55 protein-coding genes and 2 pseudogenes (1 of these 57 only partly in view) are annotated in these 56988 nt (G+C 62.8%); 30 read left to right on the top strand and 27 right to left on the bottom strand.

What is annotated here, in order from left to right:
- From cimA to rarD, 3 genes are all read left to right on the top strand, one after another.
- On the top strand, positions 1–1173 hold the 3' portion of the coding sequence (gene cimA, locus NKI01_RS22975) for a citramalate synthase (RefSeq protein WP_352964691.1). The gene continues 450 nt to the left of window position 1, outside the view; only the last 1173 of its 1623 coding nucleotides appear in the window; its start codon lies off the left edge, out of view; its stop codon occupies positions 1171–1173.
- 4 nt (positions 1174–1177) lie between these two features.
- Entirely contained in the window at positions 1178–1717 is a 540-nt protein-coding gene (locus tag NKI01_RS22970) for a hypothetical protein (protein WP_051409686.1), read from the top strand.
- Positions 1718–1844: 127 nt separating this feature from the next.
- Entirely contained in the window at positions 1845–2777 is a 933-nt protein-coding gene (gene rarD / locus NKI01_RS22965) for an EamA family transporter RarD (RefSeq protein ID WP_352481840.1), read from the top strand.
- 54 nt (positions 2778–2831) lie between these two features.
- On the opposite strand, the gene NKI01_RS22960 is transcribed toward rarD, so the two are convergent.
- Positions 2832–3122 carry a muconolactone Delta-isomerase family protein gene (locus NKI01_RS22960; RefSeq protein ID WP_023719855.1) on the bottom strand — a complete coding sequence of 97 codons (291 nt, stop codon included), beginning with the start codon at positions 3120–3122 and terminating at the stop codon, positions 2832–2834.
- Between the two features lie 118 nt (positions 3123–3240).
- On the opposite strand from NKI01_RS22960, the gene NKI01_RS22955 reads away from it, so the two are divergent.
- Complete coding sequence (locus NKI01_RS22955; RefSeq protein WP_352481839.1) at positions 3241–4158, top strand: LysR family transcriptional regulator; 918 nt, start codon at positions 3241–3243, stop codon at positions 4156–4158.
- 77 nt (positions 4159–4235) lie between these two features.
- Here NKI01_RS22955 and NKI01_RS22950 read toward each other — a convergent pair whose 3' ends face one another.
- Positions 4236–4847, bottom strand: coding sequence for an LOG family protein (locus NKI01_RS22950; RefSeq protein WP_023719853.1), 612 nt, complete (start codon positions 4845–4847; stop codon positions 4236–4238).
- Between the two features lie 114 nt (positions 4848–4961).
- On the opposite strand from NKI01_RS22950, the gene NKI01_RS22945 reads away from it, so the two are divergent.
- From NKI01_RS22945 to NKI01_RS22930, 4 genes are all read left to right on the top strand, one after another.
- A complete protein-coding gene (locus NKI01_RS22945; RefSeq protein WP_352494861.1) occupies positions 4962–6461 on the top strand; it encodes a LysM peptidoglycan-binding domain-containing protein in 1500 nt (499 codons plus the stop codon).
- A gap of 60 nt (positions 6462–6521) precedes the next feature.
- A complete protein-coding gene (locus NKI01_RS22940) occupies positions 6522–6896 on the top strand; it encodes an ArsR/SmtB family transcription factor (RefSeq protein ID WP_352494862.1) in 375 nt (124 codons plus the stop codon).
- Between the two features lie 21 nt (positions 6897–6917).
- The gene (locus tag NKI01_RS22935; RefSeq protein WP_023719850.1) at positions 6918–8804 is read left to right on the top strand and encodes an ABCB family ABC transporter ATP-binding protein/permease; all 1887 of its coding nucleotides are present in this window, start codon (positions 6918–6920) and stop codon (positions 8802–8804) included.
- An 88-nt stretch (positions 8805–8892) separates the two neighbouring features.
- On the top strand, positions 8893–9240 hold the full coding sequence (locus tag NKI01_RS22930) for an antibiotic biosynthesis monooxygenase (protein WP_352964688.1): 348 nt from the start codon (positions 8893–8895) through the stop codon (positions 9238–9240).
- 5 nt (positions 9241–9245) lie between these two features.
- On the opposite strand, the pseudogene NKI01_RS22925 reads toward NKI01_RS22930, so the two are convergent.
- Positions 9246–10111 (bottom strand): annotated as a pseudogene (locus tag NKI01_RS22925) (SMP-30/gluconolactonase/LRE family protein).
- A 265-nt stretch (positions 10112–10376) separates the two neighbouring features.
- Here NKI01_RS22925 and NKI01_RS22920 point away from each other — a divergent pair.
- The 3 genes from NKI01_RS22920 to NKI01_RS22910 all read left to right on the top strand — a co-directional run bounded on the left by NKI01_RS22920 (position 10377) and on the right by NKI01_RS22910 (position 12333).
- Positions 10377–11075, top strand: a complete 699-nt coding sequence (locus NKI01_RS22920; protein ID WP_023719847.1) for a phosphatidylserine decarboxylase — start codon at positions 10377–10379, stop codon at positions 11073–11075.
- A 3-nt stretch (positions 11076–11078) separates the two neighbouring features.
- Positions 11079–11894 carry a CDP-alcohol phosphatidyltransferase family protein gene (locus NKI01_RS22915; protein WP_023719846.1) on the top strand — a complete coding sequence of 272 codons (816 nt, stop codon included), beginning with the start codon at positions 11079–11081 and terminating at the stop codon, positions 11892–11894.
- 175 nt (positions 11895–12069) lie between these two features.
- Entirely contained in the window at positions 12070–12333 is a 264-nt protein-coding gene (locus NKI01_RS22910) for a hypothetical protein (RefSeq protein ID WP_023719845.1), read from the top strand.
- Positions 12334–12357: 24 nt separating this feature from the next.
- On the opposite strand, the gene NKI01_RS22905 is transcribed toward NKI01_RS22910, so the two are convergent.
- A complete protein-coding gene (locus NKI01_RS22905; RefSeq protein ID WP_023719844.1) occupies positions 12358–14580 on the bottom strand; it encodes an AMP-binding protein in 2223 nt (740 codons plus the stop codon).
- Positions 14581–14729: 149 nt separating this feature from the next.
- On the bottom strand, positions 14730–15137 hold the full coding sequence (locus NKI01_RS22900) for a tautomerase family protein (protein WP_023719843.1): 408 nt from the start codon (positions 15135–15137) through the stop codon (positions 14730–14732).
- Between the two features lie 114 nt (positions 15138–15251).
- On the opposite strand from NKI01_RS22900, the gene NKI01_RS22895 reads away from it, so the two are divergent.
- Positions 15252–16106, top strand: a complete 855-nt coding sequence (locus NKI01_RS22895; RefSeq protein WP_352548981.1) for a LysR substrate-binding domain-containing protein — start codon at positions 15252–15254, stop codon at positions 16104–16106.
- 198 nt (positions 16107–16304) lie between these two features.
- Here NKI01_RS22895 and NKI01_RS22890 read toward each other — a convergent pair whose 3' ends face one another.
- Entirely contained in the window at positions 16305–17213 is a 909-nt protein-coding gene (locus NKI01_RS22890) for a DMT family transporter (protein ID WP_023719842.1), read from the bottom strand.
- 324 nt (positions 17214–17537) lie between these two features.
- Between NKI01_RS22890 and NKI01_RS22885 the strand changes: the two genes are divergently transcribed.
- Positions 17538–18044: an OsmC family protein gene (locus tag NKI01_RS22885; protein WP_352848708.1), complete on the top strand. Its 507-nt coding sequence runs from the start codon at positions 17538–17540 to the stop codon at positions 18042–18044.
- 158 nt (positions 18045–18202) lie between these two features.
- On the opposite strand, the gene NKI01_RS22880 is transcribed toward NKI01_RS22885, so the two are convergent.
- From NKI01_RS22880 to rpsF, 13 genes are all read right to left on the bottom strand, one after another.
- Positions 18203–18424 (bottom strand): hypothetical protein, encoded by a 222-nt coding sequence (locus tag NKI01_RS22880; RefSeq protein ID WP_023719840.1) that lies wholly within the window; start codon positions 18422–18424, stop codon positions 18203–18205.
- 125 nt (positions 18425–18549) lie between these two features.
- Complete coding sequence (locus NKI01_RS22875) at positions 18550–19290, bottom strand: SDR family NAD(P)-dependent oxidoreductase (protein ID WP_023719839.1); 741 nt, start codon at positions 19288–19290, stop codon at positions 18550–18552.
- Between the two features lie 220 nt (positions 19291–19510).
- Entirely contained in the window at positions 19511–20992 is a 1482-nt protein-coding gene (gene purF / locus NKI01_RS22870) for an amidophosphoribosyltransferase (protein WP_036244955.1), read from the bottom strand.
- A gap of 114 nt (positions 20993–21106) precedes the next feature.
- Positions 21107–21778, bottom strand: coding sequence for a CvpA family protein (locus NKI01_RS22865; RefSeq protein WP_023719837.1), 672 nt, complete (start codon positions 21776–21778; stop codon positions 21107–21109).
- A gap of 47 nt (positions 21779–21825) precedes the next feature.
- Complete coding sequence (gene radA, locus NKI01_RS22860; RefSeq protein ID WP_023719836.1) at positions 21826–23244, bottom strand: DNA repair protein RadA; 1419 nt, start codon at positions 23242–23244, stop codon at positions 21826–21828.
- Positions 23244–23849 (bottom strand): hypothetical protein, encoded by a 606-nt coding sequence (locus NKI01_RS22855; protein ID WP_352481820.1) that lies wholly within the window; start codon positions 23847–23849, stop codon positions 23244–23246. Before NKI01_RS22855 ends, radA begins: the two co-directional genes overlap by 1 nt.
- A 21-nt stretch (positions 23850–23870) precedes the next feature.
- Positions 23871–25361: a replicative DNA helicase gene (locus NKI01_RS22850; RefSeq protein WP_023677714.1), complete on the bottom strand. Its 1491-nt coding sequence runs from the start codon at positions 25359–25361 to the stop codon at positions 23871–23873.
- Between the two features lie 206 nt (positions 25362–25567).
- Positions 25568–26536 (bottom strand): small ribosomal subunit Rsm22 family protein, encoded by a 969-nt coding sequence (locus tag NKI01_RS22845; protein WP_023719834.1) that lies wholly within the window; start codon positions 26534–26536, stop codon positions 25568–25570.
- A gap of 3 nt (positions 26537–26539) precedes the next feature.
- On the bottom strand, positions 26540–26863 hold the full coding sequence (locus tag NKI01_RS22840) for a YnfA family protein (protein WP_023719833.1): 324 nt from the start codon (positions 26861–26863) through the stop codon (positions 26540–26542).
- Between the two features lie 82 nt (positions 26864–26945).
- Positions 26946–28235 carry a cyclopropane fatty acid synthase gene (locus tag NKI01_RS22835; RefSeq protein ID WP_352964684.1) on the bottom strand — a complete coding sequence of 430 codons (1290 nt, stop codon included), beginning with the start codon at positions 28233–28235 and terminating at the stop codon, positions 26946–26948.
- 152 nt (positions 28236–28387) lie between these two features.
- Positions 28388–28972: a 50S ribosomal protein L9 gene (rplI, locus tag NKI01_RS22830; RefSeq protein WP_023719831.1), complete on the bottom strand. Its 585-nt coding sequence runs from the start codon at positions 28970–28972 to the stop codon at positions 28388–28390.
- Positions 28973–29247: 275 nt separating this feature from the next.
- Positions 29248–29496 (bottom strand): 30S ribosomal protein S18, encoded by a 249-nt coding sequence (gene rpsR, locus NKI01_RS22825; protein WP_006203718.1) that lies wholly within the window; start codon positions 29494–29496, stop codon positions 29248–29250.
- The gene (gene rpsF, locus NKI01_RS22820; RefSeq protein WP_023719830.1) at positions 29496–29996 is read right to left on the bottom strand and encodes a 30S ribosomal protein S6; all 501 of its coding nucleotides are present in this window, start codon (positions 29994–29996) and stop codon (positions 29496–29498) included. Before rpsF ends, rpsR begins: the two co-directional genes overlap by 1 nt.
- 354 nt (positions 29997–30350) lie before the next feature.
- Here rpsF and NKI01_RS22815 point away from each other — a divergent pair, with 354 nt between their 5' ends.
- Positions 30351–32003, top strand: a complete 1653-nt coding sequence (locus NKI01_RS22815; RefSeq protein ID WP_352964681.1) for a pilus assembly protein TadG-related protein — start codon at positions 30351–30353, stop codon at positions 32001–32003.
- Between the two features lie 39 nt (positions 32004–32042).
- On the opposite strand, the gene NKI01_RS22810 is transcribed toward NKI01_RS22815, so the two are convergent.
- Positions 32043–33968: an LTA synthase family protein gene (locus NKI01_RS22810; RefSeq protein WP_352964678.1), complete on the bottom strand. Its 1926-nt coding sequence runs from the start codon at positions 33966–33968 to the stop codon at positions 32043–32045.
- Positions 33969–34214: 246 nt separating this feature from the next.
- Here NKI01_RS22810 and fabD point away from each other — a divergent pair, with 246 nt between their 5' ends.
- The 8 genes and pseudogenes from fabD (at position 34215) to NKI01_RS22770 (ending at position 41525) form a co-directional block, all read left to right on the top strand.
- The gene (gene fabD, locus NKI01_RS22805) at positions 34215–35180 is read left to right on the top strand and encodes an ACP S-malonyltransferase (RefSeq protein WP_352494870.1); all 966 of its coding nucleotides are present in this window, start codon (positions 34215–34217) and stop codon (positions 35178–35180) included.
- Between the two features lie 60 nt (positions 35181–35240).
- Positions 35241–35978, top strand: coding sequence for a 3-oxoacyl-[acyl-carrier-protein] reductase (gene fabG / locus NKI01_RS22800; protein WP_023719826.1), 738 nt, complete (start codon positions 35241–35243; stop codon positions 35976–35978).
- 187 nt (positions 35979–36165) lie between these two features.
- The gene (locus NKI01_RS22795; protein WP_006203723.1) at positions 36166–36402 is read left to right on the top strand and encodes an acyl carrier protein; all 237 of its coding nucleotides are present in this window, start codon (positions 36166–36168) and stop codon (positions 36400–36402) included.
- Positions 36403–36436: 34 nt separating this feature from the next.
- Positions 36437–37699: a beta-ketoacyl-ACP synthase II gene (fabF, locus tag NKI01_RS22790; RefSeq protein ID WP_023719825.1), complete on the top strand. Its 1263-nt coding sequence runs from the start codon at positions 36437–36439 to the stop codon at positions 37697–37699.
- 93 nt (positions 37700–37792) lie between these two features.
- Positions 37793–39013: an endolytic transglycosylase MltG gene (gene mltG, locus NKI01_RS22785; protein ID WP_023719824.1), complete on the top strand. Its 1221-nt coding sequence runs from the start codon at positions 37793–37795 to the stop codon at positions 39011–39013.
- A 137-nt stretch (positions 39014–39150) separates the two neighbouring features.
- Complete coding sequence (locus NKI01_RS22780; protein WP_352964676.1) at positions 39151–40041, top strand: YicC/YloC family endoribonuclease; 891 nt, start codon at positions 39151–39153, stop codon at positions 40039–40041.
- A gap of 33 nt (positions 40042–40074) precedes the next feature.
- Complete coding sequence (gene gmk, locus NKI01_RS22775; RefSeq protein ID WP_023719822.1) at positions 40075–40731, top strand: guanylate kinase; 657 nt, start codon at positions 40075–40077, stop codon at positions 40729–40731.
- A gap of 168 nt (positions 40732–40899) precedes the next feature.
- A pseudogene (locus tag NKI01_RS22770) lies at positions 40900–41525 on the top strand (glutathione S-transferase family protein).
- On the opposite strand, the gene NKI01_RS22765 reads toward NKI01_RS22770, so the two are convergent.
- From NKI01_RS22765 to lptF, 7 genes are all read right to left on the bottom strand, one after another.
- Complete coding sequence (locus tag NKI01_RS22765; protein ID WP_348633227.1) at positions 41495–41992, bottom strand: GFA family protein; 498 nt, start codon at positions 41990–41992, stop codon at positions 41495–41497. The pseudogene NKI01_RS22770 and the gene NKI01_RS22765 sit on opposite strands and share 31 nt — an antisense overlap.
- Before the next feature lie 396 nt (positions 41993–42388).
- Positions 42389–43228 carry a 16S rRNA (adenine(1518)-N(6)/adenine(1519)-N(6))-dimethyltransferase RsmA gene (gene rsmA / locus NKI01_RS22760; RefSeq protein ID WP_023719819.1) on the bottom strand — a complete coding sequence of 280 codons (840 nt, stop codon included), beginning with the start codon at positions 43226–43228 and terminating at the stop codon, positions 42389–42391.
- Positions 43229–43280: 52 nt separating this feature from the next.
- Positions 43281–44309, bottom strand: coding sequence for a 4-hydroxythreonine-4-phosphate dehydrogenase PdxA (gene pdxA, locus NKI01_RS22755; RefSeq protein ID WP_023719818.1), 1029 nt, complete (start codon positions 44307–44309; stop codon positions 43281–43283).
- A 13-nt stretch (positions 44310–44322) separates the two neighbouring features.
- A complete protein-coding gene (locus tag NKI01_RS22750) occupies positions 44323–45249 on the bottom strand; it encodes a SurA N-terminal domain-containing protein (protein WP_352964673.1) in 927 nt (308 codons plus the stop codon).
- Positions 45250–45368: 119 nt separating this feature from the next.
- Entirely contained in the window at positions 45369–47786 is a 2418-nt protein-coding gene (locus tag NKI01_RS22745; RefSeq protein ID WP_352964670.1) for an LPS-assembly protein LptD, read from the bottom strand.
- Positions 47786–48871, bottom strand: coding sequence for an LPS export ABC transporter permease LptG (lptG, locus tag NKI01_RS22740; protein ID WP_352964706.1), 1086 nt, complete (start codon positions 48869–48871; stop codon positions 47786–47788). The genes NKI01_RS22745 and lptG overlap by 1 nt, the downstream gene beginning before the upstream one ends.
- The gene (gene lptF, locus NKI01_RS22735; RefSeq protein WP_352494877.1) at positions 48868–50070 is read right to left on the bottom strand and encodes an LPS export ABC transporter permease LptF; all 1203 of its coding nucleotides are present in this window, start codon (positions 50068–50070) and stop codon (positions 48868–48870) included. Before lptF ends, lptG begins: the two co-directional genes overlap by 4 nt.
- A gap of 354 nt (positions 50071–50424) precedes the next feature.
- On the opposite strand from lptF, the gene NKI01_RS22730 reads away from it, so the two are divergent.
- The 8 genes from NKI01_RS22730 to rlmJ form a co-directional block, all read left to right on the top strand.
- Entirely contained in the window at positions 50425–51591 is a 1167-nt protein-coding gene (locus NKI01_RS22730; protein WP_502899456.1) for a flavin-containing monooxygenase, read from the top strand.
- A 73-nt stretch (positions 51592–51664) separates the two neighbouring features.
- Entirely contained in the window at positions 51665–52048 is a 384-nt protein-coding gene (locus NKI01_RS22725; protein ID WP_031194238.1) for a VOC family protein, read from the top strand.
- Between the two features lie 86 nt (positions 52049–52134).
- Positions 52135–53631 (top strand): leucyl aminopeptidase, encoded by a 1497-nt coding sequence (locus NKI01_RS22720; protein WP_023719811.1) that lies wholly within the window; start codon positions 52135–52137, stop codon positions 53629–53631.
- Positions 53632–53661: 30 nt separating this feature from the next.
- A complete protein-coding gene (locus NKI01_RS22715) occupies positions 53662–54111 on the top strand; it encodes a DNA polymerase III subunit chi (RefSeq protein ID WP_023719810.1) in 450 nt (149 codons plus the stop codon).
- 18 nt (positions 54112–54129) lie between these two features.
- Positions 54130–55032, top strand: a complete 903-nt coding sequence (locus tag NKI01_RS22710; RefSeq protein ID WP_352515674.1) for an aminoglycoside phosphotransferase family protein — start codon at positions 54130–54132, stop codon at positions 55030–55032.
- A 397-nt stretch (positions 55033–55429) separates the two neighbouring features.
- Positions 55430–56089: a TetR/AcrR family transcriptional regulator gene (locus tag NKI01_RS22705; RefSeq protein WP_352548988.1), complete on the top strand. Its 660-nt coding sequence runs from the start codon at positions 55430–55432 to the stop codon at positions 56087–56089.
- Positions 56090–56113: 24 nt separating this feature from the next.
- The gene (locus NKI01_RS22700) at positions 56114–56725 is read left to right on the top strand and encodes a hypothetical protein (protein ID WP_352964664.1); all 612 of its coding nucleotides are present in this window, start codon (positions 56114–56116) and stop codon (positions 56723–56725) included.
- A partial coding sequence (gene rlmJ / locus NKI01_RS22695; RefSeq protein ID WP_352964661.1) for a 23S rRNA (adenine(2030)-N(6))-methyltransferase RlmJ occupies positions 56722–56988 on the top strand: 267 nt, incomplete at its 3' end. The genes NKI01_RS22700 and rlmJ, both read left to right, overlap by 4 nt.

Raw genomic sequence — 56988 nt, 5'->3', positions numbered from 1 at the left:
GGCTTCAAGGCCAACCCCGATTATGCGCTGGCCTGCGCCAGGACGGCCTACGATGCCGGCGCGCGCTGGGTGGTTCTATGCGACACCAATGGCGGCACGCAGCCCTCCGAGGTGCGCGCCATCGTCGAAAAGGTGATCGCGGCCGGCATACCGGGCGACCATCTCGGCATCCACGCCCATGACGACACCGGCCAGGCGGTGGCGAATTCGCTTGCCGCCGTGGAGGCCGGCGTGCGCCATATCCAGGGCACGCTGAATGGCATAGGCGAGCGCTGCGGCAACGCCAATCTGATCTCGATCGTGCCGACATTGTCGTTGAAGCCTGCCTTTGCCGGCCGCTTTGCAACAGGCATTTCAGCGGAGGCGTTGACCGGTATATCGCGCTTGTCCCGCGCCTTCGACGAGTTGCTGAACCGTGCGCCGGAAGCGCAGGCCCCCTATGTCGGCGCCTCCGCATTCGCTACCAAGGCCGGCATCCATGCCTCGGCGCTGGCCAAGGAGCCGGCGACCTACGAGCATGTGCCGCCAGAGACTGTCGGCAACCGCCGCCGCGTCATGGTTTCGGACCAAGGCGGCAAGGCGAATTTCATGGCCGAGCTGAAACGGCGCGGCATCGACATGCCCCGGGACGACCATCGCCTCGACGCGCTGATCGCCGTGGTCAAGGAGCGTGAGGCGGAGGGCTACGCTTACGAAGGCGCCGACGCCAGCTTCGAGCTTCTGGCGCGCAAGATGCTGCATGGCGTGCCGGAATTCTTCCGCGTCACTTCATTCCGCTGCATGGTCGAGCGCCGCTTCGACGCCAACGGCCAGCTGAAGACGGTCTCGGAGGCGATTGTGAAAGTGCTGGTCGAGGGCGAGGAGAAGATGTCGGTCGCCGAAGGCCATGGCCCGGTCAACGCGCTCGACATTGCGCTGCGCAAGGATCTCGGCAAATTCCAGAGCGAGATCGCCGATCTCGAGCTGGCCGACTTCAAGGTGCGTATCCTCAATGGTGGCACCGAGGCGATTACCCGCGTGCTGATCGAATCGCATGACGGCACCGGTGCGCGCTGGTGGACGGTCGGCGTCTCCGAAAACATCATCGATGCTTCGTTCCAGGCGCTGATGGATTCGATCGTCTACAAGCTGATGAAGAACCGCGACATGGCCGGGCTGATCGCGGCGGAGTGAGGAAATGGGCTTCACGATAAGCTGGGTCGCATTCAATGGTCTGCCACTCGCGAAGGCAGCGCTGGCTTTCGGTCTGGCTCAGAGCGGACAATCGGACGAGGTTTTTGATTTTGACTACAATGGCGTGACGGTTGGTCAAAATTGGTCTGTCGTCATTTTTAACGACGTGAACATGGACCTGGTGGACGAGAAGCGCCTGGCTAACCTTTCGACGGGCAGGGACATTGTCGTCGTTCACAATATCGATACGGTCATGCTGCAATGGGCCGAACAGTGGCGCGACGGGCACGAAGTCTGGAGCATACGACACACCAGCGCAGACGGTGCGCGCAACCTGGAAGCGACAGGAAACCTTCCATCCTGTTTCGAGGAGATCCGCCGCGAGCGCTTCGCAGATCAGGATCGCGAGGACGCAGGTGCTGCCGCCATAGACTTTATCGCCGATATTCCGATCGAGGTGGCAGAATGCGTGACGGGCTTTCGTCACGACACCGTTGGAGCGGAATTCATGGAATTGGTGCCTGCGCCCGGCGAGACCAAATGACTGCGGGCTTCGCGCATTTCAATGAACTGGTGAAAACTCCGGGTTCTTGAACCATCAGCGAGACTCCATTGATCCATCAGAACTTTGCGATGGTCTTGCCGGGGCCGCTGGCGCATAGCCTTGGGCCATGGCTACCCAAGTACTTCAAATCGAGGCCGATACCAAAGCTCGTCGCGGCTTCTTGCTGGCGCTCGGCGCCTACCTGCTTTGGGGGCTGCTGCCCTTCTACATGAAGGCTGTCGCGCATCTGCCGCTGGCCGAAGTCATCGCCCACCGCATCGTCTGGTCGGTGCCGATCGCGGCCGCCGTCCTGGTCTGGGCGGGCCGCACTGCCGATTTCAAAGCGGCCGTTCGTTCGCCGCGCATCATTTCGATGGCGCTGCTGACGGCGGCGCTGATCTCGGTCAACTGGGGCATCTATGTCTGGGCGATCGCGGTCGACCGCACGATCGAGACCGCGCTTGGCTATTACATCAACCCGCTGGTCAGCGTCGTTGTCGGCGCGCTGCTGCTCGGCGAACGGCTCGACCGCCTGCAGATCGCGGCGGTGGTGCTCGCGGCAATCGCCGTCGCGGTGCTAACCATCGACGCTGGCAAGCTGCCCTGGGTGTCGCTGGTGCTGGCCTTTTCCTTTGCCGCCTATGGCTTCTTCCGCAAGACGCTGCCAATTGGTCCAAGCCAGGGCTTCCTGCTCGAAGTGCTGCTACTGTCGGTGCCGGCGCTCGGCTACATCGTCTTCCTGATCGCCACAGGACAGGATCATTTCGTCTCCAGCTCCTTGAACGACACCGCCTTGCTGGTCGGCTGCGGACCGGTCACCGCCGTGCCGCTGCTGTTGTTTGCGTTCGGCGCCAGGCTGCTGCGCCTCTCCACCATCGGCATCATGCAATATATCGCGCCGACAATCGTCTTTTTGATCGCGGTGCTGATTTTCGGCGAACCCTTCGGCAGCGTTCAGGCCATCGCCTTCGGCCTGATCTGGGCGGCGCTGGCGATGTACTCCTGGTCGATGTTTTCTTCGGCGCGCAAGACCGTCGCCGCATCCGCTCGATCCGCGTAACGAAGAAAGGCGGCTGGCGGGCCTAATGCCGGCAGCCGCCTCTTTCACGATCGCTCAGCGCTTCGGCCCGAAGCCTGGATAGGGCTGCAGCGGCACGACGGCGGCAATGTCCATCATGCCGGCCTTGACCAGCGGCAAGGTTGCGAGATGGCTGCGCACGTCGGCATCGCTGCCGGCCTCGAACATCATGCCGCTGCCGGGAATGTCGCCTCGATTCCACACCTGACGCACGGCGCCTTCGGCATAGAGCGTGCGGCGCTGCTCGGCCTCGCCGGGCAGCAGAGGCGCGAAATCGGCGTCGGTGAACTTTTCGGTGTTGCGCACAAGAAGGGCAAAGAACTGCATCGGAATCTCCTGATGTTGGCCGTTGGAATGGCGAAAATATTCGCTTCGGCTGGCCAGACAGTCCAAGACTGATTAGGCTAAAGTTGAGACCTCACGGGACTTGAGCATCGGAGCAACAATGTTCGACCTGCGCCAGCTCCGCTATTTCATCACGGTGGCCGAAACCGGCAATGTCGGGCGTGCCGCCGAATTGCTCCACATCTCGCAGTCGCCGCTCAGCCGCCAGATCATGCAGCTGGAGCAGCAACTGGGCATCACATTATTCGAGAGGGCGAGGCAGCGTGTTCATCTCAATCCCGAAGGCCGCGCCTTTCTTACCGAGGCGCGTGCGCTGCTGGCCCATGCAAGACGGCTGGAGGAGCTCGGCCGCAATCTCGCCAGCGGTACGGTCGGCCGTCTCGCCATCGGCTATGTCGAAGGTGCGGTCCATGCCGGGCTTGTCGCTCGGATGCTGCGCCAGTTTCGCCGCGACCGGCCCGAATTTCATCTTCAACTGAAGGGCCAGCGTTCCGCCGCGCAGATCGAAGCGCTGCGCGAACGATCGCTCGATCTGGGCCTCGTCTACACGCCTCCTTCTGCCGACGATCCCGACATCGCCGCCTTGCTCATCATGCGCGAGCCTCTGGTTCTGGCGATGCCGGAAAGCGATCCATTGGCCGAAATCGCGGAGATACTGCCGCAGCAACTGGACGGACGCACCTGGATCACGGTGGTGCGCCAGCCTGACGACACCAACCGCAGCCAATTTCTCGCCGCCTGTGCGAAGGCCGGTTTCCTGCCCGACATAGCCTATGAGACGACCGATCCGTTGACGTCGTTGGGCTTGGTCAGCGCCGGGCTTGGGCTGGCGACGGTGCAGGCCAGCCTGCGGAGTGCCGCGCCGCCTCAGATCGTGTTTCGCGATCTGCCGTGGTTCGAACGCACCGTCTCGATCCATCTCGCCTGGCGACGTCAGGACAAGCGGGCGGTCATCGCGGACTTAAGGAAGGCAGTAGGGAAGGAGTTAATGAAGGAGTTAATAGTGAATAGTGAATAGTAAAGTACAACACCTTCCGAACCGGCGCGCGTGTCTATCCCTACTCCCTACTCCCTACTCCCTACTCCCTACTCACTCTACATTTTATCAATCACCGACTGCACGCCCTCCGTCGGTGCATCGACGGAGGATCCCGCCACCATGATGGCGGCTACGATCGCTTCCGGGTCCTCGACCACCAGCGGCTTGACCCGCTGCGCGGTGTGGATGAAGCCTTCCGTTGCCATGTGGTCGAGCAGCGCCAGCATCGGATCCCAGAACCCTCCGACGTTGCCGAAGACGATCGGCTTACGATGATGTCCGAGCTGCGCCCAAGTCATGATCTCGACGATCTCCTCGACGGTGCCGATGCCGCCGGGCAACGCCACAAAGGCGTCGGATTTCTCGAACATCCTGTGTTTGCGCTCGTGCATGTTGTCGGTGATGACGAGCTCGTCGAGCCGGTCAAGCGCGGTTTCGGTCGCCTCCCGGTTGATCAGAAAACGTGGAATTATGCCCGTTACCTTGCCGCCGGCCTTTAATGCCCCTTCAGCGACGGCACCCATGATACCTTTAGTGCCGCCGCCATAAATCAGACGCAGGCCGGACTTGGCGATCGAGCGGCCAAGCAGGTGTCCGGCCTTGATATAGGTTTCATCTCGGCCCGGGGACGAGCCGCAATAGACGCAGACAGATCGAATCGTGTTCATGTTATGATTGGTGATAGGGACTATTGGCATGGTCAAGCCCCGGAGCGGGCTTTTTCTTGTCGGCTTTGGCAAAACAGGCTAGACCGAAATTAGGTGGCTAAGGGGCAGGGAAACATGGCAATTAATCCGTTGAAGGCGTTTTTGTTCGCGGCTGGCGGCTCCGTCGCTGCGGCGGGAACCGCGTATGTATCGGGCGCACTCGACCCGTATCTCAATTCTACCCCGCCTGCGGAAGTCGCGGCGCTGACGCCGCCGGTTTCGAAACCGGTCGCTCCGGCAACCGAGGGGCGGCTGCCGTCTGCGCCCGCCGCGTCCACCGATGCGGCGACGCCCGCCGCGCCGGCCGCTGCAGGTGCGATCGTGCCGACCTTCGACATCGTGCGCGTCGAAAGCAACGGCTCGATCGTCGTCGCCGGCAATGCAGCGCCCAACGCCAAGGTCGAGATTCTCAACGGTTCGACTGTGCTCGGCTCGACGGTCGCCGGTCCCGACGGCGCCTTTGCCATTATTCTCGACGATCCGCTGAAGCCCGGCGACTATACGATCACGCTTCGCTCTACGGCCGACAATGTCGTGACCGCCTCGGCGCAGACCGCCGTCGTTTCGATTCCCCAGAATTCCACCGGTCAAGTGCTGGCAATGGTCGAGGAGCCGGGAAAGCCGTCCGAACTGCTCACTGTTCCTGCCCCTGAGGCAAAATCTGACGCCTCGCCGCCAACCGGCGAACAGGCGGCCGTTCAGCCACCCGCCACCGGCACCGAATTGCCGGCTGCCGCAGCGCCGGCCGCCGCGGCGGCTGATGTTCCAGCAGCGCCTGCTTCTGCCGCGCCGGCCGCTGTTGAAGCCGCACCGGCTCCGGCAGCGCCCGCCACACCGGCAGCGCCTGCTACTTCCACGGCGGAGCCCAAGGTCGTCGTCGAAGCCGTCGAAATCGACGGCAACAAGATTTTCGTTGCCGGGGTCGCCGATCCCGGCCGCAAGGTGCGCGCCTATGCCAATGATATCCTGCTCGGCGACGCGAAGACCTCGCCCGACCGCCACTTCCTGGTCGAAGCGACACGCGACGTCCCGGTCGGCACCTACACCATCCATGTCGACGCGCTCGACGCCGACGGGGTGACGGTGGTGGCTCGTGCCGCCGTGCCGTTCGAACGCGAGCCGGGCGAGGCGGTTGCCGCCGTCGCACCCGCCGAGCCAAAGCCTGCCGAGGTAAAACCAGCCGAGCCGAACGCTCCGGCCACCGAAGCCGCACCGGCGACAGCCGCCGAAACGCCCGCAACTGCCCCCATTCCTGCCACCGAGGCCCCGGCCGAAATGGCCGTCGCGACGCCTCCGGGCGAAGCTCCCGAGACCGTGGGCCCCAAGCTCGAACATGCCAATGGCGCAGTCATCATCCGCCGCCACGACACGCTGTGGCGGATTTCGCGGCGGGTCTATGGCCAGGGCATGCGCTACTCGACCATCTATCTCGCCAACCAGGACCAGATCAGCAATCCGAACCGCATCTGGCCGGGGCAGGTGTTCAAGGTGCCGGAGAAATCGAAAGAAGGCGAGCCCGCCGATCTCAAGGCAATGGGCGACCAGATGACGACGGCGCCAGTCAAGACTGAGTAGCCGTTCTGCCCATCAGGATAGCTTGCGGCAGGGCCAGTCATCGTTTATCGCCGATGGACGATGACCGAATCCTCTCTCGTAACGGACCGACGCCGCGCGGCAGATGAACACGCGCCGGCCAACTGCACGCCGGCCAACTGTACGCCGGATAGCCGCTCCGTCGCTGTCCGGCTCGCGGCCCTTTCGCATCCGGCGCGGATCGAAATTCTCAAACACCTTTCCGCAAGCCGTTCCTGCTGCTGTCGCGAGGTCGTCGAGCATCTCGACCTGGCGCAGTCCACCGTTTCCCAGCATTTGAAGATTCTGGTCGAAGCCGGGCTTATCCGCTTCGAGCCTGACCGCCAGCGCTCGCGCTATGAGCTCGACCGTGCTGCGCTCGCCGATGTTTCCGCGTCGCTGGCCGCGCTGGTCGATTCCTGCTGCTCCGGCCGCTAAGATATAAAAAGGTAGACAAGAATGGCCGAGAAAACCGTTTCCGCCGATTCCGGCTCGACCTTCAGAACGTTGCGCAATCTCTGGCCCTATATGTGGCCGGCCGACCGCGCCGACCTGAGGGCGCGGGTGGTGTGGGCAACCGTGCTGCTGGTTGCCGCCAAGCTGACCCTGGTGGCCGGACCCTATTTCTTCAAATGGGCGACCGACGCACTGGCCGGCGACGCCAAATCTCCGCCGCCGCTGCCGGCCTTCCTGCTAGCGCCGGTCATGCTGGTCGTCGCCTACAATGCCGTGCGGCTGGTGCAGCTCGGCTTCAACCAGTTGCGCGACGCCCTGTTTGCACGGGTCGGCCAGCATGCCGTGCGCCGGCTCGCCTTCCGCACCTTCGTACACATGCATGAATTGTCACTGCGCTTCCACCTCGAACGGCGCACCGGCGGCCTGTCGCGTGTCATCGAGCGCGGCACCAAGGGCATCGAGACGATCGTCCGCTTCACCATGCTGGCGACGGCGCCGACGATTGTCGAATTCGCGCTCACCGCCGGCATCTTCGCCGTCACCTATGGCTGGCTTTACGTGCTGGTGATCGCGGTCACGGTCTGGCTCTATGTCTGGTTCACCGTCAGGGCGAGCGATTGGCGTATTTCGATCCGCCGAGAGATGAACGACAGCGATAATGAAGCCAGCACGAAGGCGATCGATTCGCTGCTTAACTACGAAACAGTCAAATATTTCAACAACGAAGCCATGGAGGCCGAGCGCTTCGACCGTTCCACGGCGCGCTATGAGGTGGCGGCGACCAGGACCTGGACCTCGCTTGGCTGGCTGAACTTCGGCCAAGGCGTGATCTTCGGCATCGGCATGACCGTCGTCATGGTGCTGTCGGCGCTCGAGGTGAAGGCAGGCACGCAGAGCGTCGGCGATTTCGTCTTCGTCAACGCCATGCTCATGCAGCTTTCGGTGCCGCTGAATTTCATCGGCATGATCTACCGCGAAATTCGCCAGGGCCTGACCGACATCGAAAACATGTTCGATCTGCTCGACGTCAAGCGCGAGATCGTCGATCGGGCGGGCGCCAAGCCACTGGTCGTCGATGCCGGTAAGGTCGAGTTTCGTGACGTGCATTTTTCCTACGACCCCAACCGCAAGATACTGAAGGGCATCAGCTTCGAGGTGCCGGCCGGCAAGACGGTGGCCATCGTCGGCCCCTCCGGAGCCGGAAAGTCGACCATTTCGCGGCTTTTGTTTCGTTTCTACGACATTCAGCGTGGCACGATTCTGATCGACGGCCAGGACATTCGCGACGTCAAGCAGGAGAGCTTGCGCGCCGCCATCGGCATGGTGCCGCAGGACACGGTGCTGTTTAACGACACCATCGCCTACAACATCCGCTACGGCCGCATCGGCGCCAGCGAGGAGGATGTGCGCAAGGCGGCAGAACTGGCCCAGATCGGACCGTTCATCGAGCGGCTGCCCGACGGCTATCGCTCAATGGTGGGCGAGCGCGGGCTGAAACTGTCCGGCGGCGAGAAGCAGCGGGTGGCGATTGCCCGCACCATCTTGAAGGCACCGCCGATCCTGATGCTCGACGAGGCGACCTCGGCGCTGGACAGCCACACCGAGCAGGAGATCCAGGCGGCACTGGACCTGGTCAGCCAGGGCCGCACCACCCTCGTCATCGCCCATCGACTGTCTACAGTGATTTCGGCCGACGAGATCATCGTCCTGCAGGACGGCCAGATCGCCGAGCGCGGCACCCATGCCGCCTTGATGGCCAAGCGCGGCCTATATGCATCGATGTGGGACCGGCAGCGCGAGGCAAGCGAGGCCGAGGAGCGGCTGCGCATTGCCCGCGAAAGCGACGAGTTCGGCGTCGTCGTCCGCCGCCGCACCTCGGAGGTGAGCTGAAATTCGTGCTTGACCTCAACTTAAGTTGAGATCGTAGGCCGTTTTGGATCGTAGCAAGATGCGTCGTTCAAAAACGGAGACAATCGATATGAATGGGATAAATCAGGCAGTTAGTGGCGGCAGCGTATTCCGGGTGGACAAGTTTGTCGTTCCGGCCAACGCTCGCGAGGAGATTCTTGCCAAGGTCCGGATAACGCATGAATTGCTGCGCCAGCAGCAAGGGTTCGTCCAGGATTTCCTGCTCGAGCAATTCTCGGGGCCGGGGGAGTTCAACCTCGTGACCATTGTCGAATGGGAAGGGCAGGCCGCTGTCGATAAGGTCGTGCCGATCATCAAGGCCGCGCATGAGCGCATCGGCTTCAATCCTCAGGAGACCATTGCGCGACTTGGCGTCAGGGCCGATATCGCCAATTACCAGCGGATTCCCGCGGTGTAAGCTCTCTATGGCCAGCCTGCTCCCGGCGCGGTAGCCTCGATGCTGAGCACCTGGCCGGTACGGGCATCGCTGATCATATGTTCGAAGCCGCGCCATTCGGCGGCCACGATGAACAGCGTTTTTCCCCGCTGCCGCCGAGCATGCAGGCAAAACAGCCGCGATCGACGTCGACGCTTTCGAGCATTGTGCCGCCCTCGCGCACCCGCACGCAATGCCTGTTCGGAACGTCTGCGTACCAGGCGGCACCTTCGGCATCGAGGCAGATGCCGTCGGGAAAACCGTTGCCAAGATTGGCCCAGACTCTCCGATTGGAAAGGTGGCCATCGGCAGCGATGTCGAAGGCGGTCAGCCGGTTGGCGTGGGATTCGGCAACGACAAGCGTCTTGTTGTCGGGCGTCACTGCCATGCCATTGGCGAAGGCGAGATTCTCAGCCACCTGCCGAGCCGAGCCGTCAGGTGCAACCAGCACGACGGTGCCGGGGCCGAAATGCTGGCCGGAAGCCGGAGCCGGCCCACCACCATTGACGTAGATGTTGCCGCGCCCGTCGACGACGATCTCGTTCCATGGGCTCTTCGACAGATGTCTCAGATCGGCATGGGTGACCAATGTCCCGTCAGCCTCCTGCCTGAGGATCAGCCCTTCGCGGCCGGACACGACAAGCAGCCGCCCGTCCGGCAGCCAGTCGATGGAGTAGGGCAGGGTGGCCGGCACGATGAGCGCGATCTCGCTGTTGCCTAGGGCGTCAACGGCGATGATCTGGCCTGTGCCCCAGTTGCAGAACCACAGCCGGCCATCGTGACAGCGAGGCGACTCGCCAAAGGCCAGACCGTTCATCACCACTTGCGCTTGCCTGGCTGCTGATTTCTGCATGGGCCGAGAACCTCCGGGTTTGCGCAAATCGTCACGGCCGAAAGGCCGATGAGAGGCGCTGTCTTGCCAAGGACGGGCGTGGGGGCTTCGTGCCGACAATCGCAATCAACATATTTCCGGTTGACCACTTCGGTAGTCCGGATGCTGCCAAGGACGCCCCTGAGGCGGCACGACCGCCAACACCCGACCGCCTGATTGTCGCGTTGCGGCGAAGGGGTGTTTCCGCTATTGAGGCCGTACTTGGAACCAAGGTTGCCCTCATCCCATGAGCCTCGTTGACACGATCAAAAATGCGTTCGTTCCGATCCATCGCGAGGGTTATCCCTTTATCGCTGCGTTCGGCGCGGCGACGCTTTTTCTTGGCTATTTCTCCTCGACCCTGTTCTGGATCGGTCTCATTCTGACCGCGTGGTGCGCTTATTTCTTCCGCGATCCCGAGCGTGTCACGCCGATCGACGACCGGCTGGTTGTCAGCCCGGCGGACGGCATCGTCTCGGCCGTCGGCCCGGCCGTGCCGCCGCGCGAGCTTGGCCTCGGCGGCGGCGAAATGACCCGCATCTCGGTATTCATGAATGTCTTTTCCTGCCACGTGAACCGCGCCCCGGTGCGTGGCCGCATCTCCAGGATCGAGCATCGGCCAGGAAAATTCCTCAACGCCGAACTCGACAAGGCAAGCACCGAGAACGAACGCAACGGGCTGGTCATAGAGAGCCCCAACGGCACGGTGGCTGCGGTGCAGATCGCCGGCCTGGTGGCGCGGCGGATCGTCTGCTGGGCCGAGACCGGCGGCGCCATCGGCACCGGCGAGCGCTTCGGGCTGATCCGCTTTGGCTCGCGCGTGGACGTATTCCTGCCCTCGACGGCGACGCCGCGCGTTGCCGTCGGCCAGACGGCGGTAGGCGGTGAGACGGTGCTGGCGGAATTCGGCGGCGTTGCCGCAACGCCGCTCGTGCGGATATCCTGACCGGTGGCCCCGCCGTTCAAGAAATTCGAGGCGCATGGCGGCGGCGGCCCGCGCATCCGTGAAATCCCGATGCGCATGGTGCTGCCCAATCTGGTCACCGTGCTTGCCATCTGCGCCGGCCTGTCCGGCATCCGCTTCGGCTTCGAAGGCCGCTTCGAGCCGGCGGTGGTGATGGTACTGCTCGCCGCCTTCCTCGATGGTATCGACGGCCGCCTGGCGCGAATGCTGAAGGCGACCTCCAAATTCGGCGCCCAGATGGATTCGCTGGCCGATATCGTCAATTTCGGCGTGGCACCGGCGCTAGTGCTTTATGCCTTTCTGCTCGACAGGGCAGGTTCGCCGGGTTGGATCGCGGCGCTGCTGTTTACCATCGCCTGTGGGATGAGGCTTGCCCGCTTCAACGTGCTCGACGAAGAGCTCGACCGTCCGCAGTGGCAAACCGAATATTTCGTTGGCGTGCCGGCGCCGGCGGGTGCGGTGCTGGTGATGCTGCCGCTCTATCTGTTTTTCCTCAGGCTTGGCCTTGAACCCAGCCGCCTGGCGGCCTTCATTGCCACCGGCTTTACAATATTGGTGGCGTTCCTGCTGGTCAGCCGACTGCCCGTCTATTCCGGCAAGAGCGTCAGGATACCGGGCGACAGAGTGCTGCCGATCATCCTCGCAGTCGTCCTCTACGTCCTGCTTTTGATGACCTATCCCTGGTATACGCTGACGGCTTCGGTTGCCGGCTATTTGCTGTTTTTGCCATTCAGCGTGCGCGCCTATTCCAGACGCGCCAAGCGCGAAGGCGAGAAGGTACCGTCCTCGGACATCGGCTGACAGATTTGGTGGCCAATTTCGCACGCGGCGCTGTGGAACGCCCTTCAAAACCACGTTTTCGGAACTTGCTGGGCGCCTGACCGTTTGTGTCGGTAGGTCCGTTTGAGCGACTGCTCGTGATCGTCAACGTCGCGCAAGCTGCCGCATCGGGCCCAGAATCATCGGAATACGAGAAATGGCTGTCATCCTCATTGGCGCATTACTGACTGTCGCCGGCCTCGTATATATGGCGGTTGCAGCCATCATGCGCGGGCGGCTCAGTGAGCCGGCCGCTGTCTCCACCGCGCCGGATAGCCCGAGGCCCAATCTCGCAACACCAGGTCCGACTCTGGAGCCGCGGCGGCGCGGGCTCCGTTTTCTCGGCTTGTCACAGAATTGGCCGGGCCTGCTGATGATGGCCGTCGGCGTCATTCTGCTGTTATCGGTAGTGGTCCTCTAGAGTTTTGGAAAGGTCTGGAAAACCTCAGGCGGCAGCGCTCAGTCCCAGCCTCTCGAGCGCCAGCTTTCTTGTCGAGACATAGTCGGTCTTGCCCGAGCCCAGCACCGGGATTTCCTCGACCTTGACGATGTCGTTCGGTACCATCAGTTCGGCCGCCCCGGCCTTCTTGCCGAATTCGCGCAATTCGTCGGGATTGGCACTGTCGGCGGTGGTGACCAGGACGAGGCGCTCGCCGCGCCGTCTGTCCGGCACCGCCACCACGGCGTGATGCTCTTCCGGCCACAGCGACTGCACCAGCATCTCGACCGCACCAAGCGATACCATCTCGCCGGCGATCTTGGCGAAGCGCTTGGCGCGGCCGCGAATGGTGATGAAGCCTTCGCGATCGACCGAGACGATATCGCCGGTGTCGTGCCAGCCTTCGAGCGGCAGTAGCTCGCCCGGCCGATCGGCGGTCATGTAGCCCATCATCAGGTTCGGCCCGTCGAGCCACAGCCGGCCGGCGTCGCTAATGCCTTCGACCGGTTCGAGTTTCATGCGCATGGCCGGCAGCAGCCGCCCGACCGTGCCGTCGCGGCCGTGGATGGCGGTGTTGACGGCGACCACCGGTGCGGCCTCGGTCAAGCCAAAACCTTCGATGATCTCGGCCTGGAAGCGTTCGCGATAAACCCGGCGCGTCTCCGGCTTCACCGCCTCGGCACCGGCGACGACAAAGCGCAGGCTGGAAAAATCGCCGTCCTTGGCGGTGCGGGCATAGTTGGCGAGGAACGTGTCGGTGCCGAACATCACCGTTGGCCGGACCTTGCGCGCCACCTCCGGAATAAGCTTGTAGTGGAGCGGTGAGGGGTAGAGGAACAGTTTTACGCCGGTGACCAGCGGCAGGATGGTGCCACCGGTCAGGCCGAACGAGTGGAACACCGGCAGCACGTTGAGCAGGATGTCGACCGGCGAGATGGTGATGCGGGCTTCGGCCTGCATGGCATTGGCAAGAAGGTTCCGGTGCGACAGCACAACTGCCTTGGGTGTGCCTTCCGAGCCGGAGGTGAACAGGATCACCGCCGGCTTGGCTGCATTCTGGCGCTGCAACGGCCATCGCCACAGCAAGGCGGCAGCGAGCTTGTCCAGCGCGGTCACGCTTGCGCGAACATCCTCCAGCCAGAGCAGTTTGGCTCCGCCCTTTTCCACCGCCTCGACTATGTCGGCGAGGTTGGCCTTTTCGACAAAGGCGCGTGAGGAGACCACGGTGCGGATCACCGCCGTGCGGATGGCGGCGGTGACGCTCGCTGGGCCGGCGGTATAGTTGATCATTGCTGCCACTCGCCCAGCCGACAAAACACCGACGAACGCCAGCACGAGGCCATTGGCGTTGGGCAGGAGCAGCCCAACCGCTTCGCTCGGCGCTGTCATTGCCTCGAAGCGGCGGCCCAAAACCCTGGCACCGATAAACATTTTCCGGTAGCTCAGCGCACCGCCGATGATGTCTTCGATAATTGGGTGCGAAGCGCCGACACGGTCGGCGGCATCACGCATGGCAAGGAACAGCCCTCGGTCGAGATCACTGCCAAAAAGCCTGGCCTCGGCGAAGCGATCGAACAGCGCATTGGTATTGGAGGCCTGATTGGGGTTCCGCGCCACCAACTCGGCGATGGTCATCGGCTCCAGCGCGCTGATCGACAGCTGCGGGAACCAGTGGCGCGGCGCCTTGTCTGCCGGCGTCAGCGACGCCGGCAGGCTGCGCGCGCCGGCAACGAAGATCGGCACGATGCGAGCGTCGGCCTGCATGGCGATACGGGTGATGGCGCGGAACAATCGAAACGACTTGACGTCGGGCTCGACCGCATTCGGAAGGTAAACCGCGAGCCGGCCCTTGCCCTTCAGCACCCGCACCAGTCTGCGGCTGACGAAGACGTGCTCGGCGTTGAAGGCGATGGTGCGGCCAAGCTCGCGCCATGGTTCCAGCCAGGGCGATCTGGCCGAAGCCGGGTCGAGAATGTGCAGCGTGTCCTCCGGCAGCAGCGACAGCATCAATGCCGGCTCGAGGCGCGACTGATGCCAGACGACGTAGATGACCGGAGCCGCCGACTTGCGGGCAATCTTGATTCGCTCGTCGTTGATCCGGTAGGCGAGCTTGAACGGCACGTAGAGCAGCGCCTGGCTCAAGCGCAGGCCGAGGCGGAACTTCTCCACCACGCCGATCAGCAGCCAGGCCGTGACAAGACCCGCAAGCAGCGCCAGTGTCAGGATCATCGCCGCATCTCCCAACAATCTCACGTCGCGGCTCTTCAGTGGCCGCTTCGGGTGAGAACCTAGCCGAAGTTGGATCAACGTCAATGCGGCTTCATTTTTCCGTCTCTCCTGCTATCAGTGGGCTCGGCTGCCTTCTCCACAAATCGCAGCTACGCCGCCTTCATCCTCCCGCTGATGAAGCGGAATTCCTGCGTCTTGCCGCCAAAGCCATACGCGGCCGCCGGCACTTCGTGCACGAGGGCATAGCTTTCCTCATGGACCTTGCCTAGCAGCCGGCCGAATGCTGCAAAGATTGCCTGGAGATAGGCCTCCAGTTCGAGCTTGGTGTTGGTGCCGTCGACGACCTTGATGTCGAGCCAAGCCGTGTTGGCGCCGTGCTCGGCCAGCGACTTGCCGCCGGCGAACCAGTGCTCGGGGTCGAGATAGGAAATCGCGACAGCTGTGATCGTCGCGTCCTTGCGCAGATGCGTGGCCGTCAGTTCGGTCACCTCCTTGGCAATAGCGGCGGACAAAGCGGCATCGGGCTTGCCGGTAACGCTGACATTGATGATCGGCATGTTTCTTCTCCTCGGTTTCAAGCGGCGTCTCTTCGCCGTCGAGAAAATCATGCCATCGTTCTTGAGTCAGAAAAATCGAATTGTTTTTGATAAACACTTAGATATTATCGAATTATGCAGGCGCTCGATCCCGACCTTCTCAAAACTTTCCTGGCTTTCGTCGATAGCGGCTCGCTGGCGCAGGCGGCGTCGATCGTCGGCCGCTCGCCGTCGGCGGTGACCGCGCAGATGCAGCGGCTGGAGGATATAGTTGGCGAACCGCTGCTGGTGCCGCAGGGGCGAGGGCGTGGCCTGACGCCGGCAGGCGAGGATCTGGTCGGCCACGCGCGGCGCATTCTTGCTGCGCACCGCGAGGCGTGGCTGGCCCTCAAAGGGGCGCATGCCGATGGGCGCGTCGCCATCGGCACGACGCAGGATTTCGCCGACAGCGGCTTGCCGCAGCTTCTCAGGGCCTTCGCTGTCAGCCATCCGCGCGTCAGGATCGAATTGCGCGTCGGCCGCTCCGCCGAACTGGCGCAGGCTTTGCAAGCCGGCACCCTTGATCTGGCCATTGCCATGCGACAGGCGCCGACGCGGGACGAAGTCGGCGTGCTCAAAGAGCCAATGATCTGGCTTTGCTCACAAAACGGCTTGGCCACCCGCCAAGAGGAATTGCCCTTGGCGCTGCTCGATCCCCATTGCGGGTTTCGCGATGCAGCGACCAGTGCACTGGATGCGGCCGGCCGCCGCTATCGCATTGCTGCCGGCAGTGCCAGCCTTGCCGGCCTGCGTACGGCGGTACACGCTGGCATCGCTTTGACGTTGAGGACGGCGCGCTTCGCTCATTCCGGCATCGTCGAGGCGCCGCGCGATCTTGATCTGCCGCCGGTGCCGGTCGCCGAATTCGCCATCCGCTTGCGTGAGGATGCCGACCGGCCGGCGCAGGATCTGGCCGCGTTGTTCAGCGGCAACCTGGGCTTGGCCAGTTGAGTCAGCAAAGAAAAGCCGACCTTGCGGTCGGCTTCTGAGTAGGACGGGCCGAGGGGTTTGGGGGGACTTGGGGTGGCCCGTCGCAGCCATAATGCCTGAGCCCGATGATGGTTCCATGACTTTTCAAAATTTATTTTCAGGCACGGATTTCGCGTGATCGGACCTCCAACTCGCCCTCGGGCGTGGCGAGGATTTTGGTCATGCATCCGCTGCGCGCTGCCTGGCCATCAGCCAGTCACGGCCGGCGTGAGCGAACACCGCGCAAAGCACGATTGCGCCGCCGACCATGCTGGCCGCCGGCGGGATCTCCGCCAGGAACAGGAAGGCGAACAGGATCGCGAATGGCACTTCGGCCGAACCCAGCAGTCCAGACTCGGCCGCCGGAATGAGCCGGGCGCCCTCCGTCCACAGGATCGAGGCAAGCGCGAACGAGGAGCCGAAGGTGGCTAGAAGCAATGCGTCCCTGGCCGAGACGGCCAGCGGATCGGTGACGAACCAGCCGAGCACGAACAAAAGGAATGCCGACACCGCACCCGCCCACACCACCGGCGTATCGCGGAAGGTGCGCACCATGATCATGTAGAGGGCGCTGCCGATCGTCATCAGCAGCGCCAGCCCGTCGCCGAACAGATGGCCGGTGCCGAAGCCCGACCAGACCATGATCGCCACCCCGCATAGTGACACGGCAGCGGCAGCAAGCGTCTGCAGCCGGAACGGTTCGCGGACCAACAGGAGGGCCAGCAGCGCGGTGACGAAGGGGGCGGTGGCATAGATGATGGCGACATTGGCGACAAAGGTGAACTTGAACGCCGAGATGAAGGCGATGCTGGCGAGCGCGCCCTCGATCGCCAGCAGCCAGCCGCGCCAGCCGAGCCGCAGGCTGTCGCGACCGCCGGAGCGCTGGCGGCGCCATAGCACATAGAGGCTGATCAGGATCGAGCCGACGAAGCCGCGCCAGCAGGTGATGGTCAGCGGGTCGGAATGGATCGATTTGGTCAGCACGCCGGTGAGGCCGAAGACGGCCGCCGACGCCGAGACCAGGATGATGCCAAGGGTACGTTCGCGGGCGCTTTCCACTGTGCCTGACATGTCCAGCGATTCCGTCATTTCACCAGCCTACGCTGCCCCGTCCTGACACCATAGTGTCAGCTTGATCGAGGCGTCGTGCATCGAAACAGCAGACCGGCAGCCCCGGTGAACAGGCTGCCGGCGAAGCCCTTTCGCGGGTTTCCAGGATGGCGTTATCGGCCATATGTCCGGCGGCCTTACGAATGTGTTGCGAGAGAGGGTGTGAAGGCGTTGGATGCTCCCCGTATCGTCAGGCTATACGGGCGAAACCCTGCCAAGCGCTACGCCAGCGGGGACTTGCGTTTGGGGCAGGCGACACCGCCGTTAAGCAGCGAAGCCAGGCAACTATGGGAGAGAAATGAAATGGACGCGATTGCATTGAAGGCCATGCAGGCGCCGCTGAAGGAGGCCTATCGCGACGACGCCTCGCGCGCGCTGATTACTCTCCGCGCCAAAGGCTCGATCGACGACCAATCGATCGCCTGCAAGGTCGAGACGGGCAGGGCGATCGCCATTGCCGGGCTGCATCCGGCGACCGGCGGCACCGGGCTCGAACTCTGCTCCGGCGACATGCTGCTGGAGGCGCTGGTGGCTTGCGCCGGCGTCACGCTGAAGGCGGTGGCCACGGCGCTGGAATTCAAGCTTGGGGCCGCCACAGTGGAAGCCGAAGGCGATCTCGACTTTCGCGGCACGCTTGGTGTGGCAAAGGATGCGCCGGTTGGCTTCCGCGCCATCCGGCTGACCTTCGGCCTCGACACAGACGAGCCGCAGGAGCGCGTCGATGCGCTAATCAAGCTGACCGAGCGCTACTGCGTCGTGTTGCAGACCATCAGCCAGAAGCCGGAGCTGACGGTAAGCGCACGACGCTGATGCTGCCAATCTCTCCCCTTGAGGGGGAGATGCACGGCAGGGTAGAGGGGGTTGGTCCGACGGGGCTCGGCCTGCTGCGGCAGATGGAGGCTGGCGCTCCACGCCTGTCGACCCCCTCTGGCCTGCCCTCTTTGCCAAAACTTGGCCAGATGACGCTCCTACTGCGCCGACGGCTCCTCGGCGTCGCCCTCGTCCGCGAACGGCGAGGCACTCGGCACGCACTGCACCGACCAGCCGGCCGGCGTCGGCTGCTTCTGGTATTCGGTGACGGCGGAGGTGCACTGTTCGCGGGTGTCGAAGGTGCTGGGCAGCACGACCATGCCGCCTTGCGGGCCGGCGATCACCAGATACCAGACCAACGCTACGCTCGGTGCCGCCATGGGTGTTTCCTCGCTCTGCTTGTTTTGGGAGTCGGTGCGATCCTAGCAACTCCGGCCAAGCGGCGAAAGCTGGGCCGAAGCGCGGCGTTAAGCCACGGCATCACAGCCGCGTGATGCAAGGCCGCTTACTCCGGCTGCCGGTAGGCGACAAAGCGGTTGTGCTTGGCCTGGAAGATCAGCCCCGTCTCCTTGAGCGCAGGGCTGGCCAACGGCACGATACGCTTGGCGATCTCCGAAGGGTGCGGCAGCGTTTCCGGATACTCGCCGGGTACGGCCTGCGCCCGCATCGCGGTGCGCGTTGCCCCGGGATCGGCGGCGTTGACCCTGAGCGGCAGGTTTTCGGTCTCATGGGCCCACGAACGCGTCATGGCCTCGACCGCCGCCTTCGACGCCGCATAAGGCGCCCAGAAGGCGCGTGCGGAGTGGGCCAGGCTGGAGCTCAGCACGATAGCGCGGCCGGCATCGGAAAGCCTCAGCAGCGGGTCGACCGAGCGGATCAGCCGCCATGTTGCGGTGACGTTGATGGTCATCACCTTCTCGAAGGTCTTTGCCTCGACATGGCCGATCGGGGCGATGACGCCGAGCACAGCGGCGTTGGCGACCAGTATGTCGAGCTTGCCCCAGCGCTCGTGGATGGCGCCGCCCAGCCGGTCGATCCCCGCCATGTCGGCAAGATCGAGCGGGACGAGCGTCGCTTGTCCGCCGCCTGCTTTGATCTGGTCGTCGAGCTCTTCCAGCCCGCCGACGGTGCGGGCAACCGCAATCACATGCGCACCGGCTGCGGCAAGCTCCCTGGCGATGAAATAGCCGATACCGCGCGAGGCGCCGGTGACGACCGCAACGCGGCCGGAGAGATCGAGGGTCATGCTTGAACTTCCATGAGGTCGGCGTGAAGCACCCCCCTCTGCCTTGCCGGGCATCTCCCCCTCAAGGGGGGAGATTGGCCCTCATCAGGCTCAGCGCCTGTTCTGCGACCGTCGCGATTGGCGAAAGTCGACAGTTCAGCCGATCTCCCCCCTTGAGGGGGAGATGCCCGGCAGGGCAGAGGGGGGTAACCTGGCGAAGACAAATGGCGATCCGGCAACCTTACGACCCGCCCGCCGCCAAGAGCGAAAGCGTGCGGACATTGTCGGAGCCTTCGAAATCGGCAAGCCGGGTCGGATACTGGCCGGTGAAGCAGGCGTCGCAGAATTGCGGCTGCTCGTTGTCGCGGCCGGCTTCGCCGACGGCCCGGTAGAGCCCGTCGATCGAGAGGAAGCCGAGCGAATCGACGCGGATGAACTCGGCCATCTCCTCCACCGACATGCGCGAGGCCAGCAACTTCGACTTTTCCGGTGTGTCGACGCCGTAAAAGCACGAGGCGCGCGTCGGCGGCGAGGCGATGCGCATATGCACCTCCTTGGCGCCGGCATCGCGCACCATCTGCACGATCTTCTGGCTGGTGGTGCCGCGTACGATCGAATCGTCGACCAGCACCACACGCTTGCCTTCGATCATGCGGCGATTGGCGTTGTGCTTGAGCTTGACGCCCATGTGGCGGATCGAATCGCCGGGCTGGATGAAGGTGCGGCCGACATAGTGATTGCGGATGATGCCGAGCTCGAACGGAATGCCCGCGGCCTGCGAAAAGCCGATCGCCGCCGGTGTGCCCGAATCCGGCACCGGCACGACAATGTCGGCCTCGACCGGGCTCTCCAGTGCCAGCTCGGCGCCGATGCGCTTGCGTACCTCGTAGACATTGCGGCCTTCGACCGAAGAATCCGGCCGGGCGAAGTAGACATATTCGAAAATGCAGAAGCGGGTCTTCTGCGGCTCGAACGGGAACAGGCTTTCGATGCCCTTGCTGGTGACGACGACCATTTCGCCGGGCTTCAGGTCGCGCACGAAACGCGCCCCGATAATATCGAGCGCACAGGTCTCCGAGGCGAGAATCCAGGCGCCGTCGAGATCGCCTAGCACCAGCGGCCGGATACCGAGCGGGTCGCGGCAACCGATCATCTTCTTGGACGTCATTGCCACTAACGAGAAGGCGCCTTCGACCTGGCGCACCGCATCGATGAAGCGCGAATTGAGGTCGCGCTCCTTGCTGGTGGCGACCAGATGCAACAGTGTCTCGGTGTCGGAGGTGGAAGAGAAGATGGCGCCCTGCTTCTGCAGGGCGCGCTGAACGGTCATGGCGTTGGTGAGATTGCCGTTATGGGCGACGGCAAAGCCGCCATCGGCAAGTTCGGCGAAGAAAGGCTGGATGTTGCGCAAGCCAGCGCCACCGGTGGTGGCATAGCGTGTGTGGCCGATGGCACGGTTGCCTTGCAGGCTGTCGATGACACGCTGCTTGGTGAAGGTGTCGCCGATCAGGCCGACATGGCGTTCGACATGGAATTGGGTGCCGTCATAGGAAACGATACCGGCCGCTTCCTGGCCTCGATGCTGCAACGCATGCAGGCCGAGCGTGACGATGGCTGCGGCGTCCTGCCGGCCGAAAATACCGAACACGCCGCATTCGTCGTGGAAATGGTCGTCGGCTTCGGCGGAAAGCACGTCGTCTGCGTCTGCCACTGAGGCTGCCATTGGGGGCTCAAGCTCCGCTAAAGTCGCCATATAAGGTCATAGCGCATCGAAAGCAACGCACGTCGTGCGACGTTCACATGATCGACAGTCTCGAGGCGAGCAAGTCTGCCGAAATCAGTTTGCCGGCGCCGGGTTTGCAGGTGCCGGCGTCGCGGGCGCATTGTCGGCCGGCGGAGCGTCGCTGTCATCGGGTGCCGGAGCAGTGGCGTCGTCGCCGGCGGCAGGTGCTTCCGCTGCAGGCGCGTCGGGGGCCAGAGGCGTCTCGGTGGCCGGCTGATTCGGATTGAGCTTGTTGAGGATGGCGTTTTCCGGGTCCTCGGGCAGCAGGCTTTCGAGCTTGGCACCGATCGATTCGAGCAGCGGCTTTGACTTGGCGTTGGCAATCCAGCCTGGAGCTTTGGCGCCGGCCAGCCAATTGAAAAACAGCAGTGCGACCGCGACCACCAGGATGCCGCGCGCCGCGCCATAGAGGAAGCCAAGTGTGCGATCGAGCGCGCCGATCCTGGAATCGATGATCCAGTCGGCGAGCTTCATGGTGATGACCGAAACGACGATCAGCGCGACAATAAAGACGATACCGGCGGCCGCCGCCATGGCTGCCTTTTCGTTGTCGATATAGGGCTGAATGTAAGGCAGCACCGGCTTGTAGAAGAAGAAGGCCGCCGCAGCGGCAACTGCCCAGGAGATGATCGACAGGATCTCGCGCGAAAAGCCGCGAACCATGGCGAGCATCGCCGAGACCAGGGTGAAGCCGACGAGAATTCCGTCAAGCAGCGTAATCGGCATGTTTTTCGCCCCGCTCCGATCTCTTTTTCACGACTCGACGAGCCGCATCAGTCTTGCTCGTCGGCGCGGCTGCGCCGAGAGCCGGCTATGCGCGCCACGAGATCGGCAAGCTCGGTGGGCTGGAAAGCGCCGGCTCCGATCCCCCCGGCCCCATTACCACCAACAAGTTCCTCGCTGCCCAAGGGCAGAACCGCGCTTCCGAAACCCAGCTTTTCGGCTTCCTTAAGGCGCTGCTGCGCATGCGCAACCGGCCTCACCGCCCCCGAAAGGCTGATTTCGCCGAAATAGACGCAATCGGCGGGAAGGGCAAGACCGGTGAGCGAGGAAACCAGTGCCGCCGCCACAGCCAGGTCGGCCGCCGGCTCCGAAATGCGGTAACCGCCGGCAACGTTGAGATAGACGTCATGCGTGCCGAAGCGAACGCCGCAATGGGCTTCCAGAACCGCCAGGATCATCGACAGCCGGGCGCCGTCCCAGCCGACGACGGCGCGGCGTGGCGTGCCGAGCGTCGAAGGTGCTACCAGCGCCTGGATCTCGACCAGCACCGGCCGTGTGCCTTCCATGCCGGCGAAAACCGCGGCACCCGGCGATTTCGCGTGACGTTCACCGAGGAAAAGCTCGGACGGGTTGGCGACTTCCCGCAAGCCCTTGTCCGACATTTCGAAGACGCCGATCTCGTCGGTTGGCCCGAAGCGGTTCTTGACCGTTCGCAGGATGCGGTAGTGGTGGCCGCCTTCGCCCTCGAAATAGAGCACCGCGTCGACCATGTGCTCGACGACGCGTGGGCCGGCGATCTGGCCCTCCTTGGTGACATGGCCGACCAGAACGATCGCCGCCCCTGTGGATTTTGCATAGCGGATCATCGCTTGGGCGGCGGCACGCACCTGGGTCACCGTGCCGGGCGCTGAATCGGCCATGTCGGTCCATAGCGTCTGGATCGAATCGAGAATGACCAGGTCCGGCCGCTTGCCATCGGCAATGGTGGCGAGGATGTCCTCGACGTTGGTCTCGGCGGCGAGTTCGACCGGGGTGTCGGCGACGCCGAGCCGCTGGGCGCGCAGCCTGATCTGGGCGACCGCTTCTTCACCGGAGACGTAGACGATGCGGTGGCCCTTTGCCGCCAGTGCGGCTGCAGCCTGGGTGAGCAGCGTCGACTTGCCGATGCCGGGATCGCCGCCGACCAAAAGCGCCGATCCGCGCACGAAGCCGCCGCCGGTGGCGCGGTCGAGTTCGCCGATGCCGGAGACGATGCGCGGCGCGTCCTCGATGTCGCCGGAAAGGCTGGTCAGCACCACCGCGCGGCCTTTGCGGGCGTTGCGGGTGTTGGCCGGGCCGGAGCCGATGCCGCCCGACGTGCCTTCCTCGACCAGCGTGTTCCACTCGCCGCAGGCATCACATTTGCCGGCCCAACGCTGATGCACCGAACCGCAATTCTGGCAGATGAACTGGATACGGGATTTGGCCATCAGTTTATTGGTTCCAAGAGGTATTTGGGACGATCCCAGTAAACCGGCAAAGCATCTTCGATCGTATCGAAATGAGTGCGGCGCTGGCCGTTTCTCAGAGCCCAATTGTCGTATGCCGACCAACACGCATATCTGAACAGACCGACCGCGAAGTCGTTCTCTCGCCCGACTTCATCGTGCAACGTCTCCAGCAATCTCATAAGGGCAGTCGAGAGGCGACGATCATTGAGCCGGTGCATCAAAAGGAATGCGCACCCGATCGCCGCCAGAGAGGTGTCGTGCCGAGTTTCGTCCAACGAAAGGGCCAAAAAACTCAGCAGATCGTCGATGTCAGCTGTCGCTCCCAATTTCCAAACTCGATAAAGACCGGTCACTGCCGCGCTTCGCGTATAGTCTTCGACATGCTTGGCAAGGAATTTCCTCACCAATTCAACGTTCTCGGGCGTAGGTTCGCTTGAGTAGCAGAACACCAGCAAACCGGCGTGCGATTCCGTGCGAGAAATTGACCGGGCAGATCTCAAATATTCAGTGAGTTGCGCGCGTTCATCCTCGGAGATGTTATACTCTTCGAATTTTATCCTTTGGTAGATATCGCTAAAGTCCAATCGGCTGCTCCGCGACAATGCCTACTCGAACCGATCCGGCAAATGATGCTCTTCCGCAAGGTCCGAGAAGCGGGTGAATTCGCCCTGGAAGGCGAGGCTGACCGATCCCGTTGGGCCGTGGCGCTGCTTGGCGACGATTACTTCAGCCTTGCCGCGCATCTCGTTCATCTCGTGTTCCCACTTGATGTATTCGTCGGTGCCCGGCTTCGGCTCGCGGTTCTTCAGATAATATTCCTCGCGGTAGACGAACAGCACCACGTCGGCGTCCTGCTCGATGGAGCCCGATTCGCGCAGATCCGAAAGCTGCGGGCGCTTGTCGTCGCGGCTCTCGACCTGGCGCGACAGCTGCGACAGCGCGATGATCGGCACCGCCAACTCCTTGGCCAGTGCCTTGAGCCCGGTGGTGATCTCGGTGATTTCCTGGACGCGGTTTTGCGATGATTTCGCGCTCGATCCCTGCATCAGCTGGATATAGTCGATGACGATGACGTCGAGGCCGCGCTGGCGCTTCAAGCGACGCGCGCGGGCGGACAGCTGAGCGATGGAAATACCGCCGGTCTGGTCGATGAACAGCGGGATTTTCTGCATGGTCTGCGAACAGGCGACGAGCTTTTCGAAATCCATCTCGCTGATCTCGCCGCGGCGGATTTTCGACGACGGGATTTCGGTCTGTTCGGAAATAATGCGGGTGGCGAGCTGTTCGGATGACATTTCGAGCGAAAAGAAGCCGACGACGCCGCCATTGGCCGCCTTGAACGAGCCGTCGGCCTGCTGCGCCGGGACATACGCCTCCGCGATATTGAAGGCGATGTTGGTGGCGAGCGAGGTTTTACCCATGCCGGGGCGGCCGGCAATGATGATCAAGTCGGACGACTGCAGGCCGCCCATGCGACGGTCGAGGTCGCGCAAGCCGGTGGCGACGCCCGACAAATGCCCGTCGCGCATATAGGCGGCATTGGCCATGTCGACCGCCGTCTTGACAGCGTCGGTGAAGCTCTCGAAGCCGCCGTCGTAGCGGCCGGTCTCGGCCAGCTCGAACAGCCGCCGCTCGGCGTCCTCGATCTGGTCGGAGGGCGACATGTCGACCGGCGCGTCATAGGCGATGTTGACCATGTCCTCGCCGACGGTGATCAGCGCGCGGCGCGTGGCCAGATCGTAGATGGCGCGGCCATAGTCGGTGGCGTTGACGACGGTGACGGCCTCGACCGCCAGCCGCACGACATATTGCGCCACCGTCATGTCGCCGACCTTCTCGTCGGCCGGCAGGAAGGTCTTCAGCGTGATCGGCGTCGCGATCTTGCCCATGCGGATGAGCTCGGCCGCGACCTCGAAGATCTTCCTGTGCAACGGCTCGTAGAAATGGCCAGGCTTCAGAAAGTCGGAGACGCGATAGAAGGCATCGTTGTTGACCAGGATGGCACCGAGCAGCGCCTGCTCGGCCTCGATGTTGTTCGGCGCCTCGCGATAGAGCGGTGTTTCCGCCACGCCGAATTTTCGTGCTGCCTCTGCCATGATGTCCCCGGTCCTGATCCCGGTCTCTCGATATCAGAACGAGACAAGTCGGTGATGACTTATCTGCATCAGTCCCCAACCAACCAACTTTGATGCCCGCGATTCACAGCCAAGATACTTCGGTGGAAAGAATCTCGATTGACTCGAATCAAGATGGCGAGCCTAACCGTTCTTGGGCGAGAACAAAACAGGAAAATAGCTGCCGATCATTCCGGCAAGGCGTCACCCCAGTCCAGTCGCCGCGCGGCCTTGAACGTCTCGCCGTCGCGCTTCGTGAACAGTCGCTCGGCGGCATGACCATCCTGTTGGCAAAGCTTCAGCAAGACCTTGCCGGAGCCCGATTTCGGCGGTGCGATCACCCGCGCGCGGGGCGGAGCGGCCGGATGACGGGAAGCGGCGACAAAGATGAACTTTTCGTCCTCCCACGGCACCTCGGCATCCTTGGCCAGACGGTGCAGGCGCGAGCGGGCGACGCGGCGGGCGAAATGGCACCAGTCGGGAGCGACAAGTGGGCAGGGCGCCTCATGCGGGCAGGGCGCGAGCACGTGCGCCCCCGCCTCGATCAGCTGCCGCCGCACGGCAAGGATGCGCTGCCAGCCGGCCGGCGTGCCTGGCTCGACGACCAGCAGCGTGTCGGCGGTCAGCTGCCAGAGCCGGTCGATTAGTTTTGCCAGCGATGCCGGCGCGATCTCATCCAGCACATAGGCCGAAGTCACCAGCTCGGCCGGCTCCAGATCGACCAGGTCGATGGTGACGTCGCCGGTCAGCCAGGCGGTCTTGGCATGGATTGTCTCGGCGGCAAGCGCCTCGCCGACCCGCCGCACCGCGGCACCGGCCTCGAGCAGCACTGCCTGTTCGAGATCGGGCCAGAGATCGATTGTGGCCCAAAGCACCGTGCCAGGGCCGGCGCCGACATCGAGCAAGGTCTTCGGAGCATAGTCGGGCCGAGACTCGCCCACCGCATCGAGGCTGGCACGGACGGCCGCATAGGTCGCCGGAAGCCGCGTTGCCAGATAGGCCTTAACCGCCATTTCTTCGGCCATGTGCAGGCGGCCATCGCGCAACTCGGCGCGGTAGCGGTCCGACAGCGTCTTGGCCGCTTGCTTGATCATCGGCAACGGCACCTGTTCGAGAAGGCGGTCGACGCCTTGTCTAAGCGGGGCGGGCAGTTCCATGGTCTACGCAGCCCGAGGTGCGAGCACGATGACCGAGGCGCCAATGATGCACATCGTGGCACCGGCAAGATCCCAACTGTCGGGGTGCACGCCTTCCGCCAACCATAGCCAGACCAGCGAGGCGGCAATGTAGATGCCGCCATAGGCGGCATAGGCCCGGCCCGCCGCACTGGTGTCGACAAGCGCCAGCAGCCACGCGAATAGCACCAGTGAGACGAGACCGGGCGCCAACCACAGCGGCGACTTATCCAGCCGCCACCACGCCCAGAACGAGAAGCAGCCGGCGATCTCGGCAAGTGCGGCGGCGACGTAGAGGAGGTAGGTCATGAAAAAAGGTCCCGCGTTGACGAGACCTTTTTCAGCGTGCCAGCCGGCAATGGCAAGCGGCAATGGCGCGATCGCCGGCAGTCTACTCCGGATCCGCCACCTTGCGGCGGCGAGTGGGCTTGGCGGCAGGAGCCTTTTCACGACGTCCAAGATCGCGCATCTCCAGCGCCTTCTCGCAACTGGCCATGTAGTCGCGCGTCACCGGCAGCGTGTCGTTCTTCTTGGCGATCTGGATCTGGAAGATCACCAGATCCTGCCATCGGAAGGCAGCTTCCGAGGCGGCAAGATAGAACTCCCACATGCGGCAGAAGCGCTCGTCATAGATCGCCTTGGCCTTGTCGCGGTTGGCGGCAAAGCGCTCGCCCCAATGCTTCAGCGTCTCGGCATAATGCAGCCGCAGAACCTCGATGTCGGTGACGACGAGCCCCGACTTTTCGATAGCCGGCATCACTTCGGAGAGCGACGGGATATAGCCGCCCGGGAAGATGTATTTGCGAATGAAGGCGCTGGTCGCCCACGGCACACCGGAACGGCCGATCGTGTGCAGCAGCATGACACCGTCCGGCTTCAGCAGCGTCGCCGACTTGTCGAAGAAGGTACGGAAATGATTGACGCCGACATGCTCGAACATGCCGACCGAGACGATGCGGTCGAAACGCTCATTGAGCTCGCGATAGTCCTTGAGGTCGAAATGCACCCGGTTTTGCAGGCCTTGCGCGTGCGCGCGGTCGGTGGCGACGCCGTGCTGCTCGGTCGACAGCGTCACGCCTTGCACGTCGACGTCGAACGCCTTGGCGAGATAGAGGCCAAGCCCGCCCCAGCCGGAGCCGATGTCGAGTACCGTCTGGCCCGCTTTCAACCTGAGCTTGGCGGCGATGTGGCGCTTCTTGGCTGCCTGGGCCTCATCGAGCGTCATGTCCGGCTGCTCGAAATAGGCGCAGGAATACTGCATGTCCTCATCGAGGAAGAGGCGATAGAGGTCGCCCGACAGATCGTAGTGGCGCTGCACGTTGCGGCGCGCCCGCGACGCCGTGTTGATCTGCTGCAGGCGCCGGAAGGCGTGGCGCAGACCCTCGATCGCCTTCGACCAGGTGGCATCGATGCCGCCGCTGCCCATGTTCTGGAACGCAATGCGCATCACCCCCAGCACGCCGCCCTCGATAATGTCGAGTTCACCCTCCATGTAGGCTTCCGGCACCGCCAGCATCGGATCAAAAGTGATGGCGCGCTCGGCATGCCTTGTCTTGATGTGCATGTGCACCGGCTCGCCGCTGCCGTCACCGAAAGTCACCATCGAGCCTTGCGGCCCTGTCACCTTGAGATTGCCTGTGCGGACCAGGCGGTCGAGAACGCGCTTAAGCAGAATATTCATGACCAATTGTCCCCTCTCGGCCAGACATGCTGTCCTATTCTGCATCAAGATATAGGGGTTCGAAAAGTTCCATTTGGCATAAAAATGCCCGGGTGCGAGGCCCGGGCATTGGTCCAGATAGGTATTAGCCGACGAATGCCGGCGAACAACGATCAGCCGTTGTCTTCGCCGCCCTCGAACTCCGCGTTCGGATCGAAGAAATTTTCCGGCCGCGCATTGTCGTTGATGTCTTCGCCGTAGATGGCTTCGGCGGTGGTCAGCGTTTCGCCCTTGGCCTGGCGTTCGGCTTCGTCGGCCGTGCGGGCAATGTTGAGCGTGATGGTGACCTCGACTTCCGGGTGCAGCGCGATCGCCACGTTGGTGACGCCGATGGTTTTGATCGGCTGATTGAGAAGGATCTGGTTGCGGTTCACCGAAAAACCTTCCGCCGTCAACAGCTCGGCGATGTCGCGCGTCGAGACCGAACCATAGAGCTGGCCGGTCTCGCCGGCCGAGCGCACGGCGATGAAGCTCTTGCCGTCGAGCTTTTCAGCAATCTGCGCGGCCTCGGACTTGCGCTCCAGGTTGCGGGCCTCGAGTTGGGCGCGCTGTCCTTCGAACTTTTTCTTGTTACCTTCGTTGGCGCGCAGCGCCTTGCCCTGCGGCAGCAGGAAATTGCGGGCGAACCCGTCCTTGACCTTGACGGTGTCGCCCATCTGGCCGAGCCGGGAAACGCGTTCGAGAAGAATGACTTCCATGGTTTTGTTCCTTCGCTTGGGCACCTATCCTCAGGATCGGCGCCGAATTGTCTGGAACAGGTCAGGAAGCTGGGGCGTCGCCGCCTGTGTCGCTGTCCTGCCTGTCGCGGCAGTTAGGATCTCTTGTCGAAATCCAACCCGGGATTTGGTGTTCGATCCAGCTACGCCCGTCGTGGCCGGTGAAAAAAGCGGGCGGCGAACCGCCCGCTGGCTAGACCATGATCCCGAAAACTGGAAACCGGTTTTCGGATAAGATCATGGTCAACTAATCAGTCTTAGCGGACCACGTAGGGCAGCAGGCCGAGGAAGCGGGCGCGCTTGATCGCCTTGGCGAGTTCGCGCTGCTTCTTCTGGCTGACGGCGGTGATGCGCGACGGCACGATCTTGCCGCGCTCGGAAATGTAGCGCTGCAGAAGCCGCACGTCCTTGTAGTCGATCTTCGGCGCGTTGGCGCCGGAGAACGGGCAAGTCTTGCGGCGACGGTGGAAGGGGCGCCGGGTTGGGATCTGGTTGATGTCGACCATTATTCTGCGGCTCCTTCAAAGCCTTCGCGCGGACGGCGCGGGCCACGATCGGCACCGCCATCGCCGAAGCTGCGCGGCGGACGATCAGCACGGTCACCGCGATCGCGGTCGCCGAATGAGCGCGGGCCACGATCGCCACGGTCGCGGTCGCCGAAGCCGCCGCGTTCCGAGCGCTCTTCGCGCTTCTGCATCATTGCCGACGGGCCTTCCTCATGCGCATCGACCTTGATGGTCAGGAAACGCAGCACGTCCTCGGACAGGCCCATCTGGCGCTCCATCTCATTGAGCGCGGCCGGCGGGCAGGTGATGTCCATGAGTGTATAATATGCCTTCCGGTTCTTGTTGACCCGGTAGGTGAGGGACTTCAGTCCCCAGTTCTCGACCCGGCCGACGGACCCGCCATTCGCGGTGAGGACGCCCTTGTACTGTTCGACAAGCGCATCGACCTGCTGCTGCGAGAGGTCCTGCCGGGCAAGAAACACATGTTCGTATAGAGCCATAGTGTTCGTGCCTTTCTTCGTTTCTCTCCCGGTTCCCGGCGGCAAAAGCCTCTGCAACTTCTCTGACCCGCAATCCTTGCGAAGACGGGGAAGAAAGGAGCATGACGAGACGGTCGAGAGCGGAGACACGGGAGGCGGAAGCGCTTCTGGCTCCACGCGAAGGTTCGAAAACCTCCGGCCCTCCGTTCAGCCCCCAGCAAGGACCGGCAGATTGCGGGCGTCTATACAGGAATTTGACCGCAAAGCAAGGCCAAACGACAGGCCAAACGGCTCGACTAGCGTCCTATCTTCCAGAGCACAACGGACCTCGATGGCAAGGTTTTACGGATTTCCTGAAACCGGACCTTAACCATCATGCGAAGTTCCAGCACCGGCGGGCGTGGCGGCAACCCGCCGTTCATCATGCGAATGCAAAACGAACAGTTCGCGCGCGGCCGCCAGCAAGGCGGTTTTGGGGATAAAATGCTGTTCGACAAATTCTGCCGTTCGAAGAGCGGCAACTTTGCCCTGATGCTGGCGTTCGGGCTGCCTGCGGTTCTGACGGCCGTCGCCTTTGCCGTGGACGTGTCCACCTTGATGAGGGCCAAGGTCAGCTTGCAGAACGCGCTCGATGCCGCGAACCTTGCATCTTCGCATCTCGGCGACATCGAGGCTTCGCGCAAGGACGTCTTCGACCGCTACTTCCAGGCCAATGTCGCCGGCCACAGCGAGTTGAGGAACGCCGAAGCGACGCTTACCGTCGAAAGGGGCCTCAATTACATCCAGACAAAGGCTGTCGCCGCGGCCGATGTCAACTTGAACTTCGCCTTCCTGTTCGGCAACGACAAGCGCATCACCGTCGATGCCGGCGCCGTCGAATCGACCAATCAGCTCGAAGTCGTGCTGGTGCTCGACAATACCGGGTCGATGGCCAGCAACGACCGCATCGGCGCATTGCGGACGGCGGCGACGGGCTTGATCGATATGCTCCAAGCCGCGAAGTCGCCGACGCGCAGCGTACGTGTCGCAGTGGTGCCGTTCGTCACCGCGGTCAATGTCAAGGGCGAGGACTACGATCCGGCCTGGATCGACATGGCCGGCAAATCGCCGAACAATGGCGCCAATTTCCCCTTGGTCGGCGGCAAGCGCGTCAACCATATGGACCTGTTCAAGCAATTGGGCGTCGAATGGAGAGGCTGCGTCGAGGCGCGGCCCGGAATCAACAATGTTTCCGACATTTCGCCCGACCAAAACAAACCGGACACCCTGTTCGTACCCTATTTCGCGCCGGACGATCCAGGTAACGCCAAAAATCCGAACAGCTCCTATGGCAATTCGGCGGCCGGCTACAACAATTCCTATCTCGACGATACGGTTATCACCCTGCTTCCCGGCCTCACCGGCGACATCGCGAAGTACAGTGTTTCGACGATGAAGCTGATCAACGACAAGAAAGGCCCCCTGACCATCGGCCCAAACCGGGCCTGTCCGACGCCGATAGTGCCGCTGACCGACGATTTCGACAAATTGCGTAAGGCCGTCAGTGAGATGATCGAATGGAACGGCTCGGGGACCAATGTTTCGGAAGGGTTGTCATGGGGGATGCGGGTACTCTCGCCGGAACCGCCCTACAGTGACGGCGCGCCGTTCAGGGCGTCAGGCACGACCAAAACGGTGCTGCTGCTCACCGACGGCGAAAATGTTGTCTATGGCGCGAAGGATACGCCACAGAAGTCGGACTATGGTTCTTACGGGTTCCTGGCTTCGGGTCGGTTCGGATCCAGCGACCAGACCGCGGCCGCGCGCAATGTCGACGACTGGACAACCAATGCCTGCAACACGTTGAAGAAACAGGACGTGCAGATCTTCACAGTACTGCTGCAGGCCGACACCGCAGCCAACCGCAAGCTCTACGAGGCCTGCGCGTCGTCGCCGTCGGATTATTACCCGACCAACGACGTCACCCAGCTCGAAAGCGTGTTCCTGAAAATCGGAAGCTCGATTTCGCACCTGCACTTGACGAACTGAACCACGTCAGTCGCCCAACGGCCGTTCCGCCGCCGCTGCTCAACTCGTGTGCGCAGCCACTTTGCGTGTGGTTTCGGGGAAGAAATCGGGCGCCGCATGGCGCTTGCCGAACATCATGTCGTACTGCAGCAGACGGAAGTCGCGGATTGCCGGGTCGATCTCTTTCTGACGCGACCAATCGGGGGTGGCGTCGCCCGCCGGTGCCAACAGCAAATTGCGGTCGATGACGCGGTAGTGCTCCCGCAACTGGCCGAGGAAGCCGGTGTAATAGGGATGACTGATGCCGGCAGTCTTCAGGATATGATAGGGCAGGAAGGCTGGGCTGACGGCGCCGAGATCCTCGGCCGGGCCGCTGCGGTTTGACCAGACGATCAGCGGCGTCTGGTGGTGCAGCAGCATCTGGTCGGCCGCCTCCTTGCGCGGCGCGACATTGTCCTTCAGGAAACCGGTCTCGACGTAGACCGGCCCAAGCGGCGGCAGATGGTCGCCGAAGAAGGCGATGACCGTCGGCCGCTGGCGTTTCTTCGCCCATTCGATCAGCCGCTCGAGGCCACGGTCCGCGTCGGAAGAGCCTTCGGCGTAGCTCAACAGCGATTCACGTGCCCATTGGCTGATCGGCGCCTGCACCTTATGGGTCGGATTGTTATAGCGATAGGGCTCATACGGCCCGTGGTTCTGCAGGCTGACGGCGAAAAAGAAGACCGGCTCGGCGCTGGTATCGGCCTCGTGGATGATCTCGTCGGTCATCGCTGCGTCCGACGCGAGCGGTCCGCGTTTTTGCATGGGCGGCAACGTCTCCTCGGATTTGAAGTCGTTGAAGCCGAAATCGGCATAGACGGCTCCCCGGTTCCAGAACCAGTTGGTGCCGGGATGGATGGCGCGCGCCCGGTAGCCCTGACTTTTCAGGAAGGTCGCCAGCGACGGGGTCGGTGTCCGCACATATTGCTGGTAGGGAATACTGCCCGCCGGCAGGAAGGCGTTGGAAAAGCCGGTCAGGGCCTCGAACTCGATGTTGGCCGTCATGCCGCCGAATTCGGGCGAGAACATGTAGCCCGTGCGCAGTGCCCGCACATTGGGGATAGGGTCGGGCGTGATGGTGACGCCGGGCAGCTTGGTCGGATCCCAGAAGGATTCGCTCATGACGACGATGATGTCGGGCTTCTCGGCGGGTACCGAGGCCGTCACCTGCGGTTTGCCGATCGCTTCGATCGCCTTGCCGGAATAGCCGGGCGGCGCCGAGACATGGGCCATCGGGACGTTCAGCGCGAATGCGAGCGCAAAACCGTTCGAGGCATAGTTTTCCTTCTGGTCCCACATGATCGGGATGATCTGCAGCCGGTCGCGCGTCCATGAGAAAGTGGCATAGTCCATGATGGAGACGAAGAAGGCGATCAGCGGCACTGTCAGCGTCAGTCGGGCAAGGCGGCCCTTGTGGCTGAGCGCCGGAACGCGGCGGCGCCATAGCCGCCAGCCATAGACGAGAAGCGACAGCCCGCCGACGACGCCGATCGCCAGGGCAATGGCGGTTCCCGGGCGATCGCGTACCAGGAGCGGCATCAGCGCCACGATCTGCCGAGAATAGAGGAAATCAGTCGGATAGAGCGGATCGCCGAGATAGAGCGACTTCTGGTGGCCGACGAACGCCAGCGACAACGTCAGCGGCGCGAGGATCATCAGGCTCTGATGGCTGCGGCCGAGCACGGCGTCGAGCCCTATGAGGATCAACGCAAAAATGATGATTGTGGTCCAGCCGGGTTTGAAGGGCTGCAGAAAGAAGTCGATGGTGCCGGCAAAGTTGCCGCGCACGATCAATTCGATAGCGAACACCAGGATGGCCGCGGCCAACAGGCTGATGAAGCCATAGCGGATGACAGGCCATTTGCGCCCTGGCAGATAGCCGGTGGCCGGATCGCCTTCGAGAAACTGTGGCGCGGCCTCGGCTGCGCTCTTCTTGGTCTTTGCCACTGCAATAGTTCCCCGGCCCGCAACAAAAGCGTCACTCGACTGTCATCGAACTGTCACGCAAAGCTAGCGCCTGTGGCGGAAATAAGAAGAGCCAGCAAACAAATCGTGAGCGGTTTTCATCATGAGTGATCGCCAAAAAGCCTGCCGAAACAGGCACTCGGCCGACGTTGCGCGGTCAAGGTTGGACTTGACTTGGCCGCACGCCTTGCGTCACAGGCAACGAGAACCAGCAGCTGGGAGCCGCCGATGGCCATCGCATTCACCTTTCCGGGGCAGGGCAGCCAGGCTGTCGGCATGGGCAAGGACCTTGCCGATACCTTTGTTGAATCGCGGCGGATCTTCGAGGAAGTCGATGATGCGCTCGGCGAAAATCTATCGAAGCTTATCTGGGAAGGCCCGGAAGAGACGCTGACGCTGACCGCCAATGCCCAGCCGGCGCTGATGGCGGTGTCGCTTGCCGCAATCCGGGCGTTGGAGGCGCGCGGCTTCTCCCTGAAAGGCAAGGTCACCTATGTCGCCGGCCACTCGCTTGGCGAATATTCGGCACTTGCGGCCGCCGGTTTCGTTTCGGTCGCCGACGCCGCCCGGCTGTTGCGCATCCGGGGTAACGCCATGCAGGCGGCGGTACCGGCCGGCGAGGGCGCCATGGCGGCGATCATCGGGCTGGAACAAGCCGACGTCGAAGCCGCCTGCGCAGAGGCTGCCCAAGGCGCGGCCAAAGATCCCGCGCAAGCCTTGGTTTGCCAGATCGCCAATGATAATGGCGGCGGCCAGTTGGTAATCTCCGGCGCCAGGTCGGCGGTCGAACTGGCGGCGAAGCTATGCACGAAGAAGGGCGCCAAGCGGGCGCTCATGCTGCAGGTTTCGGCGCCCTTCCATTCGGCATTGATGAAGCCGGCGGCCGAGATCATGCGGGAGGCACTGGCCGCCGTGACGAAGAGTGCACCGGCCGTGCCGCTGGTCTCCAATGTTACGGTGACCCCGACGAGCGATCCCGACGAGATCGCCCGCCGCCTCGTCGAACAGGTGATCGGGCGCGTGCGCTGGCGCGAAACGGTGGAGTGGTTCGGCGCGAATGGCGTTGCGACGCTATATGAAGTAGGCGCCGGCAAGGTTCTGTCGGGGCTGGCGCGGCGCATTAACCGCGATATTGCCACCAGTGCAATCGGATCCGCGGCGGATGTTGAGGCGGCGCTGGCGGCGCTTGCATAATCAACTGGCGATTTGACCCCGCTCCGTGCGAAGGGTGTTCGCTCAGATCAGGAGACAAAAATGTTCGAATTGACCGGCCGCAAGGCGCTCGTCACCGGCGCATCGGGGGGCATCGGCGAGGCGATCGCCCGCGTGCTGCATGGCCAGGGCGCCATCGTCGGCCTGCACGGCACGCGTATCGAGAAACTGGAGGCGCTGGCCGCCGAACTGGGCGACCGGGTCAAGCTGTTTCCGGCCAATCTTTCCAATCGCGACGAGGTCAAGGCGCTTGGCCAGAAGGCGGAGGCCGATCTCGAAGGCGTCGACATCCTCGTCAACAATGCCGGCATCACGAAGGACGGGTTGTTCGTACGCATGGCTGATGCCGACTGGGATAGCGTGATCGAGGTCAACTTGACCGCCGTGTTCCGGCTGACCCGCGAGCTTACCCATCCGATGATGCGGCGCCGCCATGGCCGCATCATCAACATCACTTCAGTGGTCGGCGTCACCGGCAATCCCGGCCAGGCCAATTATTGCGCCTCCAAAGCCGGAATGATCGGCTTTTCCAAATCGCTGGCGCAGGAGATCGCCACCCGCAATATAACCGTCAACTGCGTCGCCCCGGGCTTCATCGAATCGGCGATGACCGACAAGCTCAACGACAAGCAGAAAGAGGCGATCATGGCGGCGATCCCGACGCGGCGCATGGGCACGGGCGCCGAAGTCGCCTCTGCCGTCGCCTACCTCGCTTCCAATGAGGCGGCCTACGTCACCGGCCAGACCGTTCATGTCAATGGCGGCATGGCAATGATCTAACACTTGGGAAAACGCTTCATTCCGTCTTGGATGCACGGGATTTTTCGTGTAATGCCGCCCGCAACCCGGCGGTTCGGGCAAAAACCGGTCCTGTTCCGCTGCGTTTCCGGCAGGACCATCTTTCAGCTTGATTAGCGGCATTCTGCCCGCTAACGAAGACAGACAACCAAAAGACGAGGATGCCCAAATGAGTGACACCGCAGAGCGCGTCAAGAAGATTGTCATCGAGCACCTTGGCGTCGATGCCGACAAGGTGACGGAGCAGGCGAGCTTCATCGATGATCTGGGCGCGGACAGCCTCGACACGGTCGAACTTGTCATGGCGTTCGAAGAAGAGTTCGGCGTCGAAATCCCCGACGATGCGGCCGAGACCATCCTGACTGTTGGCGATGCGGTGAAATACATCGACAAGGCCTCGGCCTGACGCTATTTGCAGTCATCACCGGGGAGGACCTGCGATGAGGCGTGTCGTCGTCACGGGCCTTGGGCTGCTTTCGCCGTTCGGCATGGGCTTCGAGCACAGCTGGAATGAGCTTCTGACCGGCCGCAGTGCAGCCAAGCGCATCACCGAATTCGAGGTGGAAGACCTTGCCTGCAAGGTCGCCCACGTCATTCCGCGCGGTGACGGCTCCAATGCCACTTTCAATCCTGAAGCCGTTCTCGAGCCGAAGGAACTGCGCAAGATCGGCGACTTCATCCTGTACGGGATCGCGGCCGCCGACGAGGCGCTCAAGGATTCCGGCTGGCAGCCGAAGACGCATGAGGAACAGTGCGCCACCGGCGTGCTGATCGGTTCCGGCATCGGCGGCATCGAAGGCATCGCCGAGAATGCGATGATCCTCAAGGAACGCGGTCCGCGCCGCATCAGCCCGTTCTTCATCCCCGGCCAAATCATCAACCTCGTGTCCGGCCAGGTCTCGATCCGGCATGGGCTGAAAGGCCCCAACCATGCCGTCGTCACCGCTTGCTCGACCGGTGCGCACGCCATCGGCGATGCCGCCCGGCTGATCATATGGGGCGATGCCGACGTTATGGTCGCAGGCGGCGCCGAAGCGCCGGTGACGAGGCTTTCGATCGCTGGGTTCGCGGCTTGCCGCGCGCTCTCCACCGACCGCAACGACGCGCCGCAAACGGCCTCGCGCCCCTATGATCGCGATCGCGACGGTTTCGTCATGGGCGAGGGCGCCGGTGTTGTCGTGCTCGAGGAACTCGAACACGCCAAGGCCCGCGGCGCCAAGATCTATGCCGAGGTCACCGGCTACGGCCTGACCGGTGACGCCTATCACATCACCGCGCCAGCCGAGGACGGCGACGGCGCTTTCCGTTGCATGACGGCGGCGCTGAACCGGGCGAAGCTGACGCCCGCCGATGTCGACTACATCAACGCCCACGGCACCTCGACCATGGCCGATACGATCGAACTCGGCGCCGTCGAGCGGCTGGTCGGCAACGCCGCCTCGAAGATATCGATGTCGTCGACGAAATCGTCGATTGGCCACCTGCTGGGCGCGGCTGGTGCTGCCGAGGCGATCTTTTCGATCCTCGCCATTCGCGACAACATCGCGCCGCCGACCATCAATCTCGACAATCCGGAGCGCGAAACGGCGATTGACCTTGTGCCGCACAAGCCGCGAGCCCGGCAGATCGACGTGGCGCTGTCCAACTCCTTCGGCTTCGGTGGCACCAACGCCTCGCTCGTCTTCCAGCGCTACAATGGCTGACCGCTCCGCCGGTTTGCGTCTGCCGTCAATTTTGCCATATTCGCCCCTACTCTGCCCGAGGGGATTCGTCGCAAGATCAATTGGTAGGGCGCTATGAACACAAATCCGGCCGATAACGGGGAATTCGGGCAACGGGCAGCAACCCCCGGCCCGATCGTGCCGAAGACGGCCAGCGAGGCGTTGCGGCCCGAGGCCGGCACGCCGCCGCCGAAGCGCTCGCGTGCCTCGCGCAGCCAGTTCGTCGTGTTCATGAACTTCGTCATCTCTTCGGTGATGCTGATGGTTCTGGCGGCAGGCGTTGCGCTGTATTTCGGCAAGCAGGAATTCAACGAGCCGGGCCCGTCGGCCAATGGCGACACTTTCCTGGTCAAGCCGAATAGCGGCGTCCAGGAGATCGCCGACCAGCTTGAGCGGCGAGGGCTGATCAGCGACGCCCGCATCTTCCGCCTTGGCGTACGCGCCTTCGGCAATGATTCCGCCCTGAAGGCTGGCGAATACGAGATCAAGCCGCAGGCTTCGATGCACGATATCATGGAACTGCTGAAGAGCGGCAAGTCGGTGATGTATTCGCTGACCATCCCCGAGGGGCTGACGGTCGAGCAGGCACTGCAACGGATCGCTGAGCAGGACGCACTGGCCGGCGATATGCCGTCGACCACTCCACCCGAGGGCAGCCTCGCCACCGACACGCTGCGCTTCACCCGCGGCGCAACACGCCAGCAGATGGTCGACAAGCTTCTGGCCGACCAGAAAAGACTGGTCGACGAAGTCTGGCAGCGCCGAGCGCCGGATCTGCCGATCGCCAACATTGAGGATTTTGTCACCCTGGCCTCGATCGTCGAGAAGGAGACAGGTAAGGGCGATGAACGCTCGCGGGTAGCGGCCGTCTTCCTCAACCGGCTGGCCAAGGGTATGCGGCTGCAGTCGGACCCGACCATCATCTACGGCCTGTTCGGCGGCAAGGGCAAACCCATCGACCGCCCGATCTATCAGTCGGACATCCAGAAGCCGACGCCCTACAACACCTATCTGATCAACGGCTTGCCGCCGACGCCGATCGCCAATCCCGGCCGTGCGGCGCTGGAGGCAGTCGCCAATCCGTCGAAGACCAGCGATCTTTACTTCGTCGCCGACGGCAGCGGCGGCCACGTCTTTGCCGCGACGCTCGATGAGCATAACGAGAATGTCGCTCGCTACCGGGCACTGCTGAAAAAGCAGGCGCAGGACGCCGCCAAGGCCGGGGCAACCAATACCGGAGCCGACACGCCGGCGGGAGCCATCGTTGACGATGCGGGGGCTACCGCCGCCCAGTAGGGCCAGACGCCATCAGGTCGGCCCTGTGCATGTCCGGGTGGATGTGCAAGGGCTGCTATGGCATTGAAATTCACATGATCCTGTCCGGAGCAATCGTTCCGGCTTGAGGGGCATTCGGCAAGGGGACGCACGGCAACATGAACTTGCAGAGTATGACCGGTTTTGCGCGCAGTGTCGCCGAACACGAAGGCACTTCGATTGCCTGGGAAGCCAAGTCCGTCAACGGCAAGAGCGTCGAGGTCAGGCTGCGGCTGCCGCAAGGTTTCGACCGGCTGGAGCCGGCAGTCAGGCAGACGGTGCAAAAGCGTTTTGGGCGCGGTAATTTCCAGATGACGCTGACCATTGGCCGCGCCGCCGGCGCGCAAGCGCAACCCGTGGTCGACGAGGCTTTCCTGAAGGATCTGGCGGGGTTGGCCAAGCGGCTGCAGGAGCAGTTCGGAGTAGCGCCTGCGGCGGCCGACGGACTGCTTGCGCTGCGCGGCGTGCTCGACATTCCCGAAGCCATCGAAACCGAAGAGGCGCGCAGTGCGCTCGATACCGCGATATTGTCGGCGCTGGAAGCAGCACTGGACGGGCTGCAGCAGGCGCGCCAAGGCGAAGGTGCGGCGCTTCGTTCCCTGCTGTCCGGCCATATCGATGCCATCGAGGCGCTGACACTGCGGGCCGAGGCCGATCCATCACGCGAGCCGGCCACGATCCGCGAAAGGCTTGCAGAGCAGATCCGGCTGCTGATGGACGCATCAGCCAATCTGGATGCCAGCCGGCTGCATATGGAAGCGGCGTTCCTGGCCACCAAGGCCGACATACGCGAGGAGATCGACCGGCTGAAGACGCACGTGGCGTCGGGCCGGGCGCTGCTCGCCGGCGGTGGCGCCGTCGGCCGCAAGCTCGATTTCCTGGCGCAGGAATTCAACCGCGAATCGAATACGCTGTGTTCCAAGTCGAATGCTGCCGCGGTCACCGCCATCGGACTGGAACTGAAGGCGGTCGTCGACCAGTTTCGCGAACAGGTCCAGAATCTGGAATGATCCCGATGCCAAGCCACATGACTGCCAAGCCCCATGACCACTAGGGATGTGGGTTCCCGCATTCGGCGCCGCGGGCTGATGCTGGTGTTGTCGTCGCCCTCAGGCGCCGGCAAGTCGACGATCGCGCGCAACCTGCTGGAGAGCGATTCCAGCCTGGAATTGTCGGTCTCGGTCACCACGCGGCCACGCCGCGGCAGCGAGATCGAGGGTGTCCATTACCACTTCCGCACGATGCGCGAGTTCGAGCGGCTGCGCGATTCCGATGCGCTGCTCGAATGGGCGGAGGTGCACGGCAATTGCTACGCGACGCCGCGCGAGCCGGCCGAACAGGCGCTGGCAGAAGGCCGCGACATGCTGTTCGACATCGATTGGCAAGGCGCTCAGCAGCTCAAGGAGAAGATGCGCGCCGACATCGTCTCGATCTTCATCCTGCCGCCGTCGATGAAGGAATTGAAGGCGCGGCTGAAGCGTCGCGCCGAGGACCAGGAAGCGGTAATCGAGACGCGGCTCAAGAACGCCCGTAATGAGATCGAGCACTGGAAGGAATATGATTTCGTCATCGTCAACGACGATCTTGACCGCGCTTTCGCCGAGGTGCGCGGCATCGTCACGGCCGAACGGCTCAGACGCGATCGCCGGCCGGGCCTGTTCGATTTCGTCTCGGGGCTGCTCGATGAGAAGACGGATTGAGCACCTTTATCGTAAGCGTCCGGCCTGCGGCGTCTTTCGGGACGGTGGCGATCACACGAAGATAGTGTCCACTTGTCGGGATAATTGACATTTGCCGATGTTTGTTGACGAGAGAGACGCCCTCGTACCAGCGATCAACGTCGGGATAAAACGCGATAGAGAGTTGGCATGCCGATTGAATTATGGGCTTTTGACACACCGAATGGCCGAAAGATCAGCGTCGCGCTCGAGGAGATGGCTGCCCTACACGGTGAAGGTGGTCGACATCACGAAGGGCGAACAGCATGCCTCTGGGTTTCTGCGTATTAGCCCCAACAATCGCATCCCCGCCATCGTCGATCCCGCCGGACCGGACGGGTAGACCGATCAGCGTGTTCGAGTCGGGTGCCATCCTAATTTACCTAGGCCAGAAGACCGGCCACTTTTGGCCGTCCAGACTCAGCGCGCAAGTCCCTGTGTTGGAATGGCTGATGTGGCAGGTGGGTGGTTTCGGTCCGATGCCGGGCCAGGTGCACCACTTTCTTGGCGTGACCGACGACCAGGACCGCCGCTACGGACTGGCACGCTATAGCGCAGAGACCCGACGCCTGTACGGAGTCGCCGATCGGAGGCTGGCGGAGGTCGAGTATTTCTCGGGCGAGCTGTCGATCGCCGATTTTGCTATTCTCGGCTGGGCATGGCGGCACGAGCGGCATCAAGTCGATCTTGCCGAATTTCCGAATGTTGAGCGCTGGTATGGGACTATGATGGCACGGCCGGGGGTTCAACGCGGCTTTGCGGTATCGCTCTCCTGATGGAACGACACGAAGCTCGACGCTTCCGTGAATTCGCTCCTGTCTTCGACAATATTTTCGTCATATTGCGGCAGGTCGTCTGTAATGGTGAACCAAGGTGCCTTGGAGCCGACGAAAATGTGCGCGCTTGGGCGAATGTTTGGGTCGTCGACGAGGGTCCCCATAGCGATGTGGGCGAACGCGCCGTCACGAACAACCGCAAAAAGGAACGACCCGCATAGCTTGCATCGCTCGTCATGCCAGCTATTGCCGTCGACGATCTGGATTTTGTCCTCCCCACTCGTGATGCGCAATTTGACACGCTCTATGCCTGCGAGTGGCTTGAACGCTGCGCCGGTTGCGCGACGGCAGATCGAGCAATGGCAATTCACGGCAAATATGAACTCGTCCGTCACCTTATAGGTGACTGCACCGCACTGGCATGATCCACCTAGCGTGCGGGTGTTGGTCGGCTCCTGCAGCGTCACGACTGGCATTCCTCTGTGCGATCGAAGTTTGCCAGATAGCGCACTTTTATCGGACTTCAGGCGGGTAGTCGGGGCGACGCTTTGTCTGGGCGGGTGTCAAGTGTTCAATGATCTGTACAATGTCGGTCCGTCCGATCTGCGGATAGTGCTCTCGCATCCCCGTGACCTCTTGGGGCCATTCCGATTCTCTCCAAGGAACGTTGCCGCCTCGGACAGGCGCAGATCGGTGCAGCGCGTGACCCACACAATCGCGATCCTGCTGGCATCGCCGTCACAACATAGCGCATATAGCCCGGCAAAATCGATATTTCGCGCCAGCGTATGGTGGATATTTTCTCGCCTGCCTCGATAAGTGGGAAAAGCCGAGCGACCACTCCAAGTTCCTGCATCACAGCCTCACACCGCATTCGTCAGCCGCACGAATTCCTCGACGCTGAGCGTCTCCGCACGCCTGGTCGGATCGATGCCGGCGCGGGTGAGCAGCGCCTCGCCGCCAAGGCTTTTCACGCTCTGCCGCAGCATTTTCCGGCGCTGGCCGAACGCCGCTTCGGTGACGCGGCTGAGCCGTTTCACCTCTGCCGGCAAGGGGCTGGCGCGTGGCACCAGATGCACAACCGAGGACGTCACCTTGGGTGGCGGCGTGAACGCCTGCGGCGGCACGTCGAAGGCAATCCTCGCCTCCGTCCGCCACCCTGCCAGCACGCCGAGCCGGCCATAGGCCTCGCTGCCGGGGCTGGCTGCAATGCGTTCGGCGACCTCGCGCTGGAACATCAGCGTCATCGATGTGTAGAAAGGCGGCCACTCGGTGACGGTCAGCCAACGGATCAGCAATTCGGTGCCGATATTGTAAGGCAGGTTGGCGACGATTTTCGCCGACCCGCTGCTTCCCGGCACTCCTTTGGCAAGCGCTGCAAAATCAGTTTTCAGCGCATCGCCGGCCACGATCTCGAGCCGACCCGGATAGTGGTTCGCGATCTCGGCCAAGGCCGCCAGGCAGCGCTCGTCGCGCTCGATCGCGACGACCCGCCGGGCGCCGTTGAGGAGCAGGGCCCTAGTCAGCCCGCCCGGACCGGGACCGACCTCGATAACCGTAACGTCGCTCAGGTCGCCGGCGGTCCGCGCAATCTTGCTTGTCAGGTTAAGGTCGAGCAGAAAATTCTGGCCGAGCGCCTTTTTCGCCTGCAGCCCATGGCGCTCGATCACCTCACGCAGCGGCGGCAGCCCGTCTATGCTCATCGGGCTGGGCTCATCGGGCTGGGCTCATTGGGTTAGGATCATCGGATTGGGCTCATTGGCCTGCAGTTTTTGTCCCAGTATCGGCAAGTAGGCGAGCGAGCTTCAGTGCGCCAATCAGACTGTCGGCGCGGGCGATGCCCTTGCCGGCGATGTCGAAGGCGGTGCCATGGTCGGGCGAGGTGCGGATGAAGGGCAGGCCAAGCGTGACGTTGACAGCCTCGTCAAACGCCAGCGCCTTGGCCGGGATCAGCGCCTGGTCGTGATACATGCAGAGCGCCACGTCGTAGCCGGCGCGGGCGCGAGCATGAAACAGCGTGTCGGCGGGCAATGGCCCGAAGGCGTCGATCCCTTCCTGCCTCAGCCTGTCGACCGCCGGGCGTACGATGCGCTCATCTTCGGTGCCCATCGCGCCGCCTTCGCCGGCGTGCGGGTTGAGGCCGGTAATGGCGAGCCGCGGCTTGGCAATTCCGAAGCGGTTTGCAAGGTCGGCGGCGGTGATGCGGCCGGTGGTGACGATCAGGTCGGTCGTCAGCGCCTTCGGCACCTCGGCCAGCGCAATGTGGATGGTGACCGGCACGGTGCGCAGGTCCGGTCCGGCAAGCAGCATCACCGGCGTCACCTCGGTACCGGTATGAAGCGATGCCAGATGCGCCAGATATTCGGTGTGGCCGGGAAAGCCAAAGCCGGCATCGTAGAGCGGCTTCTTGGCAATGGGGCAGGTGACGACCGCGGCAGCGCGGCCGGCCAGGCAGTCGGCGACGGCGCGGTCGATCGCCTCGACGATGCCGGCGGCGTTGGCTGGATCAGAGCGGCCGGGACTGTCGATGAAACGGGCGGCAAGCGCCACCACCGGCAGCGCGCGCGAAAACATCTCCGGCGCTAGCGCCGGCGTTGTCTCGGCCATCGCAATATCGGCGCCGAGCCTGTGCGCCCGCGCGGCAATCAGTGCCGGATCGGCAAGAAGATAGAAAGACGGAACGCCGGCGGTATCGCGGGCCTGCCAAGCGGCGATGGCGATGTCCGGCCCCACACCGGACGGATCGCCGACGCTCAGCGCCAGCGGAAGCTCTGCGTGAGGCACGGCTATCGCGACTTCAGCGCTCGATGATGCGGGCTTTCTTCCGCAACTCCTCGACATATTTCTTCGAGAGCTCGTCGGCGTTCTTGTCGCTCGAACCTTCATTCTGGAACACCATCTGCGCGACTTTGTCGTCTGACACCTCGCGCGACGAGCAGATGCCGATGAATTCGACGCCGCGGTCGGTTTCGCGCGTCGTGGTGGCGCCGCCAACCTTTGTAGCTTTTATCTGCTCGGCCCAGTCCAGCGGCAATTGCGGCGCCAGCACCCGGCCGAGATCGCGAACGGTGACATCCATCAGGCCCTTGGCGAATTCGCGCGTGGTGTTGCAGCCGTTGAAGCGGGCGCGCATGGCGTCGGCTTCGCGTTTGCGCTTGGCCAGCGTCGCGCTTCGCTCGGCGGCCGGCACCACGAAAATGACCTGCTGCAGCATGTACTCGGTGGCACTCGGTTTGCTACCGCCTTTCTCGAGCATGCGCTTGACGAGGTCCTGCTCGCTTATGGCGCCGCCGCCGTCGCTAGAACGGTGACGCGCGGTCAGCGCCTGGTTCCAGGCCATCTGCGCCCGGATAAACTCCTTGAAATGCTCCTTGGAGACGCCGGATTGCGCCATGGCGCCGTCAAGCTGCTTGAGCGGCATCTTGTTGCTCGTGGCGAAACGCTGATAAGCGGCATCGACCTGCGCGTCGCTGATGCGGATGCCGAGCCGCCTGGCTTCGGCCATCCGCAGCGTCTGGTCGATCATTTCCTGGCCGGCATCGCCCTTTTTGTGCTGCAGGCGCAGGAAAGCCGCGCGATGCTGGATGTCGCCGGTGGTGATCGGTATATTGTTGACGACGTATTTGATCTCGCTGGCGAAAACCGGCCGCATCACTGCGGTGATCGAGACCGCCACCAGCAGCGCGAAGCCTGCCGAAAAGAGGTATTTCCTCATCGAAAGCATCCCAATTCCATCTCGATTCGGCCCAACCTGTCCCAGTTCAGGCCGCGGAAATTCGTGCCTGCTCTATGCGGCGAAACAATGTCGTCCGCCAGCCGCCCCGTTGCCGACTGCTGCTCCCCTTATTGGATGGTGTCGATGGAGCGTTGCGACGAGCCGAAATCGCCGAGCGTGCGGAACGACAGGTTGAAGCCGACGTTCTGCGATACTTCCTTGGTGTTCAAGTCACGTCTTTCCGAAAACGTCATCAAATAGGTAAAGCACGAATCGCTATAGGCAAAGCCGACCCCGTCCTTGACCAGGATGCTCTGCTCCAGATCATACGTGCCGGTGCCAAAGACGCGCCAATTCTCAGCAAGATGCGTCGAGGCGCCGAGCGTGATCTCATGGCGATCCGTGGAGAAGCCATAGAGCGGCTGCGCCTGGATGAAGGCGTATTTGGCGCTCAGCGATACGGGCAGGCCTGAAAAGGCGGCCTTTACCTCAGCGCGGCGGACCTCGAAGCTTTGCTCGTCGAAACGGCCGCTGACCGAGCCGGAAAATCCGCTGGGGCTATTGAAGCCGACAAGGCCGACATAGTCGGAGGTTGCGGTTTCAAGACCCGAATAGGCGCCGACATTGACCAGATCCGGCGTGCCGAACGAGTTCTGGCCGCCGAGTTGGTAGGATTGGCCGAACACCGCATTGGTGCTCCAGCCATTGTCGTACGCGCCGGAATAGCGCAGCCCGACATTGGCGCGCGTGCCGCCTTCCATGCGGTCATAGCCGGAGAATTTGTCGCGCTCGAACAGCGTCGTGGCGTCGAAGACGAAGCTCTGGGCGTCCTCGTTGGGGACCGCCAGCCCGCCGACATATTGCTCGTTCGGACGCATGAACACTTGCGCCATCGGTTCGAAGACATGGCTGGAACTGGTCATCGAGAACAGTACCGGCCAGCGCATCTCAAGGCCGGCGGTCGCCATGTAGCGGGCAAGCGACGAACGCATGTCGTCGTCAACGCCGAGATTGGTCGCCATCTGGTTGACGGCGTCGAGCGAGGCCGAGGAGGCGTTGACATAGCCGGCGTCGCCGCGCAGCGCCAGCAGCGGCGTCAGCAGCAGCCCGCCATCGGTGGTGAAGGTGCGCTTCCATTCGGCCTCAGCGGTAACGCGGCCGGATTGACCGTCGATGCCGCGGACGTTGTTGACGGACGAAGGGATGCCCGAATCTGCAAGAGCCGTATCGAGTCTGTCGCGGTCTATGATCCGCGCGTTGACGTCGAACGACAGCTGCCCGCCGGCCACCGGCATGTCGGGGATATAGGCGTAGTCGAGCGAGGGCAGCACCCAGGGCTGCTTGGCGGCGCGGGTGGTCGGATCGCTAGCGAGGGTGTCTTCTTGAACGTCGAAGTGCATGGCGCGCACATCGAAATAATTGCGATCGTTGAGCCCCGTCAGGTACACCTCGGAGCGGTGTACGCTATCGTTGAAGCCGTCGATATCGTAGGTGCGCGAGAAACTCTTGTCGCTCTGCAGCAGGATGTCCCAGCCGAAGTCCCAGCGCGGGTTGATGGCGAACTGGCCTTGGGTGCCCATCATGCCGCGGAACCTGTTCGGATCGCCCTCGGTACCCGAACTGACGTTGTGGCCATTGTCGTCGATGAAGGCGTCGGGATTCTCTTGACGGATGCCCGCAATCTTCAGGCTGTACTGACCGTTGTTGAAGCGCTGCCTCCACTCGGCCTCACCGAGGAAACCCTGTCTGGTATAGCCGCTGCCGGTGACAGTTAGATCGTAGGTCGGCGAGAGCGCGAAATAATAGGGAACTCTAACACCGACGCCGAGATCGCTCTTGTAGGCGACGCCGGGGATCAGGAAGCCGCTCTTGCGCTTGACCGTCGGGTCGGCGATCTCGAAAGCCGGCAGATAGGCCAGTGGAAAGCCGAAGAACTCGAAATTCGAATTCTCGAAGCGAACCGTCTTCTTCTCGCCGTTCCAGATGATCTTCCTGGCCTTGATACGCCAGGTCGGCGCTTTGTCGGGCTTGTCCTCGCACGGCTCGCAGGCGGTGTAGACGCCATTGTGGAACGTCGTCAGCACGCCGCCCATGCGCTCCGCGCTTTCGGCGGCGAAATACGCCTTGTCGACGGTCTCGACACGCAGCGCGTTGACGAAGCCGTCGGCGAAATCGTCGGTGATGTCGGCATACTGCGAATAGATTTTGGTGCCGTCGCTGTTGACGAGCTCGACATTGCCGCTGGCGACGAGGCGTTTGGTGTTGCGGTTGTATTCGACCCGCTGGGCGACGAGACGGTTGCCGCCATAGTCGATCTGGACGCCGCCGACGGCCGTCACAGTCTGCTTGTCGTTGTCGTAGACCAGCGTATCGGCTGCCAGCAGCATCTGCGTGCCGCTCGGAACCTTCGTTGCCAGCTCACTGACGTCCTGGGCGAAAACCGGAGCAACCGGGGCAGCGCCGGCAAGCAGGCATGCCAAGGCGCTCGCCGCAGAGAGGCGTGCCAAACCGGCGTGCCTATGGCCGCGCAAAACCGCCTCCCTCACTAGCCGTCTTCCTTGTATAGCAGGAATGTCACCCCGAAGAACATAGCCACGACAACCGGGACCCAAGCCGCTACGGCAGTGGGTACGAATCCCGCTACGCCGAATGCCTTGACCAGCACCGAAACGACATAAAGCAGAAAGCCGGCCACGATGCCACCCAGAATCATCGTCGCCGACTGCCCCATCCTCGCAAATCGCATTGATACCGTTGCCGCAATCAGCGTCATCGCGACGAGCAGGAAGGGCAGCGCAATCAGGGAATCGTACTGCATGGCGAAGGCATTTGCCTTGAGGCCGAAGGAGCGGGCCACCTCGATCTTGCCGGGCAGATCGTAGAAGGGGATGGTCTCAGGGCGCGCCAACCGCTCTTGCACGAATTCCGGCTTGAGATCGGTCGGCAGCCGATCGCTGGGTAACGACTGGATGGTGCCGTCCCGGAACACCTTGACGTCCCGCAATTCCCAGTAGCCGTCCCGCAAAAAGGCGTGCGCGGCATCCTTGCGCTCGATGATGTCGCCTTGCGGGCTGAAACTGAAGAAGACCGCGTCGGCCATCTCCAGGCCTTGATTGAGAATGGCGCGCGCGCCGATGATGGTATCGCCGGAGCTGGTTTTCTGCCTGATCCAGGGCGCGGCGTCGGCCGAGACGGTGTTCGACTTGCCCGAACGGAGCTGGGTCTCGATCTGCTCGGACCAGGAATAGGCGTGCGCGGCTATCGGATTGATGACGCCAACCGACAAGGCCCCAAACAGCAGCGCCCCCATGCAGCACGGCAGCAGGAACTGCCATGCGGAAACCCCGGCGGAACGGGCGATGACCAATTCATATTTGCGGTTGAGCGACACCAGGGTCGCCATCGCCGAGAACAGGCCGACGAACGGCACCGTCTGCAGCATGATCATCGGCATCCGGAGCCCCGAAATGGCGAACGCAGTTACGTAGGTGAAGCCCGGCACGCCGGTCGTGCGGCCGGAAAGCTCGGTGAAATCGATCAGGAACACCAGCGCCAAAAGGCCGATGAAGAACCAGATGGTGATCGTCACATAGCGAAAGAAGAAGTACCGACCCAGAGTCCAGCCCATCAGCCGGCTCCCTGTCCGGATGCGCCACGCCGGGCAAAGCGGAGCTTGACGGCGCTCCAGCCGTCATTGAAGCGGCCGGCAAGATTGGTTATCCAATCGGCCCAAGCAACCGGCAGTTCCATCGTCCGGTTGGAAACGATGAACCAGATAGCGATCGCCGATGCCACGATCGGGACGCCGTAGACCATATAGGCATATTGCGGCACCTTGTCGGCCTTGCCGGCGGCAAAGAACCCGAGCCAGCGCACGAACAGCGCGATCGCGATTGCCGTGATCAGCGGGTGCACGCGCGCCTCGCGATGCGAGCGCGCATCTCCGGCGACCGCAAGCGCGATCAGCGCAAAGACGAGCGAATAGGACCACTCGGAAAAACGCTGGTTGAGCTCGGCCAGGTACCTGTTCGGCTTTTGCTGGTACATCTTGTCGTTCGGACTGGGATTGAGCAGGTACTGGGTCGTCCGGTCCTTCGGCAAAAGCAGAATGTCAGATGACGCCGACAAGAAAGCGGACAAGTCGAAGGCGTAGGAGGTGAACCGGATTACCGAGAGGTCGCCGGTCATGGTTTTGCGATGGATGACGCCGTCATTCATCATCAGCACCTTCTCGTCGCCGCGTTCGATGATGCTGCCGGTCTTGGCATAATAGATGAGATTGACGCCTTCTTCGCGCGAGTCGGCGACGAAGATGCCGCCGAGGCGATTGTCGGGAAGCCGTTCGCCAACCTGCAGGAACAGGCCATCATCGATCTTGCGGAAGGTGCCTTCCTGGATGATCAACGACAACAGATCGGCACGCGACGAAGCAATCAACTCGCGGTTCTTCTGGCGTGCGTAAGGGTCGACGCCATTGTCGACAGCAAACGAAAAAACGCTGGCTGCGAGTGCCAGAAGCATGATCGGCCTGACGATGGTCCAGCGTGAAGCGCCGGCGGCATTGATGACGGCCAGCTCCGAATCCGAATTCATCACGCTGAGGATCTGCGCGACCGCGACGACTAGGGCGAACGGCACGACGATCGGAACGATCGACGGGACGATCAGCGCTGCGACTTCGAAGAAGGTGAGGGCCGACTGACCGCTATCGGTGACGAGGTCGATGCGGGCGAGCACCTGAGTCGTCCAGACGATCGCCAGCGTCCAAACGAGCGCCAGCGCGAATACCGCGAAAGCACGGCGCATGATGTAACGTTCAACGACCTTCATGAAGGCTTTTCTCGGCGGTTTCGAACGGCATCATGCCTTGGAATAAGGTAGTCGTCCGGCGCCGGCTGCACAACTGGCTCAGTTTGGCGGTTCGATCTGGGTTCTGTCCCGTATCGCAAATTCCGCTGGGCCGGAGTGTCGGCGGCAATGGATAAGAAAGGGCGAACATTGTTGGTTAACAACAGGTTGCGGCGGGAAGCGGGGCCGTGCCGCGACGAATCGTGGATGGTTCAATGTCGCATATGGGAGCGATTTCGGCCAAAGTCTTGTCAAATGCGGCAAAACGACCAAATGTCGCGCCGATCGCCGCCGCGGCGGCGTGATAAGACGGGTCAGGATCTGTTGAGCCCCAGCATGGAAGCGGGAAAATTGCGCAGTCAAACCGGTTGGGAAGCGGTCTTTGATGGCGCGATTGTGATCGGCGCCGGCGCGGCCGGCCTTGCCGCCGCCCACGCCCTGATGAAGGCCGGCGTACCGACGCTCGTCCTGGAAAAGGAGAGCCGGCTTGCCGAGCCCTGGCATCGGCGGCACCAACGTCTGCACCTCAACACGCATCGCGATCTCTCGACGCTGCCCGGCATCGGCTATCCCGCAGGCACCCCGGCCTTCCCGCACAGAACCGCCGTCATTCGCCATCTGAACGATTTCAGCCAAGTGCACCGGCTGCCTGTCACATTCGGCGTTGCCGTCGAAGAGATCACGTTCGATGGCGATCACTGGACCGTACAGACCAATTCCGGATCCCGTCCGGCGCGCCATGTCGTCGTCGCCACCGGGCGCGACCGGCAGCCGTTTATTCCCGCATGGAAAGGCATGAAGGATTTTGCCGGCCGGATCGTCCATTCGGCAGATTTTGGCGAGGCGAAAGACTATGCCGGCAAAAAGGTGCTGGTGGTCGGTGCAGGCAATTCGGGTTTCGACGTCCTCAATCATCTTGCGGATGCAGACGCCGAAAGCATCTGGCTGTCGGCCCGCAATGGTCCGTCATTGCTGCCGAAACGCATCTGCAAGATCGCCGTCCACAGGCTTTCGCCTTTCATGGCGCGCTTGCCGGTACGGATTGCCGATGCGGTGATGGCGACAACCCAGCGCCTGGTTTTCGGCGACCTGTCGAAATTCGGGCTTCCGCCGGCCTCCATAGGAGGTGCGAGCCGTCTGAGCGCCGACTACACCGCGATCGCAGCCGATGACGGCGCGGTTCGCGCCATCAAGGCAGGCATGATCGTGGTGGTGCCGCCATTGCGAGAATTTACTCGCGACGGCATCATATTGAACGACGGCAGGTTTATCACGCCCGATATCGTCATCTCAGCGACCGGCTACCGGACCGGGCTGGAGCAGATGGTCGGCAAGCTCGGCGTTCTCGACGGCAAGGGCGTTCCGCTTTTCAACGGCGGCGAAGCCGACCCGCGATTGCCCGGTCTGTGGTTTACCGGCATGCGGCCGAGCATTCGCGGTTGTTTCGCCAATGCCCGCATTCAGGCTAGGGCGATAGCGGCGCGGATTGTCAAGCAGCGATAATGAGCAGGACTATGCCGACTGTCCGCCCCGCAATAGATACGCCTTGTTGGAACGTTCTCGAACCGAAAGGTCAATGATCATGACGCCAGTCAGCATTCGCTACATGGTCGATGATGTCGCCGCCTCGATCGACTTTTATTGCGGACATCTGGGCTTCACCGTCCAACAGGACGCGCGACCGGCTTTTGCCTCCGTCACGCGCGGCGCGTTACGGCTCCTTCTAAGCGGACCCGGCAGTTCGGGTGCACGGGCGATGCCCGACGGCCGGCAGCCGGTGCCGGGAGGCTGGAACCGCATCCTGCTGGTGGTGCCGGACCTGAAAGAAGAGGTTGCGCGTCTCAAGAGTGCTGGACTTGTCTTTCGCAACGATATCATAACGGGCGTCGGCGGTTCCCAGACCCTGCTCGAAGACCCATCCGGCAATGTCATCGAGCTGTTTCAACCCGCCGCTCACTGACGCAACAACACGGCATCTTAGGTCCGATCTGCCCAATCGAACGCCTCTCCCGACAATCCAACGCATTTCCCCGAAAGCAGGACATGATGAATTCGAGACCCTCGATCGCCTTCGCCAAATTCGCCGCGCCCAAAAAGGGCAGCGTTTTCGTTCTGGCGGCCGACGAGGGCGGCCTCGGTGATGCCGTCAGGGCCTGCGATCCGGCAAAGACCCTCGAGCGGGCCTTTCCCGTCGCCGACTTCACCGGCAAATTCGCCAGCCAGGTCGAAGTGCTGGCACCGGAAGGGACGTCGCTCGAGCGGCTGGTGGCGGTCGGCGCCGGCAAGGGCTCCAATCTCGATGACTACGCCTGGCTGAAGCTCGGCGGCACGATTGCCGCATCCTTTCGCAAGGCAACCGAAGTGGCCGTCGTGCTCGATCTTCCCGGCGCCGCCGTCAGCGGCAGGCAAGCCGTTCAGCTTGCCGCGGGCATCCTGCTGCGCAGCTATTCCTTCGACAAGTACAAGACCAAAAAGGACAATGGTGACGGCAAGCGTGAGCCAAAAAAGCCGGTAAAGGTGACCATTCACACGGCCGATCCGGCGGCCGCAAAGAAGGCCTTTGCCGATGAAGCGGCGGTGATCGACGGCGTCTTGCTGGCGCGCGATTTGGTCAATGAACCGGCCAATGTGTTGGGACCGGTGGAATTCGCCGCCCGCATCGCCCAACTGGAGGCGCTCGGCGTCACGGTCGAGATCCTGGCCGAGAAGGAGATGAAGAAGCTCGGCATGGGTTCGCTGCTGGGCGTAGCGCAGGGCTCGCCGCGTGGCGCCCGCATCGCCGTCATGCGGTGGGACGGCGGCAAGGCCAAGGAAAGCCCGGTCGCCTTCGTCGGCAAGGGAGTCACCTTCGACACCGGCGGCAATTCGATCAAACCGGCCTCCGGTATGGAGGACATGAAGGGCGACATGGGCGGCGCTGCTGCCGTCACCGGGCTGATGCACGCGCTGGCCGCGCGCAAGGCGAAGGTCAATGTCGTGGGCATTGTCGGGCTGGTCGAAAACGCCGTCGACGGCCACGCTCAACGACCGGGCGACATCGTCACCTCGATGTCTGGCCAGACCATCGAAGTGCTCAACACCGACGCCGAGGGCCGCCTCGTGCTGGCCGATGCGCTGTGGTACTGCAACGACCGCTTCCAGCCGAAATTCATGATCAATCTGGCGACGCTGACCGGCGCCATCATGGTCGCGCTCGGCCAGCATTATGCCGGCCTGTTCTCTAATAATGACGAGCTGGCGGACCGGCTGACGGCGGCCGGTCAGGCGACGCAGGAGCGGTTGTGGCGCATGCCGCTCGGCGCCGAATACGACAAGCTGATCGAGTCCAAGAATGCCGACATGAAGAATATTGGCGGCCGTTATGGCGGCGCCATCATCGCCGCGCAGTTCCTGCAGCGCTTCGTCAAGGACACGCCCTGGGCGCATCTCGACATTGCCGGCACCGCGATGGGCTCGCCCTCCAACGAGATCAACCAGTCATGGGCTTCCGGATTCGGCGTCAGATTGCTCGACCGATTGGTGCGCGATCATTACGAGCAATGAGCGGCGCGCCAAATGATTTAGACTGAAGTCATGGCCGAAATCCTGTTCTATCACCTGACCGAATCGACCCTGGAGGACGCGCTGCCCGGCCTCCTGGAGCGCAGCATCGATCGCGGCTGGCGCGCCGTGGTGCAGACCGGCACCGAGGAACGGCGCGACGCGCTGGACCAGCATCTGTGGACTTTCCGGGACGATTCGTTCCTGGCCCATGCAACGGACCGCGAAGCCCATCCCGCCGAGCAGCCGGTGCTTCTGACCGTCGGACCTGACAATCCGAACCAGGCGCAGATACGCTTCCTGGTCGATGGCGCGGTGCCGCCGGAGCTTGGCGGCTACCAGCGCGCCGTGTTCCTGTTCGACGGCCACGATGCAGCCCAGCTAGAGGCGGCACGCACGCACTGGAAGACAATGAAGGAGGCCGGCCACACCGTGACCTACTGGCAGCAAACACCGGACCGGCGCTGGGAACGCAAGGCTTAGAAGACCTGAGCAAGCCCGATGCCGCCTGATGATCAAACACCAAGCATATCGATAGATGCCGCACTTGTTCGCCGCTTGATTGCCGCGCAGTTCCCTGAATGGGCGGACCTGCCGGTAGAGCCGGTCGAGCCTGGCGGCTGGGACAACCGCACCTTCCGGCTGGGCGATCGAATGTCGGTGCGGCTGCCCAGCGCTGCCGCCTATGTTGCCCAGGTCGAGAAGGAGCATCGCTGGCTGCCTCGCCTCGCGCCTCACTTGCCTCTGCCGATACCGGTGCCACTGGCCAGAGGCGCGCCCGGTGAAGGCTATCCATGGCCTTGGTCCGTCTATCGCTGGCTTCGCGGTCGGCCGGCGGCTGGTGGGCTGATTGCCGATCTCAATGAATTCGCTCGTTCGCTGGCCGGCTTTCTGGTTGCGCTCTACCGGATCGACGCCGCTGGCGGACCACCGGCAGGTCAGCATAATTTCCACCGCGGTGGCCAGCTTTCAGTCTACGACGCCCAGACCCGAGCCGCGCTTTCGGCGCTCGGCGGCCGCATCGACAAGGCAACCGCCGAGGCGGTGTGGGCGACCGCGCTCGGCTCGCGATGGCAAGGGCCGCCGGTCTGGGTCCATGGCGACGTTGCCTCAGGCAATCTGCTCGTCGAAGATGGCAAGCTCTGCGCGGTCGTCGATTTCGGCAGTTCGGCTATCGGCGATCCTGCCTGTGACCTGGTGATCGCATGGACGGAATTTTACGGCGAGAGCCGCCAGGCGTTCCGCGACGCCATTTCCCTTGACGAGCACAGCTGGGCGCGCGCTCGGGGCTGGGCGCTCTGGAAGGCGCTGATCGTCGCTTCGGGACATGACGGCAACCAGCGCGAGGCGGAAAAATCGTGGCGGGTTATCAATGAGGTGCTGGCGGATCACACAAACAGTTAGAGCGGGATGGAGAATTCAGTTTGAACGCATCCCGCTCCAAAAACGAAAGCATTACTGACCGCCCGTCTCCCTCCTGAACGTATCGAAATCGACCTGCATGCCGTTGAAGATCGAAATCGACCTGCATGCCGTTGAAGATAGAGCTCCAAGCTCCCATGGTCGACTGGATGTCCTTGATGGTTGCGTCATAGTCGTCGGCACGGGCCGGTGCGGAGGCCAGCGTCAGGGTCAGCGCGTGGACCGTGGAGGCGAGCAAGGATGCATGATGAAGCGAAGAGGGCGTGGAATGAAAACGATATGGAAGCTGTTCATGGCGTTCTCCTCTGGTTTTGGTTGGCCTTACGATGTAAGGTAATGTCGAAAATTAACCTTACAGCGTAAGTTGTCAAGCGGCACCATGGACATATCAGTCAAAAAAAAGCGAACGCGCGGCCGGCTGTCTCGCGAGATGATCGAGGATGCGGCTTTCGAGGTAATCGAGAGGGAGGGGCTTTCCGGCTTTTCGATGCGCAAGCTGGCGGCAGAACTCGGCTGCGAAGCGATGAGCATCTACCATCATTTCCCCTCCCAGGCGCATCTTTACGAGGCACTGGTCGATCGACAGATCAGCTCGATCAAGATTCCTGACGACGGCATGCGTTGGCGCCAGCGGATCCACGTCGCCGTGAAGGAATACCGCCGGGTCGCCACCGAACATCCGGCCTTTGCGCCGTTCATTGTGGTCTACCGCATGAATTCGCCGGCATGTCTCGCCAAGCTGAACGACGTGATCGGCCTGTTCGAAGCCGGCGGTTTCGGTTTGGAACTCAGCGCCCGGTTGTTCCGAGCCACGAGCTACTATCTGATGGGCGCGATCCTTGACGAGACGGCCGGCTACGCCAAAGGGCCTTCGGCGGTCACCACGGTGAGCGATGAAGCGCTAGCGCGGGATTTCCCCGGCGTCATGGCTGCCGGGGCATATTTCGGCACAGCCGGTTTTGACAAGACCTTCGATATAGGCCTCGACATGTTGCTGGACGAGATGGAGCGTATCCGCGACGGTGCCAATGCGAGGTAGTTGCATCAACGGGGCATTGTCCGCATGCGCTTTTTGTTTCTTCTGATCCTGCTCATCGGTACCGGCATCGGCGTCGTCTATCCCTGGGCGATGACCAATTTCTCCGGCCGTGAGATCGGCACCTGGCGGGTTTACGACCAGGGCCGGTTCAAGCCGGTGACGGTGGCCCTGAGCGCACGCGACGGGCCGCTACGCGTGCTGGTCGATCTCACTGCAAGAGCCGAGCGCATCGTCTCGCAGCAGCGCACCGTGCTGACCCTGACCGCCGCCACCGGCGGCAGGACGGTGCTCGCCTCGACGCTGCAGTTCAATCACTCCGACAATCCGCGCCAGGTCAGCCCACAGCTGCCGGACAGGATCTTTCGCGACGAGGCCGGCCTGATCCCGAGCGTTACCCCCGGTTCCTACATCTTCACCGTCGGTCCGGGCGACGCCGAGGGCATTCCGATGCGGGCCGTCGACCTCGGCCTGCGCTCGGCTGCCGGCGAGGTCGACCGCCGGGCGCGGCCGGTCGGTTTTTCCCTGATGGCGGCCGGCCTGGCCGGGCTGGCGCTGGCATTCCGTTTCGGCGGCCGCCGGCCGGAAAATCCGAACTCGCAGCCGCCACCGCCGCGCTGGGGCAGGGGCTCCAATTGAACTATCGCCACGCCTACCATGCCGGGAACTTCGCCGACGTCGTCAAGCATGCCGTGCTCAGCCGGCTGATCGAATATCTGAAGCAGAAGGACAAGGCGTTTCGGGTCATCGACACCCATGCCGGCATCGGCCGCTACGATCTGTCCTCAACCGAAGCGCAAAAGACGGGCGAATGGCAGGGGGGGGGAGGGCGGGGGGGGGGGGGCGGCCCGCCCCCCCCCCCGCCGCGCGGGGGGGGGGGCGGGTGGTTGGGCCGCGGGGGG

The sequence above is a fragment of the Mesorhizobium sp. M0815 genome (assembly GCF_040319995.1).
In the GTDB taxonomy this organism is placed as follows: Bacteria; Pseudomonadota; Alphaproteobacteria; order Rhizobiales; family Rhizobiaceae; genus Mesorhizobium.
The sequence above is the reverse complement of the archived record's forward strand: the minus strand, read 5'-3'. Positions and strand labels throughout refer to the sequence as shown.

Coding starts and splice junctions, on each gene's coding strand:
- NKI01_RS22900 (WP_023719843.1), bottom strand. CDS start 15,137: ATGCCGATCATCAATGTCAGCGTTACCGGCAAGCCCGATGCCGCTTTG.
- gmk (WP_023719822.1), top strand. CDS start 40,075: ATGACCACTAGGGATGTGGGTTCCCGCATTCGGCGCCGCGGGCTGATG.
- NKI01_RS22920 (WP_023719847.1), top strand. CDS start 10,377: ATGAGCCTCGTTGACACGATCAAAAATGCGTTCGTTCCGATCCATCGC.
- NKI01_RS22955 (WP_352481839.1), top strand. CDS start 3,241: ATGTTCGACCTGCGCCAGCTCCGCTATTTCATCACGGTGGCCGAAACC.
- purF (WP_036244955.1), bottom strand. CDS start 20,992: ATGGCAGCCTCAGTGGCAGACGCAGACGACGTGCTTTCCGCCGAAGCC.
- NKI01_RS22725 (WP_031194238.1), top strand. CDS start 51,665: ATGATCATGACGCCAGTCAGCATTCGCTACATGGTCGATGATGTCGCC.
- NKI01_RS22905 (WP_023719844.1), bottom strand. CDS start 14,580: ATGATCCTGACACTGGCGCTGCTTGCGGGTCTTGTCACGGCCTGGCTG.
- NKI01_RS22880 (WP_023719840.1), bottom strand. CDS start 18,424: ATGGCGGCACCGAGCGTAGCGTTGGTCTGGTATCTGGTGATCGCCGGC.
- rarD (WP_352481840.1), top strand. CDS start 1,845: ATGGCTACCCAAGTACTTCAAATCGAGGCCGATACCAAAGCTCGTCGC.
- NKI01_RS22850 (WP_023677714.1), bottom strand. CDS start 25,361: ATGGCAGAGGCAGCACGAAAATTCGGCGTGGCGGAAACACCGCTCTAT.
- NKI01_RS22795 (WP_006203723.1), top strand. CDS start 36,166: ATGAGTGACACCGCAGAGCGCGTCAAGAAGATTGTCATCGAGCACCTT.
- NKI01_RS22895 (WP_352548981.1), top strand. CDS start 15,252: ATGCAGGCGCTCGATCCCGACCTTCTCAAAACTTTCCTGGCTTTCGTC.
- radA (WP_023719836.1), bottom strand. CDS start 23,244: ATGGCCAAATCCCGTATCCAGTTCATCTGCCAGAATTGCGGTTCGGTG.
- NKI01_RS22840 (WP_023719833.1), bottom strand. CDS start 26,863: ATGACCTACCTCCTCTACGTCGCCGCCGCACTTGCCGAGATCGCCGGC.
- NKI01_RS22960 (WP_023719855.1), bottom strand. CDS start 3,122: ATGCAGTTCTTTGCCCTTCTTGTGCGCAACACCGAAAAGTTCACCGAC.
- NKI01_RS22930 (WP_352964688.1), top strand. CDS start 8,893: ATGAATGGGATAAATCAGGCAGTTAGTGGCGGCAGCGTATTCCGGGTG.
- fabD (WP_352494870.1), top strand. CDS start 34,215: ATGGCCATCGCATTCACCTTTCCGGGGCAGGGCAGCCAGGCTGTCGGC.
- NKI01_RS22720 (WP_023719811.1), top strand. CDS start 52,135: ATGAATTCGAGACCCTCGATCGCCTTCGCCAAATTCGCCGCGCCCAAA.
- NKI01_RS22705 (WP_352548988.1), top strand. CDS start 55,430: ATGGACATATCAGTCAAAAAAAAGCGAACGCGCGGCCGGCTGTCTCGC.
- NKI01_RS22815 (WP_352964681.1), top strand. CDS start 30,351: ATGCGAAGTTCCAGCACCGGCGGGCGTGGCGGCAACCCGCCGTTCATC.
- rpsF (WP_023719830.1), bottom strand. CDS start 29,996: ATGGCTCTATACGAACATGTGTTTCTTGCCCGGCAGGACCTCTCGCAG.
- mltG (WP_023719824.1), top strand. CDS start 37,793: ATGAACACAAATCCGGCCGATAACGGGGAATTCGGGCAACGGGCAGCA.
- NKI01_RS22910 (WP_023719845.1), top strand. CDS start 12,070: ATGGCTGTCATCCTCATTGGCGCATTACTGACTGTCGCCGGCCTCGTA.
- fabF (WP_023719825.1), top strand. CDS start 36,437: ATGAGGCGTGTCGTCGTCACGGGCCTTGGGCTGCTTTCGCCGTTCGGC.
- lptF (WP_352494877.1), bottom strand. CDS start 50,070: ATGAAGGTCGTTGAACGTTACATCATGCGCCGTGCTTTCGCGGTATTC.
- NKI01_RS22715 (WP_023719810.1), top strand. CDS start 53,662: ATGGCCGAAATCCTGTTCTATCACCTGACCGAATCGACCCTGGAGGAC.
- NKI01_RS22835 (WP_352964684.1), bottom strand. CDS start 28,235: ATGAATATTCTGCTTAAGCGCGTTCTCGACCGCCTGGTCCGCACAGGC.
- rsmA (WP_023719819.1), bottom strand. CDS start 43,228: ATGAGCATAGACGGGCTGCCGCCGCTGCGTGAGGTGATCGAGCGCCAT.
- NKI01_RS22780 (WP_352964676.1), top strand. CDS start 39,151: ATGAACTTGCAGAGTATGACCGGTTTTGCGCGCAGTGTCGCCGAACAC.
- NKI01_RS22940 (WP_352494862.1), top strand. CDS start 6,522: ATGACCGAATCCTCTCTCGTAACGGACCGACGCCGCGCGGCAGATGAA.
- NKI01_RS22700 (WP_352964664.1), top strand. CDS start 56,114: ATGCGCTTTTTGTTTCTTCTGATCCTGCTCATCGGTACCGGCATCGGC.
- rplI (WP_023719831.1), bottom strand. CDS start 28,972: ATGGAAGTCATTCTTCTCGAACGCGTTTCCCGGCTCGGCCAGATGGGC.
- NKI01_RS22970 (WP_051409686.1), top strand. CDS start 1,178: ATGGGCTTCACGATAAGCTGGGTCGCATTCAATGGTCTGCCACTCGCG.
- NKI01_RS22950 (WP_023719853.1), bottom strand. CDS start 4,847: ATGAACACGATTCGATCTGTCTGCGTCTATTGCGGCTCGTCCCCGGGC.
- NKI01_RS22865 (WP_023719837.1), bottom strand. CDS start 21,778: ATGCCGATTACGCTGCTTGACGGAATTCTCGTCGGCTTCACCCTGGTC.
- NKI01_RS22890 (WP_023719842.1), bottom strand. CDS start 17,213: ATGACGGAATCGCTGGACATGTCAGGCACAGTGGAAAGCGCCCGCGAA.
- rpsR (WP_006203718.1), bottom strand. CDS start 29,496: ATGGTCGACATCAACCAGATCCCAACCCGGCGCCCCTTCCACCGTCGC.
- NKI01_RS22730 (WP_502899456.1), top strand. CDS start 50,425: ATGGAAGCGGGAAAATTGCGCAGTCAAACCGGTTGGGAAGCGGTCTTT.
- NKI01_RS22845 (WP_023719834.1), bottom strand. CDS start 26,536: ATGGAACTGCCCGCCCCGCTTAGACAAGGCGTCGACCGCCTTCTCGAA.
- NKI01_RS22750 (WP_352964673.1), bottom strand. CDS start 45,249: ATGCTTTCGATGAGGAAATACCTCTTTTCGGCAGGCTTCGCGCTGCTG.
- NKI01_RS22710 (WP_352515674.1), top strand. CDS start 54,130: ATGCCGCCTGATGATCAAACACCAAGCATATCGATAGATGCCGCACTT.
- fabG (WP_023719826.1), top strand. CDS start 35,241: ATGTTCGAATTGACCGGCCGCAAGGCGCTCGTCACCGGCGCATCGGGG.
- NKI01_RS22875 (WP_023719839.1), bottom strand. CDS start 19,290: ATGACCCTCGATCTCTCCGGCCGCGTTGCGGTCGTCACCGGCGCCTCG.
- NKI01_RS22935 (WP_023719850.1), top strand. CDS start 6,918: ATGGCCGAGAAAACCGTTTCCGCCGATTCCGGCTCGACCTTCAGAACG.
- NKI01_RS22885 (WP_352848708.1), top strand. CDS start 17,538: ATGGACGCGATTGCATTGAAGGCCATGCAGGCGCCGCTGAAGGAGGCC.
- NKI01_RS22945 (WP_352494861.1), top strand. CDS start 4,962: ATGGCAATTAATCCGTTGAAGGCGTTTTTGTTCGCGGCTGGCGGCTCC.